General features: G+C 72.4%; 45 protein-coding genes (1 of these 45 running past the window's edge). 34 read left to right on the forward strand and 11 right to left on the reverse strand.

What is annotated here, in order from left to right:
* Nucleotides 1–396 precede the first annotated feature (396 nt).
* The 6 genes from DN069_RS26615 to DN069_RS26640 all read left to right on the forward strand — a co-directional run bounded on the left by DN069_RS26615 (nucleotide 397) and on the right by DN069_RS26640 (nucleotide 9,631).
* The gene (locus DN069_RS26615; RefSeq protein WP_111505076.1) at nucleotides 397–1,971 is read left to right on the forward strand and encodes a pyridoxal phosphate-dependent decarboxylase family protein; all 1,575 of its coding nucleotides are present in this window, start codon (nucleotides 397–399) and stop codon (nucleotides 1,969–1,971) included.
* A gap of 143 nt (nucleotides 1,972–2,114) precedes the next feature.
* Complete coding sequence (locus tag DN069_RS26620) at nucleotides 2,115–4,112, forward strand: IucA/IucC family protein (protein ID WP_424556327.1); 1,998 nt, start codon at nucleotides 2,115–2,117, stop codon at nucleotides 4,110–4,112.
* Nucleotides 4,109–4,900 carry a GNAT family N-acetyltransferase gene (locus tag DN069_RS26625; RefSeq protein ID WP_243639752.1) on the forward strand — a complete coding sequence of 264 codons (792 nt, stop codon included), beginning with the start codon at nucleotides 4,109–4,111 and terminating at the stop codon, nucleotides 4,898–4,900. Before DN069_RS26620 ends, DN069_RS26625 begins: the two co-directional genes overlap by 4 nt.
* A 129-nt stretch (nucleotides 4,901–5,029) precedes the next feature.
* Nucleotides 5,030–6,628, forward strand: a complete 1,599-nt coding sequence (locus DN069_RS26630; protein ID WP_243639754.1) for a lysine N(6)-hydroxylase/L-ornithine N(5)-oxygenase family protein — start codon at nucleotides 5,030–5,032, stop codon at nucleotides 6,626–6,628.
* 33 nt (nucleotides 6,629–6,661) lie between these two features.
* Complete coding sequence (locus tag DN069_RS26635; protein ID WP_111505078.1) at nucleotides 6,662–7,516, forward strand: carbon-nitrogen hydrolase family protein; 855 nt, start codon at nucleotides 6,662–6,664, stop codon at nucleotides 7,514–7,516.
* Between the two features lie 12 nt (nucleotides 7,517–7,528).
* Entirely contained in the window at nucleotides 7,529–9,631 is a 2,103-nt protein-coding gene (locus tag DN069_RS26640) for an ATP-dependent DNA helicase (RefSeq protein ID WP_111505080.1), read from the forward strand.
* 236 nt (nucleotides 9,632–9,867) lie between these two features.
* Here the strand turns inward: DN069_RS26640 and lexA are convergent, their stop codons facing one another.
* Nucleotides 9,868–10,560 carry a transcriptional repressor LexA gene (gene lexA, locus DN069_RS26645; protein ID WP_243639756.1) on the reverse strand — a complete coding sequence of 231 codons (693 nt, stop codon included), beginning with the start codon at nucleotides 10,558–10,560 and terminating at the stop codon, nucleotides 9,868–9,870.
* 528 nt (nucleotides 10,561–11,088) lie between these two features.
* Here lexA and nrdR point away from each other — a divergent pair.
* The 5 genes from nrdR (at nucleotide 11,089) to DN069_RS26670 (ending at nucleotide 16,509) form a co-directional block, all read left to right on the forward strand.
* A complete protein-coding gene (gene nrdR / locus DN069_RS26650) occupies nucleotides 11,089–11,571 on the forward strand; it encodes a transcriptional regulator NrdR (RefSeq protein WP_111505084.1) in 483 nt (160 codons plus the stop codon).
* A gap of 145 nt (nucleotides 11,572–11,716) precedes the next feature.
* Nucleotides 11,717–14,611 carry a vitamin B12-dependent ribonucleotide reductase gene (locus tag DN069_RS26655; RefSeq protein ID WP_111505086.1) on the forward strand — a complete coding sequence of 965 codons (2,895 nt, stop codon included), beginning with the start codon at nucleotides 11,717–11,719 and terminating at the stop codon, nucleotides 14,609–14,611.
* Between the two features lie 208 nt (nucleotides 14,612–14,819).
* Nucleotides 14,820–15,503, forward strand: a complete 684-nt coding sequence (locus tag DN069_RS26660; RefSeq protein WP_243639757.1) for a hypothetical protein — start codon at nucleotides 14,820–14,822, stop codon at nucleotides 15,501–15,503.
* 42 nt (nucleotides 15,504–15,545) lie between these two features.
* On the forward strand, nucleotides 15,546–16,178 hold the full coding sequence (locus DN069_RS26665; protein ID WP_111505088.1) for a histidine phosphatase family protein: 633 nt from the start codon (nucleotides 15,546–15,548) through the stop codon (nucleotides 16,176–16,178).
* Between the two features lie 31 nt (nucleotides 16,179–16,209).
* Nucleotides 16,210–16,509 (forward strand): YciI family protein, encoded by a 300-nt coding sequence (locus DN069_RS26670; RefSeq protein WP_111505090.1) that lies wholly within the window; start codon nucleotides 16,210–16,212, stop codon nucleotides 16,507–16,509.
* On the opposite strand, the gene dapA is transcribed toward DN069_RS26670, so the two are convergent.
* Nucleotides 16,485–17,390 carry a 4-hydroxy-tetrahydrodipicolinate synthase gene (dapA, locus tag DN069_RS26675; protein WP_111505092.1) on the reverse strand — a complete coding sequence of 302 codons (906 nt, stop codon included), beginning with the start codon at nucleotides 17,388–17,390 and terminating at the stop codon, nucleotides 16,485–16,487. The genes DN069_RS26670 and dapA overlap by 25 nt on opposite strands.
* A gap of 81 nt (nucleotides 17,391–17,471) precedes the next feature.
* Nucleotides 17,472–18,992, reverse strand: a complete 1,521-nt coding sequence (locus tag DN069_RS26680) for an MFS transporter (protein WP_243639760.1) — start codon at nucleotides 18,990–18,992, stop codon at nucleotides 17,472–17,474.
* 178 nt (nucleotides 18,993–19,170) lie between these two features.
* Between DN069_RS26680 and DN069_RS26685 the strand changes: the two genes are divergently transcribed.
* The 3 genes from DN069_RS26685 (at nucleotide 19,171) to DN069_RS26695 (ending at nucleotide 21,358) form a co-directional block, all read left to right on the forward strand.
* On the forward strand, nucleotides 19,171–19,809 hold the full coding sequence (locus DN069_RS26685; RefSeq protein ID WP_243639761.1) for a TetR/AcrR family transcriptional regulator: 639 nt from the start codon (nucleotides 19,171–19,173) through the stop codon (nucleotides 19,807–19,809).
* Nucleotides 19,810–19,853: 44 nt separating this feature from the next.
* Entirely contained in the window at nucleotides 19,854–20,537 is a 684-nt protein-coding gene (locus tag DN069_RS26690) for a ribonuclease HII (protein WP_111505098.1), read from the forward strand.
* 314 nt (nucleotides 20,538–20,851) lie between these two features.
* Nucleotides 20,852–21,358 (forward strand): hypothetical protein, encoded by a 507-nt coding sequence (locus DN069_RS26695; protein WP_243639763.1) that lies wholly within the window; start codon nucleotides 20,852–20,854, stop codon nucleotides 21,356–21,358.
* A 101-nt stretch (nucleotides 21,359–21,459) separates the two neighbouring features.
* Here DN069_RS26695 and DN069_RS26700 read toward each other — a convergent pair whose 3' ends face one another.
* Nucleotides 21,460–22,110 (reverse strand): hypothetical protein, encoded by a 651-nt coding sequence (locus DN069_RS26700; RefSeq protein WP_243639765.1) that lies wholly within the window; start codon nucleotides 22,108–22,110, stop codon nucleotides 21,460–21,462.
* 239 nt (nucleotides 22,111–22,349) lie between these two features.
* A complete protein-coding gene (locus tag DN069_RS26705; RefSeq protein ID WP_111505100.1) occupies nucleotides 22,350–24,560 on the reverse strand; it encodes a DEAD/DEAH box helicase in 2,211 nt (736 codons plus the stop codon).
* Nucleotides 24,561–24,739: 179 nt separating this feature from the next.
* Between DN069_RS26705 and DN069_RS26710 the strand changes: the two genes are divergently transcribed.
* The 7 genes from DN069_RS26710 to DN069_RS26740 all read left to right on the forward strand — a co-directional run bounded on the left by DN069_RS26710 (nucleotide 24,740) and on the right by DN069_RS26740 (nucleotide 33,590).
* Nucleotides 24,740–25,942, forward strand: coding sequence for a DUF4192 domain-containing protein (locus DN069_RS26710; RefSeq protein ID WP_165845645.1), 1,203 nt, complete (start codon nucleotides 24,740–24,742; stop codon nucleotides 25,940–25,942).
* Between the two features lie 41 nt (nucleotides 25,943–25,983).
* The gene (locus tag DN069_RS26715) at nucleotides 25,984–26,733 is read left to right on the forward strand and encodes an NUDIX hydrolase (protein ID WP_111505104.1); all 750 of its coding nucleotides are present in this window, start codon (nucleotides 25,984–25,986) and stop codon (nucleotides 26,731–26,733) included.
* Between the two features lie 110 nt (nucleotides 26,734–26,843).
* The gene (locus DN069_RS26720; RefSeq protein WP_111505106.1) at nucleotides 26,844–27,962 is read left to right on the forward strand and encodes an ATP-binding cassette domain-containing protein; all 1,119 of its coding nucleotides are present in this window, start codon (nucleotides 26,844–26,846) and stop codon (nucleotides 27,960–27,962) included.
* A 341-nt stretch (nucleotides 27,963–28,303) separates the two neighbouring features.
* Entirely contained in the window at nucleotides 28,304–29,110 is an 807-nt protein-coding gene (locus tag DN069_RS26725; RefSeq protein ID WP_111505108.1) for a hypothetical protein, read from the forward strand.
* A gap of 240 nt (nucleotides 29,111–29,350) precedes the next feature.
* Nucleotides 29,351–30,295 carry a FadR/GntR family transcriptional regulator gene (locus DN069_RS26730; protein WP_111505110.1) on the forward strand — a complete coding sequence of 315 codons (945 nt, stop codon included), beginning with the start codon at nucleotides 29,351–29,353 and terminating at the stop codon, nucleotides 30,293–30,295.
* 491 nt (nucleotides 30,296–30,786) lie between these two features.
* The gene (locus DN069_RS26735) at nucleotides 30,787–32,430 is read left to right on the forward strand and encodes an RNA polymerase sigma factor (RefSeq protein WP_111505196.1); all 1,644 of its coding nucleotides are present in this window, start codon (nucleotides 30,787–30,789) and stop codon (nucleotides 32,428–32,430) included.
* 368 nt (nucleotides 32,431–32,798) lie between these two features.
* Nucleotides 32,799–33,590, forward strand: a complete 792-nt coding sequence (locus tag DN069_RS26740; protein WP_111505112.1) for a S1 family peptidase — start codon at nucleotides 32,799–32,801, stop codon at nucleotides 33,588–33,590.
* Between the two features lie 193 nt (nucleotides 33,591–33,783).
* On the opposite strand, the gene DN069_RS26745 is transcribed toward DN069_RS26740, so the two are convergent.
* Nucleotides 33,784–34,014 carry a DUF7455 domain-containing protein gene (locus DN069_RS26745; protein ID WP_111505114.1) on the reverse strand — a complete coding sequence of 77 codons (231 nt, stop codon included), beginning with the start codon at nucleotides 34,012–34,014 and terminating at the stop codon, nucleotides 33,784–33,786.
* A 523-nt stretch (nucleotides 34,015–34,537) separates the two neighbouring features.
* Between DN069_RS26745 and DN069_RS26750 the strand changes: the two genes are divergently transcribed.
* The 8 genes from DN069_RS26750 to DN069_RS26785 all read left to right on the forward strand — a co-directional run bounded on the left by DN069_RS26750 (nucleotide 34,538) and on the right by DN069_RS26785 (nucleotide 44,241).
* A complete protein-coding gene (locus DN069_RS26750; RefSeq protein WP_111505116.1) occupies nucleotides 34,538–36,643 on the forward strand; it encodes a DNA gyrase/topoisomerase IV subunit B in 2,106 nt (701 codons plus the stop codon).
* A gap of 191 nt (nucleotides 36,644–36,834) precedes the next feature.
* The gene (locus DN069_RS26755) at nucleotides 36,835–37,341 is read left to right on the forward strand and encodes a CcdC protein domain-containing protein (protein ID WP_111505118.1); all 507 of its coding nucleotides are present in this window, start codon (nucleotides 36,835–36,837) and stop codon (nucleotides 37,339–37,341) included.
* A 90-nt stretch (nucleotides 37,342–37,431) separates the two neighbouring features.
* Nucleotides 37,432–38,583 (forward strand): sensor histidine kinase, encoded by a 1,152-nt coding sequence (locus DN069_RS26760; protein ID WP_165845646.1) that lies wholly within the window; start codon nucleotides 37,432–37,434, stop codon nucleotides 38,581–38,583.
* Nucleotides 38,584–38,618: 35 nt separating this feature from the next.
* Nucleotides 38,619–39,386 carry a response regulator transcription factor gene (locus DN069_RS26765; RefSeq protein ID WP_111505120.1) on the forward strand — a complete coding sequence of 256 codons (768 nt, stop codon included), beginning with the start codon at nucleotides 38,619–38,621 and terminating at the stop codon, nucleotides 39,384–39,386.
* 51 nt (nucleotides 39,387–39,437) lie between these two features.
* Nucleotides 39,438–39,950 (forward strand): DUF485 domain-containing protein, encoded by a 513-nt coding sequence (locus DN069_RS26770; RefSeq protein WP_243639767.1) that lies wholly within the window; start codon nucleotides 39,438–39,440, stop codon nucleotides 39,948–39,950.
* 43 nt (nucleotides 39,951–39,993) lie between these two features.
* Nucleotides 39,994–41,553 carry a solute symporter family protein gene (locus tag DN069_RS26775; protein WP_243639769.1) on the forward strand — a complete coding sequence of 520 codons (1,560 nt, stop codon included), beginning with the start codon at nucleotides 39,994–39,996 and terminating at the stop codon, nucleotides 41,551–41,553.
* A gap of 289 nt (nucleotides 41,554–41,842) precedes the next feature.
* Nucleotides 41,843–43,540, forward strand: coding sequence for an ATP-binding protein (locus DN069_RS26780; RefSeq protein ID WP_111505124.1), 1,698 nt, complete (start codon nucleotides 41,843–41,845; stop codon nucleotides 43,538–43,540).
* Nucleotides 43,537–44,241 carry a response regulator transcription factor gene (locus DN069_RS26785; protein ID WP_111505126.1) on the forward strand — a complete coding sequence of 235 codons (705 nt, stop codon included), beginning with the start codon at nucleotides 43,537–43,539 and terminating at the stop codon, nucleotides 44,239–44,241. The genes DN069_RS26780 and DN069_RS26785 overlap by 4 nt, the downstream gene beginning before the upstream one ends.
* A gap of 108 nt (nucleotides 44,242–44,349) precedes the next feature.
* Here the strand turns inward: DN069_RS26785 and DN069_RS26790 are convergent, their stop codons facing one another.
* The 3 genes from DN069_RS26790 to DN069_RS26800 form a co-directional block, all read right to left on the reverse strand.
* Nucleotides 44,350–44,820, reverse strand: a complete 471-nt coding sequence (locus tag DN069_RS26790; RefSeq protein ID WP_111505128.1) for a GNAT family N-acetyltransferase — start codon at nucleotides 44,818–44,820, stop codon at nucleotides 44,350–44,352.
* A gap of 11 nt (nucleotides 44,821–44,831) precedes the next feature.
* Nucleotides 44,832–45,767: a sucrase ferredoxin gene (locus DN069_RS26795; protein WP_111505130.1), complete on the reverse strand. Its 936-nt coding sequence runs from the start codon at nucleotides 45,765–45,767 to the stop codon at nucleotides 44,832–44,834.
* A gap of 176 nt (nucleotides 45,768–45,943) precedes the next feature.
* Nucleotides 45,944–47,518, reverse strand: a complete 1,575-nt coding sequence (locus DN069_RS26800; protein ID WP_111505132.1) for an IucA/IucC family protein — start codon at nucleotides 47,516–47,518, stop codon at nucleotides 45,944–45,946.
* Nucleotides 47,519–47,655: 137 nt separating this feature from the next.
* Here DN069_RS26800 and DN069_RS26805 point away from each other — a divergent pair, with 137 nt between their 5' ends.
* A complete protein-coding gene (locus tag DN069_RS26805) occupies nucleotides 47,656–49,305 on the forward strand; it encodes an IucA/IucC family protein (protein WP_111505134.1) in 1,650 nt (549 codons plus the stop codon).
* Here DN069_RS26805 and DN069_RS26810 read toward each other — a convergent pair.
* Nucleotides 49,263–49,898, reverse strand: coding sequence for an HAD-IA family hydrolase (locus tag DN069_RS26810; protein WP_111505136.1), 636 nt, complete (start codon nucleotides 49,896–49,898; stop codon nucleotides 49,263–49,265). The two genes, DN069_RS26805 and DN069_RS26810, sit on opposite strands and share 43 nt — an antisense overlap.
* A gap of 193 nt (nucleotides 49,899–50,091) precedes the next feature.
* Here DN069_RS26810 and DN069_RS26815 point away from each other — a divergent pair, with 193 nt between their 5' ends.
* A complete protein-coding gene (locus DN069_RS26815; RefSeq protein ID WP_243639771.1) occupies nucleotides 50,092–51,681 on the forward strand; it encodes a sensor histidine kinase in 1,590 nt (529 codons plus the stop codon).
* Entirely contained in the window at nucleotides 51,672–52,343 is a 672-nt protein-coding gene (locus DN069_RS26820) for a LuxR C-terminal-related transcriptional regulator (RefSeq protein WP_111505138.1), read from the forward strand. Before DN069_RS26815 ends, DN069_RS26820 begins: the two co-directional genes overlap by 10 nt.
* Nucleotides 52,344–52,400: 57 nt before the next feature.
* On the opposite strand, the gene DN069_RS26825 is transcribed toward DN069_RS26820, so the two are convergent.
* Nucleotides 52,401–54,866: a DNA gyrase/topoisomerase IV subunit A gene (locus DN069_RS26825; RefSeq protein WP_111505140.1), complete on the reverse strand. Its 2,466-nt coding sequence runs from the start codon at nucleotides 54,864–54,866 to the stop codon at nucleotides 52,401–52,403.
* A gap of 212 nt (nucleotides 54,867–55,078) precedes the next feature.
* On the opposite strand from DN069_RS26825, the gene DN069_RS26830 reads away from it, so the two are divergent.
* Both DN069_RS26830 and DN069_RS26835 read left to right on the forward strand, forming a co-directional pair.
* Nucleotides 55,079–56,422, forward strand: a complete 1,344-nt coding sequence (locus DN069_RS26830) for a M16 family metallopeptidase (RefSeq protein WP_111505142.1) — start codon at nucleotides 55,079–55,081, stop codon at nucleotides 56,420–56,422.
* Nucleotides 56,419–57,671, forward strand: partial view of a M16 family metallopeptidase gene (locus DN069_RS26835; protein ID WP_111505144.1) — the 5' portion only. 133 nt of this gene lie beyond the right edge of the window; only the first 1,253 of its 1,386 coding nucleotides appear in the window; its start codon is at nucleotides 56,419–56,421; its stop codon lies beyond the right edge, outside the window. The genes DN069_RS26830 and DN069_RS26835 overlap by 4 nt, the downstream gene beginning before the upstream one ends.

Below are 57,671 nucleotides of genomic sequence, written 5' to 3' on the forward strand. Positions count from 1 at the left end.
GGCGGGCCGCGTGAACGCGACAGGACGACGTCGGGCGGGGCGAGCGGGTCGAGCGCGTCGAGTGGTTCGAGCGGGCCGGGCGAGGACGCGGCTGCTGAGGGTCTCGGAGCCGGGGTTCTCACAAGCAAGGCGAGACGGCTCGGTGAGCTGCCGTTGGACGAGGCCGCGCGCGGGCCGGGTCTGCGTCCGCCGGGAGCGCTGGTCGGCGCGGAATCCGCGCGTGGCGAGGGTCGGGACGCGTGGGAGGGGGAGCCTCCGGCGGGTGGGCCCCGGGCCGGTGAGTCGCAGGCTGGTGAGTCGCAGGCTGGTGAGTCGCGGGCAACCGGCTCCCGGGCGGTCGAGTCCCGGACGGGCCGGCCTCGGACGGGGGACCGGAGACCCGCGATTCCGGGCCATGTGCACGGCGCGGAGCTCGCGGGCGGGATCGACGGGCCGGAGGCGCTCGCGCCACTGCTGGCGGAGGTGTTGGGCGCGCTGCGGATCGGCGCGGAGGCGCGCGGCGGGCCGCTGCCTGCCGGTGGCCCGACCGGCGTCGCGCTGCTGCTGCGCGACCTGCTCACGCCCGCCGCACTGCTTCCCGAGACCGGGGACCCGGATGCCCTGCGCGAGTTGACGCGTGCGCTCGCCGCCACCGCGGCCGATCCCGCGGACCCCGCGTGTGCCGCGCACCTGCACGTCCCACCACTCGCCGTGGCCTCCGCCGCCGACCTCGCCGTCGCCGCGCTGAACCCGTCCCTGGACTCCTGGGACCAGGCGCCCGGCGGGACCGAGATCGAGACGGCCGTCGTACGTCTCCTCGCCGAGACCGTCGGCTTCGCACGACCGGACGCCGCCCGCGGCGTCTTCACCACCGGCGGGACCGAGTCCAACCTGATGGCCCTGCTGCTGGCCCGCGACGCCGTGCTGGCACGGGAGTTCGCCGTCCAGGGGGGTGCCGCGATCCCCGCCGAGGCGGCCGGACGACTGCGGATCTTCTCCTCGGCCACCGCACACTTCTCGCTCGCCCGCGCGTCCGGGGTGCTCGGGCTCGGCACACAGGCCGTGGTCCCGATCGAGGTGGCCGAGGACGGCGCGCTGGATCCACGTCTGCTCGACTGGAGCCTGGCGGACGCCCGTACCGCCGGGCACGTCCCGTGCTGCGTCGTAGCCACCGCCGGGACCACGGACCGGGGGGCCGTCGACCCGTTGCGCAGCATCGCCGCCATCGCCCGCCGTCACGGTGTCCCGCTGCACGTCGACGCCGCGTACGGGGGCGGCGCGCTCTTCTCGCGCACCCTGGCGCCGCTGCTCGACGGTCTGGGCCTGGCCGACACCGTCGGCCTGGACCTGCACAAGCTCGGATGGCAGCCGGTCGCGGCCGGTGTGCTGCTGGCCGCCGACGCCGCGACGCTGAGCCCGTTGGAGCAGCGGGTGGCCTACCTCAACCCGGCCGACGACGAGGAGGCCGGCTACACCTCGCTGCTCGGCCGCTCGCTGCGCACCACGCGACGCCCGGACGCGTTCAAGGTCGCCGTCACGCTGCGGACCCTTGGCCGGTCCGGCCTCGGGGCCATGGTCGACCGGTGCCACGAGCTCGCTCGTCATGCGGCCCGCGTCATCACCTCCGAGCCATGGCTGGAGCTGGTCGCGCAGCCGGTACTGACCACCGTCCTCTTCCGCTACCTGCCCGAGGCCGCGGACGGCCGCGGTACGGGTGAGGACGACCGCCGCGTCAGCGACGCCGTCAACGCGGAGCTGCGCCGACGGCTGCTCGCGAACGGCACCGCCGTCGTCGGTCGCACCGAACTGCCGGGCGCCGACGGGGGCGTGCGACTCAAGCTGACCCTGCTCAACCCTCACAGCACCGAGGCGGATATCGACCGCCTGCTGGCTCTGGTCGTCGCGGCGGGCGCCGCGGTCGAGCACGAGCGGGCGGGACGCGCCGGACCCGCCCAGCACCGCCCCCGCAAGACCCAGGAGAAGCCCGCGTGACCATCGTTCCCGCGCAGCAGCCCCCCGTGGCCTCGTCCCTCACCGCAACCGACGCCGTCGCCCCCGAGGCCCGCGAGGCCTGCGCCGCCCCTGCCGCCCACGCCGCCGGTGCCGGATCCGCCGCCCGTGCCGCTTCAACCGCCCTGGAGGCGGATCCCCTGCACCATCCCGATCCGGTCGTGGTCGCGGACGCCGCCGCGACCGAGAACCTGCTGCGCTGCTGGGTGCGCGAGACGGGCACCGAGGTCCCGTCGGCCGGGGAGTGTTTGGAACTCCCGCTGGGAGACGGCTTGTTGCTGCGCGCCCTGGTCCGCTACCGCTCGGCCGCGGGCTGGCACCGGTTCGGACGCGCGGAGTTGGTGTCCGGGCCGGGGCAGACGTCGGGCACGGGCAGGGAGCGTGCGGAGGGGGAGCGGGAAGGGAGGACGGAGACCCAGGCGGGGGAGTCGGCCCGCGCGGCTGATGCCGTCACCGTGGCTGCTCTGCTGGCCCGTTCGGCCGGTGTGGCCGGTGCGGCGGGAGTGGAGGAATCCCCAGGTGCGGTCGCCGATTGGGGCGCGGCCGCGTCGGGGGACGACGGCGTGAGCCCGGCGCACGTCGCGGACCTCGCGGGCCGGGTCGCGGACTCGGTGCGGCGGACGGCGCACTTCGTCGCCGATCGGCGCGCGGCCGCGGAGCCCGGGCCGGCGGGAACGCCCTTTCTGCGCTCCGAGCAGGCACTGCTCCTCGGACACCCGCTCCACCCGACACCGAAGAGCCGCGAGGGCCTCGGCGACGCCGAAGCCGCCGCCTGCTCACCCGAGTTGCGCGGCGCGCTGCGCCTGCACTGGTTCGCCGTCGACCGCGAGCTCGTGGCGGCGGGGGAGGGCGTGCTGCCGTCCTGGGCGTCGTCCGGGCGACGCGCGGGTGGCGATCCCGACGGCCCGCAGGCCGACCGACTCGGTGTGGCCGGCACGGCCCGGATCATGACGGCGCTGCGCGGCGAGGACGCGCCGCCGCCACCGGAGGGCACCGTGCCCGTGCCTTTGCACCCATGGCAGGCACGGGAGTTGAGCCACCGTGAGGACGTCCGGACGCTCCTGGACACGGGCGGCCTGCACGACCTCGGTCAGGGGGGTGGGCTCTGGAGCCCGACCTCCTCGGTGCGCACGGTCTGCCGGCCCGGCACACCGTGGATGCTCAAGCTCTCACTGGGGCTGCGCATCACCAACTCCCGCCGGGAGAACCTGCGCAAGGAACTGCTGCGCGGTGCCGAGGTGCACCGTCTGCTGGAGGCCGGATTGGGCGCCGAGTGGCGCGGTGCCCACCCCGGCTTCGACATCGTCCGTGATCCGGCCTGGATCGGCGTGGACCTTCCCGGCGGGACGGGGGGCCCGGCCGCCGCGAGCGGCTTCGACACCGTCCTGCGGCAGAACCCCTTCGGCGCATCGGACCGGGCTCACTGCCTGGCGGGTCTGGTGGCCGAGCGCCCTTGGCCGGGCGCGCACGCCTCGCACCTCGCCGAGGTCGTGCACCGGCTCTCCGCCCGGACCGGCCGTCCGGTGCCGACCGTGGCGGCGGAGTGGTTCCTTCGCTACCTGGACGCCGTGGTGCTGCCCATCCTCTGGCTGGACGGGCACGCCGGCATCGCGCTGGAGGCGCACCAGCAGAACAGCCTGGTCCTCCTCGACGAGGACGGCTGGCCGGTCGGCGGCCGCTACCGCGACAACCAGGGCTACTACTTCCGCGACTCCGCGGCCGCTGCTCTGGAGGCGCGGTTGCCAGGAATCGGCCGGGCCAGTGACACCTTCGTCCCCGACGCGGTGGCCGACGAGCGGTTCGCCTACTACCTGGGTATCAACCACCTCCTGGGTCTGGTCGGCGCGTTCGGGGCGCAGGGGCTGACGGACGAGCGGGTGCTGCTCGCCGGGCTGCGGCGCTTCCTCGCGGGGCAGGGCGCCGCCACCGGATCGCCCCTGCCGGCCCGGCTGCTGGAGGCACCCGTGCTGCGCTGCAAGGCGAACCTGTTGACCCGCCTGCACGGCCTGGACGAACTCGTCGGGCCGGTGGAGACGCAGTCGGTGTACGTGCCCTACCCCAACCCGCTCGTGCTCGCCGCTCCGGCGTCGGTTCTGACCGCGCTGGCCGGAGCCGGCGCGTGAACGAGCACCCCCACCTCCGGGCCGTCACCGGGGGCGCGGCGTCCCCGGTGACGCCCGCGGCGTCGGCCTTCCCCTCGGTGTCGGCCTTCCCCTCGGTGTCGGCCGCGCCGGTGGAAGCGCCCGGGACCGCCCCCGGGACCGCCCCCGGGATGGCGCCCGGCCTGTCGGCGCAGCACCGTCCGTCCGCCCACCTTCCGTGGCAGCGACCGCACTGGACCCGGCGGGACGACCTTCTCGACGGCGTGGCGCGGTGGGGCGTGATGCACACCCGCTACGGGGAGTTCCGGCTGCAGCCCGTCCGGCTGCCGCGTGATCTGCCGCTGCTGGTGGACTGGATGAACGATCCGGTCGTCTCCGCGTTCTGGGAGCTCTGCGGCCCGGCGGAGCTCACCGAGCAGCACGTGCGCGCCCAACTCGACGGCGACGGCCGCAGCGTGCCCTGCCTCGGGCTGGTCGACGGAACGCCGATGAGCTACTGGGAGGTCTACCGGGCCGACCTCGACCCGCTGGCCCGGCACTACCCGGCACGCCCCCACGACACCGGGCTGCACCTGCTCGTCGGCCCCGCCGCCCACCGCGGCCGCGGTGTCGGCAGCTCCCTGCTGGGCACGCTGACCCGGCGGATCCTCCGTGAGAGACAGGCGGCCCGACGGGTCGTCGCCGAGCCGGACGTGCGCAACCTGCCGTCCGTACGCGCTTTCCTGCGGGCCGGCTACCGCTTCGACTCGGAGCTGCCGCTGCCCGAGAAGCAGGCCGCGCTCATGGTCTTCGACCGACCGCAGCCGTGACCTCGGCCGCTCCCACCGTGCCGGCTCCCCGGCTGTCGGTGCGACGCCCGCGACGGGCTTCCTCTCCTCGCATGCTTCCCCTGCCTGCCCTCCTTCCCCTTCCCCGTCACCGTTCGAAAGGGCCACCCCGTGGATCCCTCACGTTCGCCGGTCGGTGCTGCCGTCCGCTGCCCCGTCCCCTCACGTGTCGTCCGCTCCCGTACCGACTCGGCCAACCCCGGCAACTCCCCGAACCGGGGGCTGGTGCACGACCTTGTCGGTGTGGGTCTCGGCCCGTTCAACCTCTCCCTGGCGGCGATGGCCCACCAGGTGCCGGGCCTGCGGTCCGTCTTCCTCGAGGCCAAGCCGGAGTTCAGCTGGCACCCGGGGCTGATGATCGAGGGCGCCCGGATGCAGGTGCCCTTCCTCGCGGATCTCGTCTCGCTCGTCGACCCGACGAGCCCGTGGTCCTTCCTGGCCTATCTGGCCGACCGGGACCGCCTCTTCCCGTTCTACTTCGCCGAGCAGTGGCACCTGACGCGCCGTGAGTACGCGGACTACTGCCGGTGGGCCGCCACCCGCCTGCCCAACTGCCGCTTCGACAGCCCGGTCAAGGCGGTGCGCTGGAACGCCGACCGGGAGCTCTTCGAGGTGGAGGTGCCCGGGGAGGAGCCCTGGCTCGCCCGGCACCTGGTCCTCGGCGTCGGGACGGAGCCCGTCATCCCCTCGGCGTTCGCCGAACTCGTCGACGGCGCCGCTCCGGTGCTGCACTCGGGCGAGTACCTCACCTCTCCCCACTCACCACTGACGCTAGCGCGGGGCACTGACAACGACGGTCGCCCGCTCCCGCTCCGCGACGTCACCGTGGTCGGCTCCGGGCAGTCGGGCGCCGAGGTCTTCCTGGACCTGCTGCGCCGGCGCGGCGCCGACGCGGTGCCGCACCTGCGCTGGGTCACCCGCAGCACGGCGCTCGCGCCGATGGAGTACTCAAAGCTCGGCCTGGAGCACTTCACCCCCGACTACACCCGCTACTTCCACGCGCTGCCGGAGCCGACCCGGGACGCGCTGGTGCCACGCCAGTGGCAGCTCTACAAGGCGGCCAGCGCGGAGACCCTGGCCGCCGTCCACGAAGCCCTGTACGAGCGCACCACCGCCGGCGGCGCGGCGGACGTGGAGATCGTGCCCGGCACCGAGGTGCTGTCCGCGCGCGCAACCGGCGAGGGCCGCCTCGAACTCCACTGCGCGCACCGGCAGTCGGATGTCGCGTACGGGCTCCGCACGGATCTGGTCGTGCTCGCCACCGGCTACGCCGCGCGGCGGCCCGCCCTGCTCGACCCCATCCACGACCTCGTCGGCCGGGACGCCGGAGGCCGCTACCGGATCGGCCTGGACTACCGGGTGGGCCTGCGGCCGGACGTCACGGCCGGCCTGTACGTGCAGAACGCCGAGCTCCACACGCACGGGGTGGGCACACCCGATCTCGGCCTCGGCGCGCACCGCGCCGCCGTTATCCTCAACGCGGTCTGCACCGAGGTGCTCGGCCGGCCGGTGCACCGCCTGCCCGAGGCCACGGCCTGGACCACCTTCGGCCGCCCGGGCAGCGCGCACGACCTGCCGCGCCCCGCACCCGAAGGCTCAGCAGCCGAGGGCCCCGCACCCGAGGGCACCGCGGCTGAGGGCACCGCACGCGAAAGCGCCGCATCTTTCGGCTCGGCAGATGAAAGCCCCGCAGCCCTGGTTTACCCCTGACACTCGCAGGTCCGAGGCGCTAGGCTCCGCGCCATGGATGATCAATTCCCGCTGCCCGCCGCACCGCTGACCGTGGCTGCCGGGCAGGCCGCCTGCGTCCCCCTGGACCTCGTCGCCAACGCGGCCACCGCCGCCGACCTGGTCCACCGCGCCGCCGACCGCGGCGCCGAACTGCTCGTCCTGCCGGAGCTCTTCCTCACCGGCTACGAACTCTCCGGCATCACCGCCGACCCGGACCGCCACACCACCGGTGCCGCCGATCCGCGCCTCGACCCCCTGCGCGACGCGTGCGCCGCCCACTGCACCGCCCTCGTCGTCGGCGCGCCGACGCGCACCGAGGACGGCACGCTGCACATCTCCGCGCTCGTTCTCGACCGTGACGGCAACGTAGCAGCCACCTACGACAAGCAGCACGCGACGCCGAGCGAGCGCGCCGCCGGCTTCGCACCCGGCAGCCGTGGCACCACCCTCGTGCTGGACGGATGGCGGTTCGGACTCAGCATCTGCTGGGACTCCTCCTTCCCCGAGCACGCCCGCGCCGCCGCGCTCGACGGCTGCCACGGCTACCTCACCGGCGCCCTGTTCAGCCCGGAGTTCTCCGCCAAGGCCAACGGCTTCCTGTTCCCGGCGCGCGCCATGGACAACACGTCCTACACGCTGCTGGCCAACCACAGCGGAGCGAGCGGCGGGTACGTCGGCGGCGGTCACAGTGCGATCTGGGGCCCGCTCGGCGAGCTGCTCGACGACGCGGGCGTGGCCGACCCGGGTCTGGCGGTGGCCGAGTTCGACCCGGAGGCGCTGCGCGCCGCGCGCACCGCGGAACCCGTGCTGGTGGATCCGACCCTGACGGCGCCGGTCCGACCCCGAATTGTCGGTGGCGCCCTCTAGGGTGGGAGGGCCATGAGTGACAGCATCCTTGACTCCGACCCGGCCGATCCCGGCGCCACCCCCGAGCCGAGCGGCGCGCCGGCCGGCGAGGCCTCAGCGGGCGCGGACGACGCCTCGCGCATCCGCGAGCTGCTGCACGCCGCGGTGACCGCGGTGGGCGGCGTCGAGCGCCCCGGCCAGGTCGCCATGGCCGAGGCCGTCGCCGCCGCGGTCGGGAACAGCGAGCAGCTGCTCGTCCAGGCCGGTACGGGCACGGGCAAGTCACTCGCCTACCTCGTCCCGGCCCTCGCCCACGGGGACAAGGTGGTCGTCGCCACCGCCACGCTGGCCCTGCAGCGGCAGCTCGTGGAGCGGGACCTGCCGCGCACGGTCGACGCGCTGCGTCCGCTGCTGCGCCGCAAGCCCAGCTACGCCATGCTCAAGGGCCGGTCCAACTACGTCTGCCTGCACCGGGTCCACGAGGGGGCGCCCAGCGACGACGAGGCCGGCCTGTTCGATCCGGCGGAGGTCCTCGGCGGTCCCAGCAGCAAGCTCGGGCAGGACATCGTCCGCCTGCGCGACTGGGCCGACGAGACCGAGACGGGCGACCGGGACGACCTGTCGCCCGGGGTCTCCGACAAGGCCTGGCAGCAGCTCTCGGTCAGCTCCCGCGAGTGCCTCGGCGCCACCAAGTGCACTTACGGCGGCGACTGCTTCGCGGAGAAGGCGCGCGAGCGTGCCAAGCTCGCCGACGTGGTGGTCACCAACCACGCCCTGCTCGCGATCGACTCGCTGGAGGGCGCGCCGGTCCTGCCCGAGCACGGCCTCCTCATCGTGGACGAGGCGCACGAGCTGGTCTCCCGGGTCACCGGGATCGCCACCGCCGAGCTCACCACCACGGCGGTGAACCGCGCGGTCAAGCGGGCCGCCAGGCTCGCCAACGAGAAGTCCGTGGACAAGCTCCAGGCCGCCGCGGAGAACTACCACGGTCTGATGGAGATCGCCGACGGCGGGCGCGTCGAGGAGCTCCCGGAGAACCTCCACTTCGCCGTGGCCGCGATCCGCGAGGCCGCCCGAGAGGTGATCACCTCGATCGGCGAGATCCGCGACCGGGGCGTGAGCGACGAGGACGCCGTGCGCAAGCAGGCCATGGCGTCGTTGGAGACCATCCACGACACGACGGACCGGCTGCTGGAGGGCAGCGTCTACGACGTCGTCTGGATCGACCGCAACGACCGGTTCCTGGCTGCCCCCGCCTCGCTGCGCGTGGCCCCGCTCAGCGTCTCCGGGCTGCTGCGGGAGAACCTCTACAACGACCGCTCCGTCGTGCTGACCTCCGCCACGCTCAAGCTCGGTGGCGACTTCACGGGCGTCGCGGCCTCGCTGGGCCTCTCCTCGACGGGCCGCGACGACGTGGGGGAGACGATCGAGGGCACTGGCACCCTGCCGGTCTGGCGCGGACTCGACGTCGGCTCGCCCTTCGACTACCGCAAGCAGGGCATTCTCTATGTCGCCCGCCATCTCCCGCCGCCCGGACGGGATCCGGAGCGCCCGGAGATGCTGGACGAGCTCGCCGACCTGATCGGCGCAGCGGGCGGTCGCACCCTCGGCCTCTTCTCCTCGATGCGCGCGGCCCAGGCCGCGGCGGAGGCTCTGCGCGAGCGCGTCCCCGGCGAGATCCTGCTCCAGGGCGAGGACACCCTGGGGGAGTTGATCAAGCGTTTCTCGGCCGACGCGGAGAGCTGCCTCTTCGGCACGCTCTCGCTCTGGCAGGGCGTGGACGTGCCGGGCTCGGCCTGCCAGCTTGTCGTGATGGACCGGATTCCCTTCCCGCGCCCGGACGATCCGCTGATGAGCGCCCGGCAGAAGGCGGTCGAGGAGCACGGCGGCAACGGCTTCATGGCGGTGGCGGCGACGCACGCCGCCCTGCTGATGGCCCAGGGCGCCGGTCGACTGGTCCGTTCCGGGGACGACCGCGGTGTCGTGGCGGTGCTCGATTCCCGCCTGGCCACGGCCCGTTACGGCGGATTCTTCCGCTCCTCAATGCCGGACTTCTGGTACACCACGGACCGCAACCAGGTCCGCCGCTCCCTGGCGGCCATCAATGCGGCGGCGGCACCGGTCCGGGCGCGATAGAGAGGCTGCCGCTGCGAAGCAATTCCTGCGGCTGCGCGCAGAACGCGCCGACTGATGGGCCTGGACTTCGGCCTGGCGGCCGTGAGGCTGCTGTCGACGCGTCGTGACGCACCCGGCCGGAAAGCGGTCGGGTGATCCTGTTCGGCAATCGGGAGGGATGCCTCCCACGGTGCCCCGGCCGACATGAGGTGCCGGTCGGGGCCCAGGCTGTTCGGGCCCCGGTCAGGAGCCGGGGATCAGAGGCGACGAAGGACGGCGACGACCTTGCCGAGAATCGTCGCGTTGTCGCCCGGAATGGGCTCGTAGGCCGAATTGTGCGGCATCAGCCAGATATGTCCGTCCTCGCGCTTGAGGCGCTTCACGGTGGCCTCGCCGTCGATCATCGCGGCGACGATGTCGCCGTTCTCGGCGACCGGCTGGCGGCGGACGGTGACCCAGTCGCCGTCGCAGATCGCGGCCTCGATCATCGAATCGCCGCTGACCTTCAGCACGAACAGCTCACCGTCGCCGACGAGCTGGCGCGGCAGCGGGAAGACGTCCTCGACGGACTGCTCGGCCAGGATCGGCCCACCGGCGGCGATCCGGCCGACCAGGGGTACGTAGGACGTGGCCGGGCGGCCGCTGTTGGCCTCGGGCACCGGGCGGGCGACCTCCATGCCGCGCACCTCGTAGGCGCGCGGACGGTGCGGGTCGCGGCGCAGGAAACCCTTGCGCTCCAGCGCCATCAGCTGGTGGGCGACCGAGGAGGTGCTGGACAGGCCCACGGCCTGGCCGATCTCCCGCATGCTCGGCGGATATCCGCGCCGCTGCACCGAATCCCGGATGACCTCGATGACGCGGCGCTGGCGCTCGGTGAGCCCGGCCTCGTCGGTGCGGATGCCCGGCGGGCGCCCCGGGAGGGCGCGTGCGGGGCCTTCTTGAATATCCAAGGAGTGTCCCGAGGAGTGCGTGACGGAAGGCCCACTAGCCTGGTCCGGAACGAGCCCGGAGGCGAGGTTTCGCGAATCTTCCTGGGTGGCGAACTGGGAGCGTTCCTGCACCGGGACGGTGCTGCTTTCGGCGATGGTCACGGCGGCCCCTCTCAACCTACGGACGTTCTCCCTTGAATAGGCCAACGGTAGGTCCTATCGAAAGGTTGCGCCAAACACACGTTCGAGTGAATTATTGCTAGAAACCCTGACCTGATCAAGGTTTCGGGTGTATTTCCACTCGCTCGTACGATCGCTTGTTCGAGTCGAATCCTCTCATGGATCACCTCCGAGCGGGCTCGAAACCCCCTCTCCGAGGCGTTCGAGTGGTGACCTGCACCGATCGCGAAGGGTGAACCGGCCGACACGACACGCGGTGTCGAGGTGGTGCGTGACACACCAGATCTAGTGGTTAGATAGGGGACCGCGGCCCACAGATTGTGGTCTGCCGTGGAGCGAGCAGCAGCCAAGTCTGGAGGGGAGCGGGACGTGCACTGCCCCTTCTGTCGTCACGCGGACAGCCGAGTCGTGGACTCCCGTACCACCGACGACGGCAGCTCGATCCGACGCAGGCGCCAGTGCCCCGACTGCAACCGTCGGTTCACGACGGTGGAGACCGCCGCCCTGATGGTGGTGAAGCGCAGCGGGGTGACCGAGCCCTTCAGCCGCGACAAGGTGATCAACGGGGTTCGCAAGGCCTGTCAGGGCCGGCCGGTCACCGAGGACGCCCTCGCGTTGCTGGGTCAGCGGGTCGAGGAGGCCGTCCGCTCCACCGGGAGCGCCGAGCTGTCCGCCCATGACGTCGGCCTGGCCATACTGGGCCCGCTCCGGGAGTTGGACGTCGTGGCCTACCTGCGGTTCGCCTCGGTCTACCGGGCCTACGACTCACTCGAGGACTTCGAGGCCGCCATCGCCGAGCTCCGTGTGGAGTCGCCCGGCGACCGGCCCCCCGTGCCTGCGCCCACGCCCTGAACCCTCGGCACGTTCCAGGGTGCGCGCGGCACCTTTCCAGCACTTCGTTTCGCAGCACGTGGTGCTGAACCAGCAAGACACGAACCAGCAGGCGACCCCGGGAAGCAGCGGGGCGCTCAGGGCGTTTGCCCAGGAGGAGGCGGCAATGACAGACACCACGAGCGGCTCCCGTGCCGGCAGGAACGGTGCGGCCAAGGGCAAGGCTGACGCCAAGGCCAAGGCGGACGCCGGGCTCAAGGTCGAGCGCATCTTCACCACCCCGGGCGTGCACCCCTACGACGAGGTGACCTGGGAGCGTCGTGACGTCGTCATGACCAACTGGCGCGACGGCTCGATCAACTTCGAGCAGCGCGGCGTCGAGTTCCCCGACTTCTGGTCGGTGAACGCGGTCAACATCGTCACCAGCAAGTACTTCCGCGGCGCGGTCGGCACCCCGCAGCGCGAGTGGAGCCTGAAGCAGATCATCGACCGCGTGGTGAAGACCTACCGCGCCGCCGGTGAGAAGAACGGTTACTTCGCCACCACCGCCGACGCCGAGGTGTTCGAGCACGAGCTGACCTACGCCCTCCTCCACCAGGTCTTCTCGTTCAACTCGCCGGTCTGGTTCAACGTCGGCACCACCCAGCCCCAGCAGGTCAGCGCCTGCTTCATCCTGGCCGTCGACGACTCCATGGAGTCGATCCTCGACTGGTACAAGGAAGAGGGCATGATCTTCAAGGGCGGCTCCGGCGCCGGCCTGAACCTCTCCCGCATCCGCTCCTCCAAGGAGCTGCTCTCCTCCGGCGGCAACGCCTCCGGCCCGGTCTCCTTCATGCGCGGCGCCGACGCCTCCGCCGGCACCATCAAGTCCGGTGGCGCCACCCGCCGCGCGGCCAAGATGGTCGTGCTCGACGTGGACCACCCGGACGTCGAGGCCTTCATCGAGACCAAGGTGAAGGAGGAGGAGAAGATCCGCGCGCTGCGCGACGCGGGCTTCGACATGGACCTGGGCGGCGACGACATCACGTCGGTGCAGTACCAGAACGCCAACAACTCCGTGCGTGTCTCGGACGAGTTCATGCAGGCCGTCGAGAAGGGCGAGCAGTTCGGTCTGCGCGCCCGCATGAGCGGCGAGGTCATCGAGACCGTCGACGCCAAGGGCCTGTTCCGCAAGATGGCTGAGGCCGCGTGGGCCTGTGCCGACCCGGGCATCCAGTACGACTCGACGATCAACCACTGGCACACCAGCCCCGAGTCCGGCCGCATCAACGCGTCCAACCCCTGCTCGGAGTACATGCACCTGGACAACTCCAGCTGCAACCTCGCCTCGCTGAACCTGATGAAGTTCCTGCGCGACGACGACTCGTTCGACGCGGTGACCTTCGCCAAGGTCGTCGAGCTGGTCATCACCGCGATGGACATCTCCATCTGCTTCGCGGACTTCCCGACCGAGAAGATCGGTGAGACCACTCGCGCCTTCCGCCAGCTGGGCATCGGCTACGCCAACCTGGGCGCCCTGCTGATGGCCACCGGCCACGCCTACGACTCCGAGGGCGGCCGCGCGCTCGCCGGCGCCATCACCTCGCTGATGACCGGCACTGCCTACAAGCGCTCCGCCGAGCTGGCCGGCGTCGTCGGTCCGTTCGACGGCTACGCCCGCAACGCCGAGCCGCACCAGCGCGTCATGCGCCAGCACGCGGAGGCCAACGACGCCGCCAAGCGCATGGACGACCTGGACACCCCGGTCTGGGCCGCGGCCACCGAGGCCTGGCAGGACGTCGTCCGCATCGGCGCGAAGAACGGTTTCCGTAACGCGCAGGCTTCCGTGCTGGCGCCGACCGGCACCATCGGCCTGATGATGGACTGCGACACCACCGGCGTCGAGCCCGACCTGGCCCTGGTCAAGTTCAAGAAGCTCGTCGGCGGCGGCTCGATGCAGATCGTCAACGGCACCGTGCCGCGGGCGCTCAAGCGCCTCGGCTACCAGGACGAGCAGGTCGAGGCGGTCGTCGCCTACATCAGCGAGAACGGCAACGTCGTCGACGCCCCGGGCCTGCGCCCCGAGCACTATGAGGTCTTCGACTGCGCCATGGGCGAGCGTTCCATCTCCCCGATGGGCCACGTCCGGATGATGTCCGCGATCCAGCCGTGGATCTCCGGTGCCATCTCCAAGACGGTCAACATGCCGGAGAGCGCGACCGTCGAGGAGGTCGAGGAGATCTATTTCGAGGCCTGGAAGCTCGGCGTCAAGGCGCTCGCGATCTACCGCGACAACTGCAAGGTCGGCCAGCCGCTCTCGGCCAAGACCAAGTCCGCTGACAACGCGAAGGCCTCCGCGGAGGTCACCCCGGCCGTGGCTCCGGCCGCCGAGAGGGTCGTCGAGTACCGTCCGGTCCGCAAGCGCCTGCCCAAGGGCCGTCCCGGCATCACCACCTCCTTCACGGTGGGCGGCGCCGAGGGCTACATGACCGCCAACTCCTACCCGGACGACGGCCTCGGCGAGGTCTTCCTGAAGATGTCCAAGCAGGGCTCGACCCTCGCGGGCATGATGGACGCCTTCTCCATCGCCGTCTCGGTCGGCCTCCAGTACGGCGTGCCGCTGGAGACCTACGTCTCGAAGTTCACCAACATGCGCTTCGAGCCGGCGGGTCTGACCGACGACCCGGACGTGCGGATGGCCCAGTCGATCGTGGACTACATCTTCCGCCGTCTGGCGCTGGACTTCCTGCCCTTCGAGACGCGCTCCGCGCTGGGCATCCACTCCGTCGAGGAGCGTCAGCGTCACCTGGAGACCGGCTCCTACGAGCCGACCGACGAGGAGGACGTGGACGTCGAGGGCCTGGCTCAGTCCGCTCCCCGCGCCGCCACCCCGGCCCCGGTCGTCATCCAGACCACCCCGGCCGCCTCGGCCCCGGCCCCGCACAACACCGCGGAGCTGCTGGAGATCCAGCAGGGCATCAACTCCGACGCCCCGCTCTGCTTCTCCTGCGGCACCAAGATGCGCCGCGCCGGCAGCTGCTACCTCTGCGAGGGCTGCGGTTCGACCAGCGGCTGCAGTTGACCGCCGTCAGCTGATCCCTGTCGGTCGATCACCGGCTCGCGTTGGTCACTGACAGGCCGTCGGACTGGCCCGAGTTGCGCCCCCGGACCTTCTGCTCCGGGGGCGCACTCGCGTGTGCTGCGGCCTGAGGAACCCGCGGCGCGGGTGGCGCCCGCCCCTCCCCAAAAAGGATCTTGCAGGTGGCGCGGCCGGTCACTAGGGTGCGCGGGTGACAGCAGAGCAGCATGTGCCGGCGGCCGACATCCCCACGTCCGAGGATGGGCCCGGCCCGGTCACCGCCGATGATCTGGCGTGTGGGGTGGGCCTCGCGGTGGCACTGCTGCGGCAGCCGGCCGCGCTGGAAGGTGACTGGAGCAGGGCTGCGGGCTCGCTCAGTTGGGACTGCTGGGAGACGGCCGAGCACCTGGCCGACGACCTGTTCGCCTACGCCGCCGAGCTGGGCTCGCCGGTCGGCGTGACGGCGGAGCCCGTGCCGTTCGTGCTGGTCCGGCCCGCACCGGAGAAGCCGCGGAGCACGATCTTCGCCGACCGCGCGGCGGGTCCCGAGGGGCTGGTCCGGGTGCTGGAGTCCTGTGGCGCGCTGCTCGTCGCGATGGTCCGGACGGCCGCCCCGGAGACCAGGGCTTTCCACGTCTTCGGTCTCGCGGACGCCGAGGGCTCGGCGGCCATGGGCCTGGTCGAGACGCTTGTCCACGCGGATGACGTCGCCCGCGGTCTGGGGCTTGCCTGGGAGCCGCCGGCAGACCTGTGTGCGCGGGTGCTGCACCGGCTCTTCCCTGACGTGCCGGGCGGCTTCGCGCCCTGGGGGACCCTGCTGTGGGCGACCGGGCGCGGTGAGCTGCCGGGGCTGGCCCGCCGCGAGCGCTGGCGCTGGGACAGCTCGGTCCGGTGAGACGCGAGGCTGCGTGGCGCGGCCTGGGTTACGGTGGCCGGTATGGCGCGGCCGAGGCGAATTGTCCTGATCCGACATGGCGAGTCGGAGGGGAACGTCGATGAGACGATCTACGAGCGTGTGCCGGACCACGCCCTCACCCTGACCGCGCGCGGTCGCGAGCAGGCGCGCGCCGCGGGCGGCGAGCTCCGCGCGCTTTTCGGCGCGGAGCGGGTGCAGGTCTACGTCTCGCCCTACACCCGGACCTGGCAGACCCTGGAACTGCTTCGCCTGGATCCGGCCCTGGTCCGCGTGATGGAGGAGCCGCGCCTGCGGGAACAGGACTGGGGCAACCTGCAGGATGTCGAGGACATCCGCAGGCAGCGGAAGCTGCGGGACGAGTACGGCCACTTCTACTACCGCTTCACCTCGGGCGAGTCCGGTGCCGACGCCTACGACCGGGTCGGCGCCTTCTTCGAGACCCTGCACCGCAACTTCCAGCGGGCCGACTACCCGCCGAACGTGCTGCTGGTCTGCCACGGGCTCCTGATGCGTCTGTTCTGCATGCGGTGGTTCCACTGGAGCGTCGACGAGTTCGAGGCTCTGTCGAACCCCGACAACGGGGGGATGAGAACGCTCCTCCTCGGCGCGGACGGCCGCTATACGCTTGATCGTCCGTTCGAGCGCTGGACCTGATCCCGCGGTCCGCAACCCGAGGAGTCCTACCGTGTTCGTCGTCACTCTCTCCTACACCGCGCCGATGGAGCAGGTGGACGCGCTGCTGCTGGAGCACCGTGCCTGGCTGGACGAGCAGTACCGCAAGGGCGTCATGCTCGCCTCCGGTGTGAAGGTGCCGCGTACCGGGGGGGTGCTGCTGGTGGGCGGCCTCGACCGGGCCGGCGTGGACCAGCTGCTGGCCGAGGACCCGTTCGCCAAGGGCGGGGTCGCCGCCTACGACGTGGTCGAGTTCACCGCCACCAAGACCGCCGACTGCCTGGCCGCCTACCGCGAGCCGCAGGCCTCCTGAAGGCAGGCACGGAGCTGTTCGAGCAGGGTCTGGTCGGCATCGACCAGTGGCAGCCGGACCGGGCCCGCCGGCAGACCGGCGTCGTTCAGCAACGCCTTCGCGGTGACCGTGCCCGGGACGTCGTCCATCATGGCCTGCACCAGCGGAAGCAGCCGCTGGTGCAGGCGCAGCGCCTCGACGTTGGCCCCGCACGCGTGGGCGTCCAGCACGGCGCGCGTCTGTTCGGGGGCGACGTTCGCCACCGTGCTGATGACTCCGACGGCACCGATCGCGAGCAGGGGCAGGTTGAGCTCGTCCGCGCCGCAGTAGTACTGCAGGCCTGTGTCGGCGATGGTGCGGGCGGCCCCGGCCAGGTCGTAGCTGACGTCCTTGACGCCCACGATGCGCGGGTGCCGTGCGAGGGCGTGCAGGGTCTCGGTGGAGAGTCGGGTTCCGGTGCGGTGCGGGATGTCGTAGAGCAGCACGGGGAGGGAGGCCGCGTCGGCCACGGCGGTCAGATGTCGCCGCACCCCCTCCTGCTGGGGGCGGCTGTAATAGGGGGTGACCAGGAGGAGCCCGTCCGCTCCCGCGCGCTCGGCCGAGCGCGCGAGCGCCGTGCTGTGGGCGGTGTCGCTGGTTCCGACTCCGGCGATCACCTGGGCACGCGCGCCGACCGCCTCGACGACGGCGCGAACGAGGCGCTCCTTCTCGTCGTCCCCCGTCGTGGGCGACTCGCCCGTGGTGCCGTTCAGGACCAGGCCGTCACAGCCGGAGTCGACGAGGTGCGTGGCCAGCTTCTGTGCGCCGTCGGCGTCGAGTGACCCATCCGGCCGGAACGGGGTGACCATGGCGGCCAGGCATCGGCCCAGGGGGAGTGCGTCCGTGGCGTGGGTGTCGTTCATGCTCCCAGGGTGAGCAATCATCGCCGTGAAGCACCAGCGATGATTGCTGCACGTCACGGTTCACGGATGCTAATCAGTGGCTCAGGCGGCGGCCGCGTGCGGTGGATCCGAGGAGGAGCCCTCCTCCCCGGGCGGAGCCGCCGGGGGCGCGGAGACGCCCAGCCGTTGCGGCGGTTTCATGACGAACAGCGCCATCAGCAGGGCGATGCCCGTGAACACCAGGGACACCTGGAAGGCGGCGGTCATGCCGTGCACGAAGACCTGGTTCGGATCTCGGTGCGGGAACAGCGCCTTGGCCTCGTTGCGCTGGGCGGTCGCGAAGACCGTGACCAGGATGGCCAGGCCGAGGGAGCCGCCCACCTGCTGGGTGGTGTTGAGCAGGCCGGTCGCGGATCCGGTCTCCTGCGGCGCGACACCGGAGACAGCGGTCAGCATGACCGGGACGAAGATGAAGCCCATGCCGAAGCCGAAGATCATCGTCGGCCCCAGGACGCCGCTGGCGAAGGTGCTGTGCACGTCCAGCTTGGTGATCCAGTACGCGCCCCCGCTGACCAGGAGCGTGCCCAGGATCATGAAAGGCTTGGCTCCGAACCTGGTCTGGAACCGCGCCGCGATCTGCGCCGCCACGATGATGGACAGACTCATCGGCAGGAATCCGAGACCCGCGCGGATCGGACTGAACCCCAGGATGTCCTGAATGAACTGGGTCATGAAGAAGAAGATCCCGAACATCGCGGCGGCCAGGCAGAGCATCAACACGTAGGCGCCGGACCGGTTCCGGTTGCGGAACATGTGCAGCGGGGTGATCGGCTGCGCCGTCCTCGACTCGATCAGCAGGAACGAGACCAGCAGGACCACCGAGGCGGCGAACGAGATCAGCGTCCAGGTGTCGGTCCAGCCCTTGTCGGCGGCGCGGATGAATCCGTAGACCAGGCTGGCCATGCCGACCGTGGAGGTCAGGGCGCCCGGGAAGTCGAAGCGTCCGGGGTGGCGCTCGGAGTCGTTGATGTACAGCGGCGCCAGTGAGGCCAGCGCGATGCCGATCGGCACATTGACGAACAGCACCCAGCGCCAGGAGAGCCAGGAGGTGAGCACGCCACCGAGCAGCAGCCCGATGGCACCGCCCGCGCCGGCCACGGCCGAGTAGACACCGAAGGCCCGGTTGCGTTCGGGGCCCTCCTTGAAGTTGGTGGCGATCAGCGCGAAGGCGGTGGGTGAGGCGATGGCACCACCAATGCCCTGCAGCGCCCGCGCGGACAGCAGCATCCACGACGAGGTGGCGAGGCCGCCGAGCAGCGATGCGCAGCTGAAGATCAGCACGCCGGTGATCAGCGTCGGTCTGCGGCCGAGGATGTCGCCGATTCGTCCACCGAGCAGCAGCAGGCCGCCGAAGGTGAGCGTGTAGGCGTTCAGCACCCACGACAGGCTGGTCGGGGTGAACTTCAGGGCGGTGGAGATGTGCGGCAGCGCGATGTTGACGATGGTGATGTCCAGCACGACCATCAGCTGCGTGGTCGCGATGACCGCCAGGGAGATCCCCGGATGCTGGCCACGCCTGGCCTGGGCCGGAACGCTGCGGGTGAGGGTCTTCGAAGTGGCCACGGTTCCCCCTGGGAGGTGCGCCACGGTGGCTGGGTTCGGTAGGGCTGAAAAATTTGGGACGGCTGAGAAGTCTTGTCGGGGCTTGGAATGAACGCCGGCGTTCATTAGCCTCGACCCTAGACCCGGACAAATCGGTACACAAGCCTCTGTCAGCCCCAGCCGCCGCCCAGGCGGCGTCATGTTCGACGGTGGTGAGGAGATGCGCAGGACGACGACGGCTGTCGCGATCCGACGTCGCGGTCCGACCCTGGAGCGGGCGATCTTCGAGGCGACCCTGGAGCAGCTGATCGCCTCCGGCTATGCCAGGCTCAGCATGGAGGCCGTGGCCACCGCCGCGCAGACCGGCAAGGCGTCCCTCTACCGACGGTGGGGCAGCAAGGAGCAGTTGGTGCTGGACGCGCTGAGCGCCAGCCTGCCGCCGGCGGCCCAGCCCCCGGACACCGGCAGCCTGCGCGGCGACCTCCTCGCCGTCATCGCCGGCCTGCGGGCCCTGATGACCTCGCGCACGGGCTGCGCAGCGCGCGCCGTGATCAGCGAACTCGACCACGAGCGTGCCGCCGCCTTCACCGGCCTGGTCCACCAGCAGATCCTCGACCCGGCACACCTGCTCCTCGCGCAGGTGGTCCAGGCGGCTGCGGAGCGCGGAGAGGTCCGACCGGAGGCCGCGACGGCGACCGTTCTGGACATCGTGCCCGCCATGATGATGTACCGGTCCAAGACCCGGCCGGGAGGCTTCATCGAGCAGGACGCCCAAGCCTTGGTGGACGAGGTGTTGCTGCCTGTGCTGCTGCGTTCCGCCCGGCTCGGGGAGGGTTGAGCGGAGCGGCCGGTCGGTCCCCCGAGGGCCGATAGGCTGAGGACATGCCTGTGGATCCGCCCTCCCATTCCGTCGAGCGCTCGCTGCGCCGGGCCGGCGCCCGGCTGGTCGCCGGGGTCGACGAGGTGGGGCGCGGGGCCTGGGCCGGCCCCGTCACCGTCTGCGCTGCCATAACGGGCATGCGCAAGCCGCCCGCCGGCCTGACCGACTCCAAGCTGCTCACCCAGCGGCGCCGCGAGGAGTTGGAGCCGGTGCTCGCCGGCTGGGTGCATGCCTACGCGCTCGGCCACGCCAGCCCTCGCGAGTGCGACGAGCTCGGGATGACCGCCGCGCTGCGGCTGGCGGCGATCCGCGCCCTGGAGGCGCTGCCGGAGCAGCCCGACGCGGTCATCCTCGACGGCAAGCACGACTATCTCGGCGGCCCGTGGCGGGTCCGGACCGTCATCAAGGGCGACCAGTCCTGCGTGGCCGTGGCCGCGGCCTCGGTGATCGCCAAGGTGCGCCGCGACGCGATGATGGCCGACCTGGGGGCGCAGTACCCCGACTTCGCCTTCGCGGACAACGCCGGTTACCCCTCCCCGGTGCACCGCGCCGCCCTCGAACGACTCGGCCCGACCGAGCAGCACCGCCTCTCGTGGGCCTACCTCGAGGAGCTGCCCGAGTGGCGGCACCTGCGGGTCCACCGCGAGCCGGTCGACGCCGGAGAGCAGCTGTCGCTGGGGTTCTGACGGGGCGTCGTGGGCGGTGGCGAAGGTTCCGGTACCGGCTTTCGGTGGCCGGGAAGCGACGCGAGGCATGCCTTCAGGAAGCCGCGGGATGCATGTTCGGTCTTCGTCCGGCACATCGGACGGCCCCCCTATCGGCTGCTCACAGGCACCGAGTAAGCTCTGGGGCGCTGTTCGGCGCCGTCCAGTGCGCCGCCAGAAATCGTGCCGAGGAGCTGGAGATCCACAAGACCGACTCGGGCCAGGGCGTTCCATCCACCGACGAGACGGACCCGATAGCCCGCACCGCCGCGACCGCTGTACCTTCCCCGACCAATGTGGCCGCCACGCCGCGTCCCGGGCCCCGGCCCGGACCGTCGGCCCGGCGTGCCGTCCCCGGCCCTCCGGCCGGTCCCACGCGCCCCCCGAAGCCGGGTGCGCAGGCCCGCCGGGGCCCTGATGCGCACCCCACGCTTCCCGAGCTGCAGCTGCTTCCGGCCGCTCCCGAAGCCGCGCTGGACCGCGCGGACGAGGCAGTCGACCTGCTGCTGGACACCGGCCGGACTCCCGGCCAGATCCTGGTGCTCACCACCGCCGAGGCGCACCCGTGGCAGGCCCACGAGCTGAGCTTCGGCGCCGAGCCCTACTGGGCCCAGCTCGAGGCAGCGGACGACGTCTTCTACGCGACCGCGGCCGACTGCCGGCCTGCCCGGCGCGAGGTGGTGGTGCTGGCCGTCAACGGCGGCGAGACCAGCGCCGTGCAGGACGCGCTCGCGGTGGCACTGGCCCGAGCCACCTCCCTCCTCATCGTCTGCGGGGAGACCCCGCTGCCGGCGCAGCGCTAGCGTCCAGCCCCGGGAACGCCCCGGCCCGTCACGGGCCGGGGCGTTCCGTGGTTCGAGGGGCGCGGCATCGGCGGAGGTGCGGGGACCGGCTGAGGGACCGGCTACTGCGCCGCCAGCTGCGCGATCGCCGGAGCGGGCATCAGCGCGGGACGTGGGCGGCTCTCCGGGGAGGCGGTGAGGGCGGGCAGGTGTTCTCTGCTCGGCAGTTCACTGACCGTGCTCAGCGCGCGCCGACCCAGGGCCCCGGCTTGGGGGCTGCGCCCGCGTCGGCTCTCGCCCAGAACCTGCCAGCCGGCCTCGGTCAGCGTGATGTACCCGCCGCAGCGCATGCCGTGGAGCCCAGAGGCGTCGCGCAGCGCCCACATCCAGGCGCCGTCCAGCTCGGTCCAGTCGGACGGGGCGTCGCGGCACTGCAGCACCACCGCGCTGTGCAGAGGTGCCCGTCGCCGCAGCCCGTGCGGGACAACGTGACGCAGATGGGCGAGGAGTACGTTGCGCAGGTGCCATCCGTCGGTGATCCGCTCGGGGACGGCGAACGAGGCGCCGGCCACGACGCGTCCGTCGGCCGCGAGTACCCCCAGCACGGTGACTCCGGGGTGCGGGAGATGGATCCGGTGCAGCTCGCCCACCACTGATCGGGGGTCGAGCATGGTCGGCAGGCCCGCCTCCTGCCAGGCGGTCGGGTCGACCGAGCGCGCCGGAGATGTGGTGTGCGGCTCCCTGGACAGCTCGAGGGGATGGCCGATGCTCAAGATCCTCCTTCCCCGTGCCCGCGCGCGGGCACCTCGCACACCAGCCGCGGACGGACCGTCGGGCCGGGATACCTGCCAATTCTCACCGGGTCTGCACGGACCGGCAACGGTGATCCCGCCGGAAGTGTCCCTGCTTCTGGTGATCCGACAGATAAGTCCCTTCGGCGCGCCGTCCGTACTCCACCGTTCGGCTCTCGACCGTTCGGTGGGCGGCGGGGCTGTCCCCGCCCGACGGAGGGTCAGGCCGACTGTGCGAGGACCAGGGGAAGGACCGCCGGCGCCCCGGCCCGGCGCAGCATGCGGGCGGCGACGGCAAGGGTCCAGCCGCTGTCCGAGTAGTCGTCGACCAGCAGCACCGGGCCGCTCCCTGGGCCGTCCCCAGCTTGCTCGGCCAGAGCCGACGCCAGTTCGGGCGACAGGACGAAGGCGTCGTGGAGCTGCATGAGGCGCTGGGCGCTGTTGCCACGCCCGCCTCGGTGCGGATCGGCCCCGGGGGCGTACTCGATCCGGCCCAGCAGCGGCAGCCTGCCGATCCGGGCGATCCCCGCGGCCAGGCTGCCGATCAGTTCGGGCCTGGTCCGCGAGGCGATGGCCACGACGGCGGACGGGCGCTGCTCCCAGGCGGAGGGCCCTTTGGACCAATCCGCCAGAAGGGTGACGACGCCGTCGAGAACCTGAGGGGGAAGAGGGGCGTCCGGCGTGTCCGCGGCGAGCAGGCTGCGCAGTCTGGTGCCCCAGCCGATGTCGGACAGCCGCCCCAAGGCCCGCCCGGCGGCGGCCTGTTCACCCGCCGGGATGCGGCCCTTGAGCTGGACGCCGGCGGCCTGCATGCCGGTCGGCCACATACGGCGGGGCTCGAGCTCCAGGCCCGGCTGGCCCAGTGCGGCCCGTGCGGCCGCGAGGGTGTCCGCCGAGACGTCCGTGGGGCGGCGCTCGCCGGTGCAGTTGTCGCACCGCCCGCAGGGCGCCGCCTCCGGATCGTCCAGCTGGCGCCGGAGGAACTCCATGCGGCAGGTGGACGCTGCCGCGTAGTCGAGCATCGCCCGCTGCTCGGCCGCCCGGGTCTCGTTGACCCGGGCGTAGCGGGCCGCGTCGTAGGCCCACGGCTCTCCCGTGGTCACCCAGCCGCCGCGGACCCGGCGGACCGCCCCGTCGACGTCGAGCACCTTGAGCATCGTCTCGAGCCGGGTGCGTCGAAGGTCGACCCGCGCCTCCAGGGCCGGGGTGGACAGCGGCAGCGGCTCCCCGGCGGGGGTGGTGTGCGCGGCGAGCGCCTCCAAGGTCGTGCGGACCTGCTCCTCCCCGGGGAAGGCGAGGGAGGCGAAGTAACGCCAGATGGCGGCGTCCTCGGCTCCGGGGAGGAGCAGCACCTCCGCGTGCTTGATGCCGCGCCCGGCTCGGCCGACCTGCTGGTAGTAGGCGATCGGCGAGTTGGGCGACCCCAGGTGGACCACGAAGCCGAGATCCGGCTTGTCGAAGCCCATGCCCAGGGCGGAGGTGGCGACCAGCGCCTTGACCCGGTTGGCGAGCAGATCCGCCTCGGCGGACTGCCGCTCGGCGTCCTCGGTGCGGCCGGAGTAGGAGGCGACGGTGTGACCGCGCTGCCGCAGGAAGGACGTCACCTCCTCGGCTGCCGCCACGGTCAGGGTGTAGATGATGCCGGAGCCGGGGAGTTCGTCCAGCCGGTCGGCGAGCCAGGCGAGCCGGTGTGCGGGATCGCCCAGTTGCAGGACCCCGAGACTGAGGCTCTCCCGGTCCAGCGCGCCACGCAGGACCAGGGCCTCACCCCGGGCGCCGGCCCCGCCGGCGTGCCCGGCATGGGTGCCGAGTTGTTCGGCGACGTCGGCGGTGACCCTCGCGTTGGCCGTGGCCGTCGTGGCCAGGACCGGGACACCGGCCGGCAGGTCCGCCAGCATGGTGCGCAGCCGACGGTAGTCGGGGCGGAAATCGTGGCCCCAGTCGGAGATGCAGTGTGCCTCGTCGACCACCAGGAGACCGGTGGCGGCCGCGAGCCGGGGCAGGACCTCGTCCCGGAACTCCGGATTGTTCAGCCGCTCCGGGCTGACCAGGAGGACGTCGACCGTTCCGCCGGCGATCTCGGCGTGGACCGACTCCCACTCCTCGGTGTTCGAGGAGTTGATGGTGCGCGCCGTGATCCCCGCCCGCGCGGCGGACTCGACCTGGTTGCGCATCAGGGCGAGCAACGGCGACACGATGACCGTCGGCCCCGAGCCCGCGGCCCGCAGCAGGGCCGTGGCGACGAAGTAGACGGCGGACTTGCCCCAGCCGGTGCGTTGCACGACCAGGGCCCGGCGCCGGTCGACGACGAGCGCCTCGATGGCGCGCCACTGGTCCTCGCGCAGTCGGGCGTCGCCGCCGGCGAGCGAGCGCAGTACCGCGTTGGCCTGTGCCCGCACGGCGGTGCGGTCCTGGAGCTGGGTGTTGTCCATGCCGTCATTGATAGTCGCCGCCACCGACAAAGGCGAACCGCGTCGTCATGCCTGTGGAGAAACGATTCGTGGCCATCGAGCCCACTCGGTCGGGTGGCGAGGTTTTCCACACCCCGCAAGTTGTCCACAGAATCGGGGTCCTCGGTACACGACCTCTTGCGCTTCGGCACGCTCGCCGCATGAACGAGCACAACACCCCACCGCCCCCGGCCTCACCGCCGCCCCCTTCGAACGAGCCGGTCCCGGCGTTCTCCGCCTTCGAACCGCCCGTGGTCCGGATGCGGACGCCGGCCGACGTGGCCGACGCCCTGCCCTACCTGCTCGGCTTCTTCCCGAGCGACAGTGTGGTCGCGCTCGGCCTCCAGGGATCACGCCGACGGCAGGGCGGATCCGTACGCGTCGACATCCCGCCGCCCGCCGCCTGGCCCGCCGCCGCCCGCGAGGTGGTCGGCTTCCTACTGGCGCTCTCCGAGCAGCGCGACCGCCCTCCGGACGCCGTGATCCTCTACTTCTGCCAGGATCCGGAGCCCGGTGGCAACCCGCGGGCCGTCACCGAACGGCTGCGCCCCCTCGCCACCCTGCTGGCCGACGGATTCCGGGCGGCCGGCGTGCCCGTGCACGAGTCGCTGTGCCTGTCCGCCGGCCGCTGGTTCTCCTACACCTGCGCCGATCCGGCCTGTTGCCCCACCGAGGGGGCGCTTGTCCGGCCGCCCGGCAGCACCTCACCGGTCGCGGCCGCCGCGGCCTTCGCCGGGATCCAGTTGCGGGGCAGCCTGCGCGAGCTGCACCGGGAGCTCGAGCCGGTCGCCGTCGAGGCGGTGGCGCCGCTGCTGCTCGCCCTCGAGCGGGAGATGCCTCTGGTCGCGGCCGAGCTGGACCGCGAGGGCGGTCGCGAGCGGCTCCGTGAGGCGACGGCCGCACTGGTCGACGCCGCTGTGGTTCGTTTCGGCCAGGGCGAGTGCGAGCTGGACGATCACGACGCGGCGCGGATCGTCCTCGGTCTGCAGGACCGGCTCGCCCGCGACCGGGCGGCCGAATGGCTCGACCCGCCCGACGTCGCCCACGCGGGCAGGCTCTGGCGCTATCTCGCCAGACGTTGCGTCGGTCCGTTCGAGGCGCATGCCGCCGCTCCGCTGTCCCTGCTCGGCTGGACGGCCTGGGTGACGAGCGACACGGTCACCGCCCGAGTGGCGCTCGGGCGCGCGCTGGCCGTCGACCCGAGCTACACCTTCGCCGCCCTGCTCTACGAGGCGATCAACTGCGGGGCGGTGCCGGACACCCTCTGCGCCACCCTGAGGGCCGAACGAGCGGCCCGCTCCCGACGGCGCACCCGGCGCCGGCGGGGCAGGCTACCGCGGTGTCTCGGTCGGTCGAGCGACTAGTCCCACTGTTTATCGTCACTGAGACGACTATGATGCGGCGCATGTCGCGTTACGATCCGTCGGCCTTCCCTCCTTTCGCGGTCACCGTCGACCTGGTGGTCCTGACCGTGCGCGACCATTCCCTGTGCGCGTTGATGGTCCGTCGAGGTGAACCGCCCTTCCAGGGCTTCTGGGCGCTGCCCGGCGGCTTCGTCCGTCCCGATGAGGGGCTTGTCGAGGCGGCCGCCCGTGAGCTGGCCGAGGAGACCGGCCTGCGCGCCCACGGTGCACCCGGGCAGGGGCCCGGAGTCGGCGCCCACCTGGAGCAGCTCGCCACCTATGGAGAACCGCAGCGCGATCCGCGGCTCCGCGTGGTGAGCGTGGCCTACCTGGCCCTCGCTCCGGACCTGCCCACCCCGAGGCCCGGCGGGGATGTCCGCAGCGCCCGATGGGCGCCGGTCGAGGAGTTGCTCGGCCGGGACAAGGAGGACGACGGGATGCTGCTCGCCTTCGACCACAGCGCGATCCTGGCGGACGGAGTGGAGCGGGCCCGATCCAAGATCGAGTACTCGGCCCTGGCCACCGCCTTCTGCCCGGCCGAGTTCACCGTCGGCGAGCTGCGCCGGGTGTACGAGTCCGTCTGGGGCGTGCAGCTCGACCCGCGCAACTTCCACCGGAAGGTCACCGGCACGCCCGGCTTCCTGCTCCCGGCAGGCGGCACGACGACCCGTCAGGGCGGCCGACCTGCGCAGCTCTTCCGGGCGGGCGGGGCCACCGTGCTGAACCCGCCGATGCTGCGCCCCGACAACTGATCCGCCGGGGCGCTCGACGCCTACGCGCCGTAGAGGTCAATCCCACGCAAAGTAACCATGTCGGTCTATCGTGCTGGCGTTGGGGGTGACCAGCGCGGAGGTGCCCGACCGTGGCTCAGATTGTCCAGTCCGAGGCCGACCCGGCCGCTCGGGACCAGCAGGTGCGGCAGGTCCATCACCCGTTCCAGGCGATCGGTCTGACCAAGCCGGGCAGGCGCGGCCAGGAGGCCGCGCTGCTCGACCTGTCCTTCGACGCGAGGGCGGGGCAGGTCACCGTGCTGCTCGGCCCGGAGGGCTCGGGTCGCACCACGGCCCTGCGACTGGCCCTGGGTCTTGAACGGGGACAGGGAGCGGCCCTCTTCCACGGGCGCTCCTATCGGCGGCTGCCGCGCCCGGAACGCGAGGTCGGCGTGGTTCTCGGTGAGGCCGACCGGCCTGCCGGGCACCCGGGACGGCGGGCGCGGGCGCACCTGCGCATGATGGCTGCCGCCGCCGGGGTCTCCTCCCGCCGGGCGGACCAACTGCTGGAGCAGACCCGCCTCGGCCCGGCGGCCGAGCACCGGCTGCGTACCTTCTCGCCCGGAATGAACCGGCGCCTGCAACTGGCTCAGGCGCTGCTGGGCGATCCGTCGACGCTCCTGCTGGACGAGCCCACCGAGGGCCTCTCGCCCAAGAACATCGAGTGGTTCCACGCCTTCCTGCGGGCCTTCGCAGCCGGAGGCGGGGCGGTCCTGGTCACTTCGCGCAGCCCGCAACAGGCGGCACAGCTCGCCGACCGGGTGGTCACCCTCGAACTGGGGCGGCTGCTGGCCGACCAGCCGGTGGACCAGTTCCGCCGCACCCGACTGCGCGACGAGGTGAGCGTCCGGGGGCCGCAGGTGGCCCGGCTGGCCGACCTGCTCAAGGCATCGGGGGCGACCGTCCGGCACGACGGCGGCAACGTGATCGCCGTCGAGGGGATGGCCCGGACCGAGATCGGCGAGCTGGCGTTCCGCCACGGCATCCTGCTCCACGAGCTGGCCGACCAGGTTGTCGAGCACGCCCCCGCTCCGGGTCCGCGGCCGCCGGAACCCGCGGGCGCATCGCTGGCTTCGGCCACCGTCGCCCTAGGGCCCGGCGAGACCGTCACCGCACAGGTGGTCGTCCCGACCCCGCCCGCGCCCCGCGTGCTGCCCACCAGGCGCGAACGACGCGTCGGCGGCCCGCTTTTCGCCGACGAGGACTTCTGAGCGACGAGCGACCGGGCGAACACCACCGGGGCGAACACCACCGGGCGTGCGCCCTGCCGGGCGAGCCGGGCGAGGTGGGCCCCCGCTGGGGTCAACACCACGGGGTGGCCGCCATTCACGGCCGGAGGCGGGCGCCGGGAGCGGCGCCCGTCGCAGGGCCCGCCGGGGGCACCGTCACGGCCCCGGGCGGGCCCTCGGGTTCCAGCCGCTGTCCCCAGACAGCACGGTCGGCGTTGCAGGCCCGGGGCACGACAGTCCCACGGCTGACGGCGACAGCCGGCGGCACGACAAGAGCGCGGCGCGACAGCGCGGCCGCGCGTGAAGACGAGAGCGAGCGACCCGTGCACGCACTGACCTATGAGCGCCGACGGCTGACCGGGGTCCGATCGACCTGGCTGGTCCCTGTCGTGGTGCTGGTCGCCAGCGCCGTGGTGGCCGAGCTGACGCTGCGGCAGGCCGCGACGGCAGGCTCCCCGGCGGCCGATCCGTTGCGGGTGCTCACGGCGGGGCTGCCGCTGCTGCCGCTCCCGCTCGCAGCGCTGGGCGCGGGCGTGGTGGGTGCGCTCTCGGCCGGGCACGAGTTCCGGCATCCCGCGCCACTCGCGCTGCTCCGGCCACTGCGACGGCGCTTGGCGCTGCTGCTCGCCAAGCTGGCCACGGTCGGAGTCTTCGCAGGGCTGCTGGGGGTCGGCACGCTCGCCGTGGACGGGATCGTGCTGCACTTCGGCAACCGCGCCGCGGCGGCCCCGCTGGAGACCACCGCACTCCACGGCCACCTGCCCGGCGCACTCGGCGGCTATCTCGCGCTGGTCGTCGCGGGTGGCTGGATCGGGCTGCTCGGGGCGGTCCTGCTGCGCAGTGCCGCCGCCGGCATGCTCGTGCTGATCACGGTGCCGGTGCTGATCGAGCCCCTCGCCTCCGCGCTGCTGAGCGGCGAAGCGCCGGGCGGTGGCGGGGGTGGGAGTGCACTGCGCTGGAGCCGACTGTTCCCGGTGGACCGGACCCACGCGTGGCTCTACGGCGCGCTGTCGGGGCTGCACAGCGGGACCGCCGTCTCCGACGCGGGCCTCGCGGTCGCGGTGGCGGCGCCGGTGGTGCTGTTGCTGCTCGCCTACCTCGTGCTCCTGCCGCGTCGCAGCGCGCTGTGAGTCGCGGGAGCCGGCGCTCCGGGGGCGGGGCTGGGGAGCCGGGGAGCCGGGAAGCGCCGATCGGAGCCGGCATCGCGTACGCGGAGGGGCGTGAACGCGGTGCGGTGGGGCGCGTCGAGGGGCGCAAGCAGGGTGTGTCCAGGGCGTGTCAAGAGCGCGGTGCGGCGCATCCGGGTTCAGGTGGGGCAATAACAGCCGATATGGCGTCAATTGTGTAGTGATGCGCGATCACCCGTTCGTGTGCTTTTCACGAAATTCCTCAAGGGCGCGCGCGCCATCGCCGACAAAGGAGACGTGAGTACCGTTGCGCACCCCACCATGCCCCCCGCCCAGATGACGTCCACTCAGCTGGACCGCTTCCCCGTCGGCGCCCCGCACGGCTCGGCTCCTGGTGTGTCCCACGCCACGAGCGGCGTTGCGCTGCACTGGGAGAGCACCGACCCCGAGTTCGGCCGCGTCGGCCGCCGCGCCGCCGGAAGTCGCGGCCGCGGACTGCACGGACAGCTGGTCCAGCAGCTCGGACAAATGATCGTTTCCGGTGACCTCGGAGCCGACCGCCCGCTGGTGCCCGAGGAGATCGGGCAGCGTTTCGAGGTCTCCCGCACCGTCGTCCGTGAGTCGCTGCGCGTGCTGGAGGCCAAGGGCCTGGTCAGCGCCCGCCCCAACGTCGGCACCCGCGTCCGCCCCGTCTGCGACTGGAACCTGCTCGACCCCGACATCATCGAGTGGCGCGCCTTCGGGCCGCAGCGCGACGACCAGCGTCGTGAGCTGTTCGAGCTGCGCTGGGCGATCGAACCGCTGGCCGCCCGCCTCGCCGCCGGCCACGGCCGGGACGAGGTCCGGCAGCGCATGCACGACATGACCGAGATCATGGGTCACGCCGCCGCCCAGGGTGACGCGCTCACCTACGGCCGGGCCGACGCCGAGTTCCACGTCGTGCTGCTGGAGCTCGCCGGCAACAAGATGCTGGAGCACCTGGCCGGGATCGTCGCCTCGGCGCTGCAGGTCTCCGGTGGCCCCGTCACCGCGTGCGACCGGCCGTCCGAGCCTTCGGTCGGGCTGCACGTCCGGTTGGTCGACGCGCTCGCCACGGGTGACGGCACCGCGGCCGAGGCCGCGATGCGCGCCCTGCTCACGGTGCACCCGGAGGTCGACCCGCTTGTTCCCGGTCCGCGCGAGCACTGAGACAGCCTTGCGCGAGCACTGAGACCGCTCCGCGCGCGACCGTCTCTGCCCCACCTCCCCGACACGAAGCCCTCTGCTACGCCCAAACCCTCTGCCCGGCCCCTCAGCCGGAGCCTTCGGCAGGCCGCCGCCGTCATGAGCCACGAGCTCGCCATGACCGCGGCGGCCTGCGGCGTCTGCACCCGTTCAGCAGCTCATGCCTGGTCGGTGAGCTGCGCGCAGGGCGCTCGGGGGGCCGCTCGCGCTACCCGATTCAGGCGACACTCGGAATGAGCCCGGATCTGGCATCGTTGAACGGGGTACACCTCCGTTGGCAAGGGACTATCGACCTATGTGACCTGCGCCACGTAAGTAGGGCGTAACGCTTTGCTGCGGGGAGCGATGTGTACGAGGGCGGTGACAGATCTGTACTGATCCGCCAGCTCAACAGCATTTGCAGTTTCCAGAAGGCCGCCATGCGGCCGGCCTTCTGTCCACTCACGTCCGAGAGGTTGTTCGTGTCGGCCAGCACATCCCGTTCTCTCCCTCCCGAGATCTCCGAGTCCGCCGCTCTGATGGCGCTCATCGAGCGGGGTAAGGCTCAGGGGCAGATCGCCGGTGATGACGTGCGGCATGCCTTCGAGGTGGACCAGATTCCGGTCACCAAGTGGAAGAACGTCATGCGCAGCCTCAACCAGGTCCTCGATGAGGAGGGTGTGACGCTGATGGTGAGCGCTGCGGAGTCGTCCGCCCCCAAGCGCCCCCGGAAGAGCGTCGCGGCGAAGAGCACTGCCACGAAGACGACGGCCACGAAGTCCGTCGCTCCGCGGCCTGCGGCTGCCGCGAGCACGACCCGTACCGCTGCTCCGCGCGTCGCCGCTGCGGCGCCGGTGGCCGTGTCGGTCACCGAAACCGTGACGTCCGTCGACGTCGAGGCGACCCTGGTGGCCGCTCCGGCCGAGCCGGCCAAGAAGGCCGTGGCCAAGAAGGTCGCGGCGAAGAAGGCGGCCCCGGCCGCCAAGAAGACCGCTGCGAAGAAGACCGCCACCAAGGCGACCGCCGGCAAGGCCGACGGGGCCGAGGGCGACACCGAGTCCGCGGGCGAGGAGGAGCTGCTCGAGGACGCCGCCGCGACCGCCACTCCTGAGGGTGCCGAGCCCGCCGAGGGCGAGGAGGAGTCCGAGGGCTTCGTCCTCTCCGACGAGGACGAGGACGACGCTCCCGCGCAGCAGGTCGCTGTGGCCGGTGCCACCGCCGACCCGGTCAAGGACTACCTCAAGCAGATCGGTAAGGTCCCGCTGCTCAACGCGGAGCAGGAGGTCGAGCTCGCCAAGCGGATCGAGGCCGGCCTCTTCGCCGAGGACAAGCTGGCCTCCGAGGACAAGCTGGCGCCGCGCCTGCAGCGCGAGCTGGAGATCATCGCCGAGGACGGGCGCCGCGCCAAGAACCACCTGCTGGAGGCCAACCTCCGTCTGGTCGTCTCGCTGGCCAAGCGGTACACCGGTCGCGGCATGCTCTTCCTGGACCTGATCCAGGAGGGCAACCTCGGTCTGATCCGTGCGGTCGAGAAGTTCGACTACACCAAGGGCTACAAGTTCTCGACCTACGCCACCTGGTGGATCCGTCAGGCGATCACCCGCGCCATGGCCGACCAGGCCCGCACCATCCGTATCCCGGTGCACATGGTCGAGGTCATCAACAAGCTGGCCCGCGTCCAGCGCCAGATGCTCCAGGACCTGGGCCGCGAGCCCACCCCGGAGGAGCTGGCCAAGGAGCTGGACATGACGCCCGAGAAGGTCGTCGAGGTCCAGAAGTACGGCCGTGAGCCGATCTCGCTGCACACCCCGCTCGGCGAGGACGGCGACAGCGAGTTCGGTGACCTCATCGAGGACTCCGAGGCCGTGGTCCCGGCCGACGCGGTCAGCTTCACCCTGCTCCAGGAGCAGCTCCACTCGGTGCTGGACACCCTGAGCGAGCGCGAGGCCGGCGTGGTCTCCATGCGCTTCGGTCTGACCGACGGTCAGCCGAAGACGCTGGACGAGATCGGCAAGGTCTACGGGGTCACCCGTGAGCGCATCCGCCAGATCGAGTCCAAGACCATGTCGAAGCTGCGTCACCCCTCGCGCTCGCAGGTTCTGCGCGACTACCTGGACTGACGGACTGACCCTCCTGGTCTGACAGGCCCCCTCCCGCCGAACGGCCGGGAGGGGGCCTTCCGCCGTTCAGACGGCTTCCCGGGCCCCCGGGAATCGAGCCGCTGTCAGCGCGCCCATGCAGGCCTGGAGTTGCCCGCCGGAAGGGTCCGAACCGGCCGCTGCGCGAGAATCCGGACGCGGTGGGCCGACGCGCCGTCACCCTGGGCACAGACGTACCCATGTCCGATTGTGCGCGGCGATTGGGTACGCAACGTGGTGGGATCGCTACCCTGAGGCGCGACGGGAGTGCGGGTCGCGACGGAAGGAACAGGGTGGGAGCCAGGCTGACAACTTCCGGGAGGCGGACAGGTCCTGGGCGCAGGCGGACGATGATGGTGCTCTTCGCGACGCTGCCGGCGGCACTGGCCGCCCCGGCGACGCCGGCGGCGGCGATCGTGGGCGGGGTCAGGGCGAGCACGACGGATCACCCGTGGATGGTGGCCGTCGCCAGTCGGTCGGTCTACGGAGACGCGCGCTCCGGGCAGTTCTGCGGCGGCACGCTGATCAGTCCGACCAAGGTGGTGACCGCGGCGCACTGCCTCTACGACGAGTCGACGGGGCAGCGGGTGGACCGGCCCGACCTGTCCGTGGTCGTGGGGCGCACGGATCTGGCGGGCTCGGCGGGTCAGGAGGTGCCGGTCGTCGACACCTGGGTCGACCCGAACTACGACCTGAACACCAACGAGTGGGATGTGGCGGTCCTCACACTCGCCGAGCCGCAGGACCCCCGAAGCGTGCTGCCGATGGTGAGTCAGGGGGACGCCGCGCCGTACGCGACGGGTACCGCGGCCACCGTCCTGGGGTGGGGAGACCTGCACGGCAACGGCAGTTACCCGGCCACGCTGCACGAGGTCCAGGTGCCGATGGTGGCGAACGCCACGTGCGCGGCCGACTACCACTCCGGGCCCTCGGGCACCTACGACGCGCGCACCATGGTCTGCGCGGGGCGGCAGTCCCTCGGCGGGCGGGACGCCTGCCAGGGCGACAGCGGTGGGCCGCTGGTGGTGGCCGGGCGGCTGGTCGGCCTCGTCTCCTGGGGCGAGGGCTGTGCCGAGCCGGGCCACCCGGGCGTCTACACCCGCCTGTCGGTGATGGCGGACGCGGTCCGCGGCCAACTGTGAGCGACGCAACACCCGCTCGGGTCGGCGTGAGGCGCCCGACGGACTGAGACGACCATGAAACGACGGTGGGCGGCGGACCTCTCGGTCCGCCGCCCACCGTCTCAGACAGCTCTGTTCTTCAGTTCAGCTCGTCGCTCGTTGAGGCGCTGAACCCGGGCGTGCGCACTGGGCGTGCCCGCTCGACCGCTCTGGGTCAGCGCTCGTCCGACGCAGCCGTGGGCGTGGCCGTCAGGCGGCCGCTCTCGTCCTGTATCTCGGCGGCGATCTTCTTCAGCTCGGGCTCGAACTTGCGGCCGTGGTGAGCGCAGAAGAGCAGCTCCCCACCGGACGCGAGCACGACGCGGAGGTAGGCCTGGGCGCCGCAACGGTCGCAGCGGTCGGCCGCGGTCAGCGGGGTCGCGGGGGTGAGAACGTTAGTAGTCACGTCGCCTCTTCTCTAGCTCGACGAGCTGTCTTACCAGGGTCAACATCCAACCAGGCCGGATTCGTTCCCGCTCGGTCTTTCTTTTTGAGCGGTGCCCGGAGGTGGCGGGGATGGAGACGGCGGTCTTGGTAGCGATGCTGTCGTGGTGCGTTGTTGTCGTTGAGGACGTGCCCGGAGTGGGAACGGTTCATGCCTGCCGCCGTCGATGCCCGACCTTCACTCGAACGTGTTATCGAACGCCCGTGCGAGGTGCGCGTAGCATAAGCCACGATGAGCTGGAAGCAATAGCCCCAGCCCACGCACCGGTAGCCTGCATCCCGGCAGCATTCCTGCCATGGTGCCTTGGCCCCCGGGTCCGAGGCCAGGGAAGTAGCTTTTGTTCGCAGCCAGCGGAAGTCGGCATGAATTCCGTCACTCGAACAACCGGCCCCTTCCCGAACACTGAGCAGTCCAGACCGTCCAGACAGTCCAGGTAGTGCAGTCAGCAGCAGCGAAGGCTTTGAAGGTTAAGGAGCAGGACCGCGTGACCGCCGAACAGACCGTGCCCGCCAGCGCCCAGCAGGACGGCTCCAACTACACCGCGCGGCACCTTCTCGTCCTCGAGGGGTTGGAAGCGGTTCGCAAGCGCCCCGGCATGTACATCGGGTCCACCGACAGCCGGGGCCTGACGCACTGCCTGTGGGAGATCATCGACAACGCCGTCGACGAGGCCCTGGCCGGCTTCTGCGACCACATCGACGTGCTGTTGCACGACGACGGCTCGGTCGAGGTCCGCGACAACGGCCGCGGCATCCCCGTCGACGTCGAGCCCAAGACGGGCCTGTCCGGCGTCGAGGTCGTCATGACCAAGCTGCACGCCGGCGGCAAGTTCGGCGGCGGTTCCTACGCCGCCTCCGGCGGTCTGCACGGCGTCGGCGCCTCCGTGGTGAACGCGCTCTCCTCCCGCCTCGACGTCGAGGTCGACCGCAGCGGCCACGTCCACGCGCTCAGCTTCCGCCGTGGCACGCCCGGCCGGTTCAAGGGAGCGGGCCCGGACGCCGAGTTCGCGCCCGGCAGCGACCTGGACAAGAGCCGCAAGGCCCCGCGCGGCAAGACCGGCACCCGGGTCCGCTACTGGGCGGACCGGCAGATCTTCCTCAAGGACGCCAAGCTCTCCCTGGAGCAGCTGCACAACCGCGCACGCCAGACCGCCTTCCTGGTACCGGGCCTGACGATCGTGGTCCGCGACGAGCGCGGCGTCGACGGCGCGCCCGTGGACGAGCAGGTCTTCCGCTTCGACGGCGGCATCGCCGAGTTCTGCGACTTCCTGGCGCCCGACAAGCCGGTCTCCGACACGCTGCGCTTCACCGGCCAGGGCACCTTCAAGGAGACCGTGCCGGTCCTCGACGAGCTCGGACACATGACCCCGACGGAGGTCGTCCGCGAGCTCGGCGTCGACATCGCGCTGCGCTGGGGCACCGGCTACGACACCACGGTCCGCTCCTTCGTCAACATCATCTCCACCCCCAAGGGCGGCACCCACGTCGCCGGCTTCGAGCGCTCGCTGACCAAGACCTTCAACGAGGTGCTGCGCGGGGTGAAGCTGCTGCGCGTCGCCGAGGACGACGTCATCAAGGACGACGCCCTCGAAGGCCTGACCGCGGTGGTCACCGTGCGGCTGGCCGAGCCGCAGTTCGAGGGCCAGACCAAGGAGGTGCTCGGCACCTCCGCGGCGCAGCGGATCGTGGCAGGTGTGGTCGCCAAGGAGCTCAAGGAGTTCCTGACCTCCACCAAGCGCGACGCCAAGGCGCAGGCGCGCTCGGTGATGGACAAGGTGGTCTCGGCCGCGCGCACCCGCGTCGCCGCCCGTCAGCACAAGGACGCGCAGCGTCGCAAGACCGCGCTGGAGACGTCCTCGCTGCCCGCCAAGCTGGCCGACTGCCGCAGCGACGACGTGGACCGCAGCGAGCTGTTCATCGTCGAGGGTGACTCGGCGCTCGGCACCGCCAAGGTGGCCCGCAACTCCGAGTTCCAGGCGCTGCTGCCGATCCGGGGCAAGATCCTCAACGTCCAGAAGGCGTCCGTCTCGGACATGCTGAAGAACGCCGAGTGTGCCGCGATCATCCAGGTGATAGGGGCCGGCTCCGGCCGCACCTTCGACATCGACCAGGCGCGTTACGGCAAGGTCATCATGATGGCGGACGCCGACGTCGACGGCTCCCACATCCGCTGCCTGCTGCTGACCCTGTTCCAGCGCTACATGCGACCGATGGTCGAGGCCGGCCGGGTCTTCGCGGCCGTCCCGCCGCTGCACCGGATCGAGCTGACCAACCCGCGCAAGGGTCAGGACAAGTACATCTACACCTACTCCGACAACGAGCTGCGCAACACGCTGCTGGAGCTGCAGCGCAAGGGCCAGCGCTGGAAGGACCCGATCCAGCGCTACAAGGGTCTCGGTGAGATGGACGCCGACCAGCTGGCGGAGACCACCATGGACCCGCGGCACCGCGTGCTGCGCCGGGTCAACCTCGGCGACCTCGACGCCGCCGAGAGGGTCTTCGACCTGCTGATGGGCAACGACGTCGCGCCGCGCAAGGAGTTCATCGTCGAGTCCGCCGCGCTGCTGGACCGTTCCCGCATCGACGTCTGACCCGGTCGGCACGACGGGTCCACCCGGGGGTGGAGAGGCGGTGGCACCGCTTCTCCACCCCCGTCTCCATCCCTGCTCCGAGGCCTGGCGGACCGCTCGTCCGTAGCTTCGTAGGTGTCGGCGGAACCCCGCCGGCGACCAGCCGAGGAACCCGCCGGACCGCCGGTGAGTCGAAGCAGGAGACGATCGAGATGCCCGCCGTTGCCAACGTCGTACTCATCATCGCGGTGGTCGGATACGTGCTCTTCCGTCAGTTCCAGGCCCGCCGCTGGAATCCGAACCCGCGCAGGCTGCTGGTGGTCCCGGCGGTGCTCGGCTTCATGGCGCTGCGCGACCCGCACCTGCTGGACCCGCACCACGCGGCGCTCTCGGCGGCCTTCCTGGTCGGCGGCGTCCTGGTCGAGATCGGCCTGGGCGCGGTGTGGGGCTTCACCACCCGGATCTGGGCCGACGCCGACGGGGCGGTCTGGTCCAAGGGCACCATGGCCAGCTTCTTCGCCTGGATCGGCATGATGATCGTGCGCGTCGCCCTCTACGCCGCCGCGGCCGCCCTGGGCGTCGCGCAGGGGCAGGCCGGACTGCTGCTGGCGCTGGCCGCGCTGCTGCTGGTCCGCGGCGCCGTGGTGACGTGGCGGGCACGGGAGTTCGCCCCGGCCGCGGCGTACGGTACCTACGGGGGCCCGGCCCGGACGCTCTGACCGCCTCGGTCGGACGGTGATCGGCAGGTTGTGATCGGCAGGCCGCGGGTGGCGGGCCGTGGGTGGCGGGTCGTGAGGGGCAGGAGAGACGTGGACATCTGGACCGACTGGCCCTCCCGGGAGGCACTCGCCCGGGAGGGCCTCGGCGCGGGCCGGCGCTGGGTCGGCTGGTTCGGCCGGATCGGCGGCCTGACCGGCGGTCTGTGGGCGACCTTCGCCAACGAGCACCTGAATCCGGCGCAGGTGGTCACCGTGCTGGCGATCACCGCGGTCGGCGTCGTCTGCTTCGTCGGTTTCGTCCGCTCGGTGCAGCGCCGGAACCTCAAGGTCAGCCTGATCTGGCTGACCTTCACCTTCGCCGAGGCGATCCTGTGCGGGCTGAACCACGCGCCCGTGATGGGGATCATCTTCATGTGCGCCATCTCGATCGGGGCGATCCAGCGGCTCCCGATCGTCGTGGCCGCGCCGTTCACCCTGCTGGCGACGAGCGTCTTCATGATCGTGGTGCCCCACGACGTGCGGAACTGGGGCAACGTCGTCACCATCCTCGGCCTCGGCATCCTCGGCTATGTCACCCGCCAGGACTGGGAGGCGCGGGCGCAGACACAGCGGACCCTCACGCAGGAGCGCTCGCTGCGCACCGCCGAGGCCGAGTCGGCCGCGCTGGCGGAGCGGAGCCGGATCGCGCGGGAGATCCACGACGTGCTGGCGCACAGCCTCTCCGCGCAGCTGGTCCACCTGGAGGCGGCGCGGCTCATGGTCGACAACGGCGCGGAGCGCGAGCAGATCCGTGAGCGGATCGTCGCCGCGCGCCGGATGGCGCAGGACGGGCTGCTGGAGACCCGGGCCGCCTTGTCCGCGCTGCGGGGCGAGTTCACGCCGATCGGGGAGTTCCTGGGCAAGCTGACCGCGGACGAGTCGGCGCGCCTCGAGGTGGTCGGCACGCCGCGTCCGCTCACCGCCGAGGCGGGCGTGGCCGTGCGGCGCACCGCGCAGGAGGCGCTGACCAACGTCCGCAAGCACGCCCCCGGCGCGGTCTGCACCGTCCGTTTGTCGTACCTGGCCGATAGTGTCGAGCTCGAGGTGGTCGACGAGGGCGGCAGCGGCGGGGGAGAGCTGGCCTCCTCCGGCAGCGGCCTCGGGCTGCTGGGCATGCGGGAGCGCGCGGAACTGCTCGGCGGGTCGCTGGAGGCGGGGCCGACGCCCACGGGGTTCCGGGTGCTGTTGCGGATCAAGGGCTGACGTCCTCGTCGGTCCCGTTGATTACGATGGGTCAGATGAACGAGCAGCCGGTGCGGGTGGTGGTCGCGGACGACCAACAGGTCGTGCGTGAGGGAATCGTCATGCTGCTCGGGCTGCTCCCGGGCATCGAGGTGGTCGCGGCGGCCGCGGACGGCGAGGAGGCGGTGGCGCTCGTCGCCCGGCACGCGCCCGAGGTCGTGCTGATGGACCTGCGGATGCCGCGCGTCGACGGCGTCGAGGCCACCCGCCGGATCCGGGCCGAGCATCCGGGCACGGCCGTGATCGTGCTGACCACGTATGCCGACGACGACTCGCTCTTCCCGGCGCTCCAGGCGGGAGCGCGCGGCTATCTGACCAAGGACGCGGGCAGCGAGGAGATCGCCCGCGCGATCCGCGACGTGCGCTCCGGGGCGGCGGGCCTCTCGCCGCAGGTCCAGGCGCGCCTGTTGGAGCGGTTCTCGGCGGCGGGCGGGGAGTCGGCCGCGCCCACGTCGGCCGCACCGCCGGCACCCACGGCTCCGGCAGTACCCACGGCACCGGGCGCACCGGCAGCACCCACGGCGCCGGGCGCGCCGGCGGCGGCCTCTGTCGCGCTGCCCGACGGGCTGACGGCCCGTGAGGCCGAGGTGTTGGGCCTGATCGCTGCGGGGTTGTCCAACCAGGAGATCGCCGCTCGGCTCTTCGTCAGCGTGGCGACGGTGAAGACTCACATCAACAACCTCTTCGCCAAGACCGGCGTCAGGGATCGTGCCCAGGCGGTCGGTTATGCGTACAAACACGGGCTGCATCACCTGATGGGGTGAACGTCCGTACACCGGACCACGGCGGCGCGGCAGGCTGCTCATTCTGGTGGCGTGAGTCCTCAAGAACTGGCCCCCAACACAGAGCAGTCGACGGAGGAATCCTTCGACTGGTGGTCCGCGCCCGCCCCCGCGCGGGAGAAGCAGGAGCAGCGCCAGGAGCACGGCTCGGCCGCCGATCCGTACGCCGAACCGGCGGCCGATCCGTACGCCGAACCGGCGGCCGATCGGGCCGCCGAGCCGGTCGACGATGCCGCGGCGGCGATCTACCGTGCGGTCCATGAAAGCCCCGAGTTCCGGGAAATCCGCACCCGGTACCGGCGCTTCGTCTTCCCCGCCACCGCCGCCTTTCTGCTCTGGTACCTGCTCTACGTCGTCCTGGCCGTCTCCGCGCCGCAGTTGATGGCGCGTCCGATCGCCGGGCCGTTCAACACCGCCTGGCTGCTGGGGCTGCTCCAGTTCGCCAGCACCTTCCTGCTGACCTGGCTGTACGCCCGGCATGCCCGCGCCCACCGGGACCGCGCCGCGCTCGGCCTGCGCTGGGAGACCCAGGACCGACTCCGGTGAGGACGCCGCGCAGCGCGGCGGTCCTCACGAGGGAGGATTGACCATGGCCGCTGGCCTCTTCGTGCTCGTCGTCCTGGTGACGCTGGGCATCACCTTCTGGGCCGGCCGTCGCAGCCGCGCCGCGGAGGACTTCTACGCCGCGGGGCGCGATTTCAGCCCGATGCAGAACGGTTTCGCCATCAGCGGCGACTACATGTCGGCCGCCTCCTTCCTCGGCGTGACCGGACTCATCGCCCTCTACGGGTACGACGGGCTGCTCTACACCATCGGCTTCATGGTGGCCTGGCTGCTGGTGCTGATGCTGGTCGCCGAGCTGGTCCGCAACTGCGGGCGCTACACCCTGGCCGACGTGCTGACGCTGCGCATGCGGCAGCGCCCGGTCCGGGTGGCGGCCGGTGTCTCCGGCATCGTGGTCTCGCTGCTCTACCTGCTCGGGCAGATGGTGGGGGCGGGCACGCTGGTCTCGCTGCTGCTGAACCTGCACTCCTCGGCTGCCCGGACGGGGGCGATCGTCGGGGTCGGGGTGTTGATGGTGGTCTACGTGACGGTCGGCGGGATGACGGCCACCACCTGGATCCAGATCGTCAAATGCGTTCTGCTGCTGGGCGGAACGGTTCTGCTGACCGCGCTGGTGCTGCTCCGCTTCCACGGCGATGTCGGCTCGCTGATGCGCTCCGCCGCACAGGGCAGCGGGCAGGGCAAGGCCTACCTGCTCCCGGGCCTGCGTTTCGGCCACGGGCTCACCGAGCAGCTGGACTTCGTCAGCCTGGGCCTGGCCCTGGTGCTCGGCACGGCCGGGCTGCCGCACATCCTCGCCCGCTTCTACACCGTCCCCACGGCCCGGGCCGCACGGCGTTCCGCGGTGTGGGCGATCGGACTGGTCGGAGCGTTCTACCTGATGACGATCGTGCTCGGTCTCGGTGCCGCCGCGGTGATCGGCGCGCCCGCGATCAAGGCGGCGAACAGCGCGGGCAACACCGCGGTGCCGCAGCTGGCCGAGTCGCTTGGCGGAACGGTTCTGTTCGGCCTGACCTCGGCCGTCGCCTTCGCCACGATCCTGGCTGTGGTGGCCGGGCTGACCATGGCCTCCTCGGCCTCCTTCGCCCATGACCTGTGGGCGCACGCCTTCCGGCACCCGGACGAGGAACCGCCGAGCGAGCGGCAGGAGGTCACGGTGGCCCGGATCGCGGCCGTCGTCATCGGCGGGGTCGCGATAGTCCTGAGCCTGTACGCGCAGAAGCTGAACGTGGCGACGCTGGTCGGGCTGGCGTTCGCGGTGGCGGCCTCGGCGAATCTGCCGGCGCTGCTGTTCACGCTGTTCTGGGGGCGCTTCACGACGCGCGGGGCGGCCTGGGCGATCTGGGGCGGGCTGATCCCGGCGCTGGTCCTGGTGGTCTTCTCACCTGTGGTCTCCGGCAACGCGGCCGCGGTCTTCCCGAACGCGCACTTCGACTGGTTCCCGTTGCAGAACCCCGGCCTGGTCTCGATGCCCTGCGGATTCCTGGCGGGCTGGCTCGGCACGGTCACCTCCCGCGTGCGGGCCGAGGCCGACGCCTTCGCGGAGCTCGAGGTGCGCGCCCTGACCGGCGCCGGCGCGGTCTGAGAGCGACGCGGCGTCGGAATCCGGCCACCGACGCTCCGGGGGACGGGGGCCCCGGGCAAGGAAGGGCCCCCGGGCGCGACGGGGGAGGCGCGCCCGGGGGCTGACTTCCAGCGTAGCCCTCACCCGCCTCAGGAGTGAGCGAGTTGTGCATTTCTCGCGTTACCGACGGTTCTGCTCGTTCTGCGCACGGTGACAGGGGTAGGCAAAGCCGGGCTCACCAGGCACAATCGCCGGGACGCGGGCGTGGCAACGGGGCTTTCGCCCCAGTTCACCCGGGTTGGAGGCCGACATGCTCTCTCGTCGTAAGCTTTCCGGCCGGATCCTGGTCAGCCAGCTCCTGATCCTCGCCGTGACGAGCATGATCGGCTTCGTGCTGCTGGCCATCTCGCAGCGCTCCCAGCTCGACCACGTCAACGAGCAACGGGCGCTCTCCATCGCCCAGGTCGCGGCGGCAGATCCGCAGATCGTCCAGGCGATGACGGCCGGTGATCCGCGGCCGAGCACGGCCGGACCGGTCCAGGCGGCCGCGATGCGGATCATGGACGCGACGAACGCCCGCTACGTCGTGGTGATCGACCGCAAGGGCATCCGGCACTCCCACCCGACCCTGACGGAGATCGGCCAGCCCGTCACGGAGCCCGTCGTGGCCCTCGACGGCCAGGACCACTTCTTCATCGACCCCGGCTCCACCGGTCCCTCCGCGAACGCCCGCACGCCGCTGTACGACGCCTCGCACCGGCACATCATCGGCGAGGTCTCCGTCGGCATCAGCGAGAAGACGGTCGTGACCGACCTGCTCAGCGAGCTCAAGGTGTTCGCCCTCTACATCGGGATCGCGCTGGCGGTCGGCGTGCTCGCCTCCTACGCGCTGGCCTGGCGGCTCAAGCGCACCACCTTCGGTCTGGAGCTGGAGGAGATCGCGGGGCTGCTGCAGGACCGCGAGGCGATGCTGCACGGCATCCGCGAGGGCGTGCTCGCCTTCGACCAGAGCGACAGGGTCAGCGTCGTCAACGACGAGGCCCGGCGACTGCTCGGCCTCGGCACCGCGCTGGGCTCCCGGCTGGAGGACCTGCTGCCGCAGGGCCGGCTGCGCCGGGCGCTCGCCGGTGAGCTGGGCCCGGACGAGATCCACGTGCTCACCGACAGCCACTGCCTCGCGATCAACCGGATGCCCGTGGTGCTGCACGGACGCGCGCTCGGCGCGGTGGTCACCGTCCGCGACCGCACCGAGATGGTCGGCATGCTGCGCGAGCTCGACTCGGTGCGCGGCCTGACGGACGCGCTGCGCGCGCAGCAGCACGAGTTCGCGAACCGGATGCACACCCTCGCCGGCCTGCTGGAGCTGGGCGAGCAGGAGCAGGCGCTGGACTACGCGGTCGAGCTGGCCTCCACCGACCGCACCCAGGCCGCCAAGGTCCGCGAGCGGATCGCCAACTCGCTGATGGTGGGCTTGATCGTGGCCAAGTGCACGGTCGCCGCCGAGCGCGGCGTCCGGCTGAGCCTGGACCCGGCGTCCAAGCTGGGCGCCGAGCCGGGACATCTGCGCCGGCTGCTCACCGTCGTCGGGAACCTGCTCGACAACGCCGTGGACGCCACCGCCGCCAGCAGCCCGGCCTCGGTCGAGCTGCTCATCCTGGAGACCCCGCACGCGATCACGGTCCGGGTCACGGACAGCGGCCCGGGTGTCCCGGCGGAGGCCAGGGCGCATATCTTCGAGGACGGCTGGTCGACCCGGCCGGACCGGGGCACGGCCCGGCGTGGACTGGGGCTCGCCATGGTGCACCGGTTGGTCACCCGGCACGGCGGCGAGATCACGGTCAGCGAGGGACCGGGCGCGGTGTTCACCGTCCGGCTGCCGCTGCCCGACGCGGAACCGGCCCCGCTCGGCGCGGTCTTCGTGACCGCGCCGCCGGCCCTGGAGCTTGAGGCGGGCGGAGCGGGCAGACTCACGACAGCAAGACAGAACTCGGGAAGGACGCGCTGGTGATCAGAACCCTGGTCGTGGACGACGACTTCCGGGTCAGCGGCATCCACGCGGCGTATGTCGCCAAGGTGCCGGGCTTCGAGGTGGTCGGCCAGGTGTCGACGGTCGAGGCGGCCGAGGACGCGGTCCGCACGCTCCGCCCCGAACTGCTGCTGCTGGACGTCTACCTGCCCGACGGCACCGGCCTCGACCTGCTGCGCCGCCTCGCCGCGCAGCCGCCGGACCCCTCGGCCCCGCACGCGGGCCGCCCCGACGCCATCATGATCACCGCCGCCCGCGACATGCACTCGGTGCGCGAGGCGATGCAGCTCGGCGCCATCGGCTACCTGGTCAAGCCCTTCGGCTTCGCCGCGTTCGAGCAGCGGCTCGTCGCCTACGCGGAGCTGCGCCAGCGGATGGACGCGCTGGTCGGGGCGGAGGAGACCGACCAGGCCGACGTCGACGCCCTGTTCAGCGCGGGCCGCTCGGCGCCCCTGCCCACGACGCCTCCCAAGGGCCACTCCGCCCCGACCCTCGCCCTGGTCCGCGACGCCGTCCGTACCGCGCGCCGCGACCTCTCGGCGGCGGAGGTCGCCGAACTCACCGGCGTCTCCCGGGCCACGGCCCAGCGCTACCTCTCCTACCTGGTCCGGGAGGGCATGGCCCGCCTGGAGCTCCGCTACGGCACCACCGGCCGCCCCGAGCACCGCTACCGCGCGGCCTGAGCCCGGCTCCCGGCGGGACACGGCGGCGAGGTGCAGCGGCCGCTCCGGATCAGCCCGAGGGCCCGGCGAGCCGACCGTCGAGGCCGGAAGGCCGACCGACCGCGACGGTTACGGGCTGGGCACGCCGCCGGCGATGCCGCGGCTCGGGTCGCGGAGCAGGTAGACGTCGACCGGGTCCTCGGACTCCAGGGTGAAGCCGTGGCGCTCGTAGAGGCGGCGCGCCGGGCTGCCCTGGAGGACGTTGAGGCGGACGACCGCCCCCTCGGCGTCGCACTCGGTGAGCAGCTCGCGCAGTACGGCGCCGCCGATGCCGGCGCCCTGGAAGGCGGGGGCGAGCAGGAAGTGCTCCAGCCAGTGGGCGTCCTCGGCCCGGCGCAGGGCGACGCAGCCGACGAGGGCGGAGGAGACCTCGATGATCCGGGTGTTCGCCGGTTCGAAGGCGTCGCGCAGGCGTTGGCGCACGCGGGCGGCGTCGTAGCGGCCGAGGCGTTCCAGGTCGGGGCGCATGACGACCGCGCGGATCTCGACGAGGGCTTCCAGGTCGTCGGGCGTGGCGGGGCGCAGCTTCCAATCGATCACGGGCGCACAGGTTACGCGGTGGTCGCGCCGACCCCGGCGGGCAGGGGGCCGAGCGAGAGCACGTCGTAGCGGTCGGGGTTGCTCGGCGCCTTGACGCAGCTCTCCGGTCGGGCCGGGGTCGCGGCCGTGCGGCGGACCTCGGCCTGCCAGGCGCGCCCGTCCGTGTGGTGGACCTGCACGGTCCAGGTGTCGGGGGCCCCGGGATCCGGCCGCTGGGTGACGGTCAGGGCGTCGGCCTCCTCGACCGCGTGGTTCTGACGGACCGCCAGCTCGGCGGCCTGGCCGGGGCGGTCCCAGGAGGAGCGGCCGCGGCAGAACTCCGGGACGACGCGGCCGCGGTGGGTGGCGTCCAGGATCTCCTTGGCCGTGGGCGCGGTGAGCCGGCCGTAGGTGAAGCCGTAGGGGAGCACCAGCATGGTCGGCGCGAAGCGGTGACCGCCCAGGTGGGTGACCTCCCAGACCTGGGCGTGCCCGGCGGCGGCCAGCTCGCTCGCGAGCGGACGGCCGAGGAGGGCGCAGCAGCGGTCGCGGCGGCCGTTGGTGCAGACGAACGCGAGCGGGTCGCCCTCGTAGTCGGCGCCGAAGCCGCCGTGGTCGCCGGCGCCGACCGCGGCGTAGTCGAGGTCGCGCAGGACGTGCGGGTCGCGGAGGTGGGCCGTGCGGACCCAGCTGCGGCCGGGGGCCGTGTGGGCGAGGTAGACGATGCGTTCGCCGCTCGGCGGGCGGTCGGCGTGCTTGCCGGGGCGGCGGATGAGGGCGATCTCGACCCCGGTGCCGCGGGTGAGCTCCTGCAGGTCGCGGCCCAGCTCGGGATGGAAGTGGCTCTCGGTGAGCGCGCGCGGGCCCCAGGGGCCGGTCTGCTCGATCAGCAGCCACGCGGCAGCGCGCGGCGCACTGCCGGCCAGCGGCTCCGCCAGGTCCTCCGAGACTCTCGCACAGATGCTCACTAGGCAAGGTTAGCCTTACCAATGTCGTTGCTGTCCACTGGAGTGACGCCGCCTGAGAGGGGTCTCGGAGGAATGGCCGGAGGAAGATCCCGGCAAGGAGCCCGGCAAGAAACCCCGACGCGAGGCGAGCGGCTTCACACGAACACGCTCACGCGAACACGTGCACGCGACAACGCTCAGGCGAGCGGGTTCGGTGTCTCCGTCCACCGGTCGCCCGTGGGCCCGCCGTCCAGCCGCATCAGCGTCAGCGCCTTGACCGGGACCGGCTGCTCCAGCAGCGCGCGCCGGTCGGCGGGGTCGTCGAGCAGCTCTGGCGCGAGGCTCCGCGCCTCGACCGCGACCGCCTGCCAGAGCCGGTCCTCCAGGACTCGGTCGCCGCCGCCGAAGCCGGAGACCAGGCCGCCGAACGCGCCGCCGAGCAGTGAGCCGAGCAGCTTGCGCCGCAGCACCAGGGGGTCGTCGCTGACGACGTGTCCGGTCAGCGGGACCTCCTCTCCGGCCCGGGACAGCCGCCGCGGTGCGACCCGGATGTCGTTGAGGTCGCGGTAGACGAGCCGCACCGGCCGGTCCGCGCCGTCCAGCACGAGCAGCAGGTTCTGGCCGTGCGCCTCCAGTGCGACGCCGAGGTTCCACAGCGTCAGCAGCGGCGGCCAGGCCAGGCGGGCGAAGGCGGCCAGCCACGCGGCGGGGTCCTCGGTCTTCAGCGGGTGGGCGGCGAGCGTGGCCAGCGGGACGACGCGCTCGCCCGGTCGCAGACCGACCGTCGGTGACTCCCGGACGATCACCGCGAGGTCGGGGGAGGGCTCTCCGTCGACGAGGGCGGCGGCCGCGGCCAGGTTCCGGGTGATCCGCAGCGAGCCGTCCAGGCGCGCGACCAGCCCCTCCAGCAGCGCCGAGATCGCTGGCGCGTTGCGGACCGAGCCGCCGGAGATGTCGCGTACGGACGAGGTCATCCGCAGCGAGAGCGAGGTCTTCAGATGCGGGCCGCCGTCCAGCGGGGCCAGGGTGCGCACGGACATCAGCGGCGCGGCCGGCAGCGTGCGGCCGGTGGGCGTGAGGCCGAGGCCGGGCAGCACCTCCCGGGCCTGCCACGGGTGCACCGGCAGCAGCGCCGCGCCGTGCTCGTCGCGCAGCCACCCGGGCCAGTCGCCCACGGCGACGGTCCGCTCCGGCGGCAGCACGACCAGCTCCAGGGCGACGTCCGCGCCGTGCTCGGGGGCGAAGGCGAGCTGGTCGGCGACGGTGAAACCGGGGCGGCTGCGGCAGCACGGGTGGTAGGGGTGCCCGTCGACGATCGAGCGCTCGGCCGCCTCCAGCGAGCCCAGCGGGTCGAGCGACGGCGCGGCGCCGGCGCCGGTGCCCGTGCCCGCCCGGGAGAGGGCGAGGGAGGCCACGCTGTGCTCGACCTCCGCCAGCAGCGTGCCGGAGCCCGGCAGCGCCAGCGCCTCCAGCAGCGTCGCGGGGTGGGTGAACGCTTCGTCGTCGAGGCGGACGGCGTAGCCCGAGGCCGGGGCGTCGACGTCGTACGGGCGACGGTCCGGACCGCTCAGCCGCGCGCGCAGGCCTGGGACCAGCGGCAGCGGCTCGATCCGCAGCGCCCGCCACAGCCGCGCCAGCACGGCCGCTCGGGCGCCGGGCAGCGCGGCCGCGAAGGCGGCGTCGAGATCCGGCCGCACCTGGTGGAGCTCGGCGGCGAAGGCGGCCTCGGCGGGGCGGAGGCCGGCCGGTTGCTGGCGGGAGGTGGCGCGCATGAAGGTGAGGTACCCCGAAATGGGAAAGGATGCGTCTGGGCAGATCATCGTCTGTCGGATGGGGGCGGACAAACCGACCGTCGCCACGATCGGGTGGGGACCGCCACAGCGGAGACCCACGGGGTGCGGAGGCAGCTATGAACGGCGACGCGGCCAGGAACGCCGACGCGGCGTCGAACGGCGTGGCGGACCCGGCGGACCGGCGGGACGGGCCGGACACCGCGGGTGCCTGGAGCGGCGGTTGGCGGCCGGGGGAGGCCGAGACGGCGACGGCGCTGCTCAACTGCCTGGTACGGGAGCTGACGGAGCCGCGCGCCGACGGCGCCTCCGGCCACCGCCTCACCGGCACCGGCCGGACGCTGACCGTCGGCGCGGGCCGCTGGCCGCAGCCGCCGCTGGCCGTGGACGGCGTGGCCGTCCGCGGGTTCGAGGCGCTGGTGGCCCTGGCGGAGGAGGAGGCGCGGGCCCGGACCGGGGTGGACAACCCGACACTGGGTGCGGAGATCCGCGACAGCCGCGACGTCGTGGCCGCGGTGCTCGGCGCGCGGCAGGCCGCCGCCGCGCGGGACGAGAAGCCCGTGGACGACCTGTACCTGCGCTCCGAGCAGGCGCTGGTGGCCGGCCACCGCTACCACCCCGCGCCCAAGACCCGCGGCGGCGGAGCGCCGGAGAGCTGGCTGCCGTACGCCGCGGAGGCGGGCGCCCGCTACCCGCTGACCCTGCTCGGCGTGCGCGAGGACCTGCTGGGCGGGGAGGGGACGACCGGCGCGATCGACGCGCTGTGGGGTGACGCGGCGCCGTCGGGGTACCGCGTGCTCCCGGCGCACCCGTGGCAGTTGGCGCTACTGCGCGACCATCCGACCCTGGCCCCCGACGCGCTGGGCGCGCTCGGCGACGGCCGCCTCCGCGTCCTCGGCCGGACCGAGGAGCTCGCCTATGCGACGTCCTCGCTGCGCACCGTCTACCTGCCGGACGCGGACCTCTCGCTCAAGTTCAGCCTGGAGGTGCGGGTCACCAACGACGTCCGCCGGCTCTGGCTGCGCGACCTGCGCTGGCTGGCGCCGGTCGACGAGCTGCTGGCGTCCCTGCCGATCGCGGCCCAGCTGCTCGCCGACCAGGGTTACCGCACGCTCGCCGGGCAGGGCGAGCACGGCTGGGAGGCCTACGCGGTGCTGCAGCGCGAGGGCTTCGCGCACCGGGTGCGGCCGGGCCTGACGCCGCTGCTCGCGGCGGGCGTCAGCGAGGGCTTCGCGGGCAACCCGCTGGACGGCCTGACGGCCGATCAGGCCCTGGCCTGGTGGTGCCGCTATGTCGAACTCCTCGCCCCGCCCGCGCTGGACGCGCTGCGGGACCACGGAGTGGTGCTGGAGTGCCATCTGCAGAACGTGCTCGTCGCCGTGGACGCGCAGGGCCGGCCGGGCCAGGTCCTCTTCCGCGACCACGAGGGGGTCAAGCTCACCACGGACCGCCACGCCGCGCTGCTCGCCCGCTTCGGCCCCGAGGTGCCCACCCCGGGCGTCAGCCCGGCCAAGGGCCGTGACCGCCTGCTCTACTGCCTGGTCGTCAACAACCTCTCCGAGGTCGCGGGCGCCATCACCGCCCGCCACCCGGCGCTCGCCGAGGACCTCTGGCCCGCCGCCCGCCGGCTTCTCGCCCGCCACGCCGACCTCCTCGACGTGCCCCACATCCCCGGCAAGACCAACCTCCTGCTGCGCTGGCTCGACGCCGACGGCGGCGACTCGACCTACACCCCGCTGCCCAATCCCCTGAGCACCGCCCGCAGCTGATCGGCGTCGGTGAAGTGCACGGCGGGCATGCCGAGTCCGCGCGCGGCCTCGACGTGGGCGAGGGTGTCGTCGACGAAGAGGCAGCGCCGGGCGTGCACGCCGGCCAGCTCGGCGGCGAAGCCCAATACGCGCGGGTCGGGCTTGCACCACCCGATCCGCGCGGTGTTGACCACCGCGTCGAACGCGTCGTCCAGGCCCAGTGCCGCCAGGTCGCGTTCCAGCCGGGTGGTGGCGTTGGAGACCAGCACGACGGGCACCTTCCGCCGTGCGGCGGCCAGCAGGCCGAGCACCTCGGCGTCCACCCGGCCGACGGGCCGCGACCACGCCTCGACCAGCTCCCGCGCACGGTCGGGGCTCCCGCAGACCTCGGCCAGGTCCTCCGCCACCAGCGCGCGGAACCGCTCGTCGCTGACCGCGCCCGTGACCGCCGGCTCCAGCCGCTCCGGCCGGAACGCGGCGCGGGCCAGCGTCCCCTCCGGCAGCCCCCAGGCGCGGTCGAGGGCCTCCATCGGCTGGGCGTCCCAGTGGCGGACGACGCCGTCCAGGTCGCACAGGACGGCGTCGAACGTCCGGGTGGAGCTGCTGCCGTTCATGCGGTGGATCGTGTCAGAACGGTCGCGGAGACGGGCGGGCAGGTAGGGGTTTGCCTACCTGAGCTGTAGGTTCCGGTCCATCGCGCCCGGTGGGGCGCCCGCAGCAGCATGGTGTGTGTGGTCGCAGCGGGCGGTCCGGAGAGGGAGAGGGGTGGGGGACGTGCCGCCGGTGTTGGTGGACAGGGAGCCCTGGGTGTTGGTCCTGGTCGTGGCGTTGACCGCGGTCTGCGGTGGGGCGGCGATCAGGGCGGCGGGCCTGCGGGAGCGCTCCGGTGGCTCGGTGCGGGCGGAGCGGTTCCGGCGGCTGGTCGGGCGGTTCGGGTGGCCGGGCGCGGCACTGCTGGCGGGGGTGGCCGCCTACGCGGCCGTGCAGGTGCTGCTGGTGGACGTGCACAACCCGGGCCGGAGCGGCTGGGCGGTCACCATGACCGGGATGGCCCCGGACGGGCTGTCCGCCTCGATGCTGCTGCTGATCGGGCTGCTGCTCACCGCGCTGCCGCCGCTCGCGCCGGGGCGCCGGCGCCGGCTCCTGCCGACCCTCGGGGTGGTGGGAGGCGGACTGCTGATCGGCCTCAACCCGTTCTCGACCCCGCACGGGCGGCCGCCGTTGGACTACGTGCTGGGCGGCACGGTCGGGCTGGCGCTGGTGTTCCTGGTCTGGTCGGGGCTGCTGCGGCTGGCCGGTTCGGGGGACCCGCGGGCCGAGCGCTGGTGGCTGCTTCTGCCGGGCGTCGTCGCGGCGACCGGTGATCTGCTGGGCCTCGACCTGTGGGTGCCCGCCCAGCCGGGGACGGGCATTCCGCTCGCCGTGGCGGCCTTCGGGGTGGGCCTCGCGGTGGTGGTGGGCGTCGCGGGCGCGGCCGTGCGGTGGCCGAGGGCGGCGGCGGATCTCGTGGCCCTTGGCCTGGTGGGGATCGGAGTGTACGGCACGGCTCAGGGGGCCTTCGGACGGGCACAGGTCGTGGTCGGCACCTTCGGGGCCCCGAACGGTCCGGCGCCGGTCGTCCCGGACGGCTTCGGGCACAACGCGGCCGTGCTGGGCGGGATCCAGGGTGCGCTGCTGCTGGCCCTCGGCCTGTGGCTGCTGCCGCGCACGGTGCTGCCGGACGCCCGGCGGCTGCTGGGACGGGCGCCGGACCCCGCGCTGACCGCACGGGTCCAGGTGCTGACCGAGACCCGGGCCGAGGCGGTCAGCTCGGCCGCCGCCGAGCTGCGGCGGATCGAGCGGGACCTCCACGACGGCGCGCAGGGGCGGCTGGTGGCCATCGGGATGAACCTGCGGGCAGCGGAGGACGTGATCGCGAGCAGCCCGCAGGAGGCCACCGCGCTCATCGTGGAGGCCCGGCACGCCTCCGCCGCCGCACTGGAGGAGCTGCGCAGCCTGGTCCGCGGGATCTACCCGCCGGTGCTGGCCGACCGGGGCCTGGGCGAGGCGATCCGGGCCCTGGCCCTGGACCAGCCGCTGCCCTGCGAGACCGAGATCGACCTGCCCGGCGGGCGGCTGGAGCCGCCGGTGGAGTCCGCGTGCTACTTCGCGGTCGCCGAGGTCGTCACCAACGCCGTCCGCCACGCCGACGCCCGCAGCCTGCGGATCCAGGCCGTCCGCAGGGAGAGGCTGCTGCGGATCGAGGTCACCGACGACGGGGTGGGCGGCGCCGATCCGGCCGCCGGCAGCGGACTGGCGGGCGTGGAGCGCCGGTTGGCGGCCTTCGACGGCATCCTGGCCGTCAGCAGCCCGCCCGGGGGACCGACGATCGTGGTCATGGAGGTGCCATGTCCGTAGGGCCCGTCCGACTGGTCGTCGCGGAGGACCTCTACCTGCTGCGCGAGGGACTGGTCCGGCTGCTGAAGGCGCGCGGGTTCGAGATCGCCGCGGCCGTCGACAGCGCGCCCGACCTGCTCGCGGCTCTGCTGGAGCACCGGCCCGATCTGGCGATCGTGGACATCCGGCTGCCGCCCACCCACACCGACGACGGGCTGCGGGCGGCCCTCGCCGCCCGCGAGCAGCTGCCCGGACTGCCGATCCTGCTGCTGTCGCAGTACGTCGAGCCCGTCTACGCCCAGGAGTTGCTCGCGGACCAGGCAGGCGGGGTCGGCTACCTGCTCAAGGACCGGGTGTTCAGCGACGACCAGTTCGTGGACGTGATCCGCACCGTCGCCGCGGGCGGGACGGTCATGGACCCGCAGGTGGTCACCAAGCTGCTGGTGCGGCGCAGGGGCAGCGAGCCGCTCGCCCGGCTGACCGAACGGGAGCGCCAAGTGCTGGAGTTGATGGCCGAGGGCCGCTCGAACAGCGCCATCGCGAGCCGGCTCTTCGTCAGCGAGAAGGCCGTCTCCAAGCACAGCACCAGCATCTTTGCCAAGCTGGAGCTGGCGCCCTCGGACGACGACAACCGCCGCGTCCTCGCGGTCCTCGCTTATCTGATGGCGACACCGAGGACCTAGCGGAACGCGGGATGGGCGGCAAGGCATCAAGGCCTTGCCGCCCCTCCCGCGTTCGCGTCAGGCCACCCCGGCGACCGCCGCGATGTCCTTGGCCAGCGGGACGCCCGAGCCGTCCCGGCGCGGGTCGCGGGCCGGGAGCTCGGCGGGGGAGCCGTTGGCGGTGGCGGCGCGGGCGGGCGCGGCGCCGACCCAGGCGAAGACGAGCTTGTCCTCGCCCTTCAGGAACCGCTGGCAGCGGACGCCGCCGGTGGCACGGCCCTTGCGCGGGTACTGCTCGAACGGCGTGACCTTGGCCGTCCCCTGACCCAGCCCGTCGAGCGCGTCGGACGCGCCCGCGACCGTCACCACGAGGGCGTCCTGCGCGGGGTCGACCGCGGAGAAGGAGAGGGCCCGCACGCCGTCGGCGAGCTTGATGCCCGCCATGCCGGCGGCCGGGCGGCCCTGCGGGCGGACCTGGCCGGCCGGGTAGCGCAGCAGTTGGGCGTCGGAGGTGACGAAGACCAGGTCCTCCTCGCCGGTGCGCAGCTCGACCGCGCCGACGATCTTGTCGCCGTCCTTGAGGGCGATGATCTCGAACTCGTCCTTGTTGTCCGGCCAGTCCGGCACGACCCGCTTGACCACGCCCTGCTCGGTGCCGAGCGCGAGGCCGGGGGAGGACTCGTCGAGCGTCGTCAGCGCGATCACGGACTCGCCCGCGTCGAGCTTGAGGAACTCCGCGACCTTCGCGCCGCCCGACAGCGCCGGGGTCTGCGCGCTCGGTGGCAGCTGCGGCAGGTCGATCACCGGCAGCCGCAGCACGCGCCCGGCGTCGGTGACGACCCCGATGTGGCCGCGGGCCGTGGCCGGGACGGCGGAGACGATGACGTCGTGCCGGGCCCGCCGTTGGTCCGCGCCGTCCGCGGTGTCGGCCGTGGGGGCCTCGCCGTCGGCGGTGCGGGCCAGCAGGCCGGTGGAGGACAGCAGCACCCGGCACGGGTCGTCCGCGACCTCCAGCGGGACGGCGGCCGTGGCCACCGCGCCCGCCTCCAGCAGCACGGTGCGCCGCTCGGTGCCGAACTTCTTGGCCACCGCCCCGAGTTCGTCGGAGACGACCTTGCGCAGCACGGTGTCCGACTCGAGGATCTCGGTCAGCTGCGCGATCTCGGTGAGGAGCTTCTCCTGCTCGGCCTCCAGCTCGATCCGGTCGAAGCGGGTCAGGCGGCGCAGCGGGGTGTCGAGGATGTACGCGGTCTGCGTCTCCGACAGGCTGAAGCGCTCGATCAGGCGCTCCTTGGCCTGCGCCGAGTTGTCGCTCGATCGGATGATGGCGATGACCTCGTCGATGTCGACGAGCGCGACGAGCAGACCCTCGACCAGGTGCAGCCGGTCCTGGCGCTTGCGGCGGCGGAAGTCGCTGCGCCGGCGGACCACCTCGAAGCGGTGGTCGACGTAGACCTCGAGCAGCTCCTTCAGCCCCAGCGTCAGCGGCTGGCCGTCGACCAGGGCGACGTTGTTGATGCCGAAGGTCTCCTCCATCGGCGTCAGCTTGTAGAGCTGCTCCAGCAGCGCCTCGGGCACGAAGCCGTTCTTGACCTCGATGACCAGGCGCAGGCCGTGCGCACGGTCCGTCAGGTCCTTGACGTCGGCGATGCCCTGGATCTTCTTGGCGCCGACCAGATCCTTGATCTTGGAGATGACCTTCTCCGGGCCGACCGTGAACGGCAGCTCGGTGACGACCAGGCCCTTGCGGCGCGGGGTGACGTCCTCGACGGAGACCTTGGCGCGGATCTTGAAGGTGCCGCGGCCGCTCTCGTAGGCGTCGCGGATGCCGTCCAGGCCGACCACCAGGCCGCCGGTGGGCAGGTCGGGGCCGGGGATGTGACGCATCAGCGCGTCGAGGTCCGCGTTCGGGTGGCGGATCAGGTGGCGCGCGGCGGCGACGACCTCGGCGAGGTTGTGCGGCGGCATGTTGGTGGCCATGCCGACGGCGATCCCGGAGACGCCGTTGACCAGCAGGTTCGGGAAGGCGGAGGGGAGGACCTCCGGCTCCCGCTCGCTGCCGTCGTAGTTGGGCCGGAACTCGACGGTGTCCTCGTCGATGGTCTCGACCATGGCCATGGCGGCCTCGGTGAGCCGGGCCTCGGTGTAACGCATGGCGGCCGGCGGGTCGTCGTTGCCGAGCGAACCGAAGTTGCCGTGGCCGTCGATGAGCGGCAGCCGCATCGAGAACGGCTGGGCCATGCGCACGAGCGTGTCGTAGATGGCGGTGTCGCCGTGCGGGTGCAGGCGTCCCATCACCTCGCCGACGACGCGGGCGCTCTTGACGTGGGCGCGTTCGGGGCGCAGCCCCATCTCGTTGGCCTGGTAGAGAACACGCCGGTGGACGGGCTTGAGGCCGTCCCTGGCGTCGGGGAGCGCCCGGGAGTAGATCACCGAGTAGGCGTACTCCAGGTAGGAGCTCTGCATCTCGTCCACCACGTCGATGTCGAGGATGCGCTCCTCGAAATCCTCTGGCGGAGGGGTCTGCGAACTGCGGCGGGCCATCGCGGCGGCGCTCCCTAGGACGGCATGCGCGCCTCCGGTGGGACCGGTCGGTGGGCATGGGGTGGGCACGGTCGGGGACCATTCTGGACCAGCGGGGTGACAAACCCGGCCACCGCTCCCCCTGCCGGTGCAGCACAATGGGGCTTTCCGGGGTCTCACCGACCCCGGACCACGGATTCCGATGATGCGGCAGACCGGAAGGAACGACGCGGATGGCCCAAGGATTCACCATCAGCGAGCACACTCTGGCCAACGGGCTCAGGGTCGTGCTCTCCGAGGACCACCTCACCCCGGTCGCCGCGGTCTGCCTCTGGTACGACGTCGGCTCCCGGCACGAGGTGGCCGGCCGCACCGGTCTGGCGCACCTCTTCGAGCACCTGATGTTCCAGGGCTCCGCGCAGGTTCCCGGCAACGGTCACTTCGAGCTGGTGCAGGGCGCGGGTGGTTCGCTCAACGGCACCACCAGCTTCGAGCGCACCAACTACTTCGAGACCATGCCCGCGCACCAGCTGGAGCTGGCGCTGTGGCTGGAGGCCGACCGGATGGGCAGCCTGTTGGCCGCCCTCGACCAGGAGAGCCTCGACAACCAGCGCGCGGTCGTGAAGAACGAGCGCCGCCAGCGCTACGACAACGTGCCCTACGGCACCGCCTTCGAGCGGCTGACGGCGATGGCCTTCCCGGACGGCCACCCCTACCACCACACGCCCATCGGCTCGATGGAGGACCTGGACGCCGCCACCCTCGGCGACGCCCAGGACTTCTTCCGGACCTACTACGCGCCCAACAACGCGGTGCTGGCCGTGGTCGGCGACATCGACCCGGAGCAGACGCTGGCCTGGGTGCAGAAGTACTTCGGCTCCATCCCCGCGCACGACGGCAAGCGCGCGCCGCGCGACGGCGCCACTGTCGTCCGCTCCGACGACGCGTCGCTGCGCGAACACGTCGTCGCCGAGGTGCCCTCGCGCGCGGTGATGCAGGCGTACCTGTTGCCGCTCGACGGCACCCGGGAGGCCGACGCCGCCGACCTGGCGCTGACCATCCTCGGCTCCGGCGAGTCCTCCCGCCTGTACAACCGCCTGGTGCGGCACGACCGGCTGGCCGTCACCGCCGGCTTCGGCCTGCTGCGGCTCGCGGGCGCGCCCTCGCTCGGCTGGCTCGACGCGAAGACCTCCGGTGAGGCGACGGTCGAGGCCGTCGAGGCCGCCATCGACGAGGAGCTGGCCCGCTTCGCGGCCGAGGGCCCCACGGCCGAGGAACTGGAGCGTGCGCAGGCGCAGATCGAGCGCGAGTGGCTCGACCGGCTCGACACCGTCAGCGGCCGCGCGGACGAACTGTGTCGCTACGCCGTCCTGTTCGGTGACCCGAAGCTCGCCGACACCGCGCTGTCGCGGGTGTTGGAGGTGACGGCCGCGGAGATCCAGGCCATCGCGAAGCAGTTCCTGTCGCCGGACAACCGCGCGGTGCTGACCTACGAGCCGTCCGCCCCTGCCCAGGACTCAGAAGGCCAGACCGACTCAGCAGGCCAGACCGATGAGGACGAGGAGGTGCAGGCATGACCATCGCCTCCACCATGACCTTCCACCCGCGCCCCGAGCCGGGTCAGCCGACCCCGTGGAACTTCCCGGCGCCGACGCGCAGCACCCTGCCCAACGGCCTGACGGTGCTGCGCTGCGACCGTCCCGGCCAGGCGCTGGTCGCGGCCGAGCTGGTGCTGGACGTGCCGCTCGCGGCGGAGCCGCGTGAGCAGGAGGGAGTCTCCACGATCCTGGCGCGCGCCTTCTCCGAGGGCACCGAGTCGCTGACGGCCGAGGAGTTCGCCGCGGAGTTGGAGCGCGCCGGCGCGAACCTGGACGCCCACGCCGACCACACCGTGCTGCGGGTCTCGCTGGAGGTCCCGGCGTCGCGGCTGGAGCGCGGCCTCTCGCTGATGGCCGACGCCGTGCGCGCCCCCGCGTTCCCGGAGCACGAGATCGAGCGGCTGGTCGCCAACCGCCTCGACGAGATCGTCCACGAGCAGGCCAACCCGGCCCGCCGCGCCGCGATCGCCTTCTACGCCGAGCTGTTCGACGCCTCCGACCGCGTCTCGCGGCCGCGGTCCGGCAGCGCGGAGACGGTCGAGGCCATCGACCGCGCCGCGGTGGCGGCGTTCTACGCCGCCCATGTCCGGCCCGCCACGGCCACGTTGGTCGTCGTCGGCGACTTCTCCGGGGTCGACTTCGACGCGGTGCTGGCCGCGACGATCGGCCGCTGGACCGGCACCCCCGGCGCCCACGCCGCCCCCGCGCCGGTGCGCGCGGACGACACGGGCCGCGTCGTCATCGTCGACCGCCCCGGCTCCGTGCAGACGCAGCTGCTGATCGGCCGGATCGGCCCCGACCGCCACGACCCGAGCTGGGCGGCGCAGATCCTCGGCACGTACTGCCTCGGCGGCACCCTCACCTCCCGCCTGGACAAGGTCCTGCGCGAGGAGAAGGGCTACACGTACGGCGTGCGTGCCTTCGCCCAGCCGCTGCGCTCCGGCGCGGACGGCCAGGGCCGCGCGCTGCTGGCGATCTCCGGCTCGGTGGACACCGAGTCCACGGCGCCGGCCCTCGCGGACACCTGGCAGATCCTGCGCACGCTGGCGGCGGAGGGCCTGACCGACGACGAGCGGGACGTGGCCGTCCAGAACCTCGTCGGCGTGGCCCCCCTGCGCTACGAGACCGCGTCCGCGGTCTGCGCGACCCTCGCCGACCAGGTGGAGCAGGAGCTCCCGGACAACTACCAGGCCGACGTCTACCGCCAGTTGGCCGAGACCACGACCAC

It is taken from the genome of Streptacidiphilus pinicola, assembly GCF_003258295.1.
Lineage (GTDB): Bacteria > Actinomycetota > Actinomycetes > Streptomycetales > Streptomycetaceae > Streptacidiphilus > Streptacidiphilus pinicola.

What these genes read in the sequence shown, in the direction of transcription:
- DN069_RS26755 (WP_111505118.1), top strand. Translation starts at nt 36,835, where the DNA reads ATGCCCGCCGTTGCCAACGTCGTACTCATCATCGCGGTGGTCGGATAC.
- DN069_RS26780 (WP_111505124.1), top strand. Translation starts at nt 41,843, where the DNA reads ATGCTCTCTCGTCGTAAGCTTTCCGGCCGGATCCTGGTCAGCCAGCTC.
- DN069_RS26810 (WP_111505136.1), bottom strand. Translation starts at nt 49,898, where the DNA reads ATGAACGGCAGCAGCTCCACCCGGACGTTCGACGCCGTCCTGTGCGAC.
- DN069_RS26820 (WP_111505138.1), top strand. Translation starts at nt 51,672, where the DNA reads ATGTCCGTAGGGCCCGTCCGACTGGTCGTCGCGGAGGACCTCTACCTG.
- DN069_RS26665 (WP_111505088.1), top strand. Translation starts at nt 15,546, where the DNA reads ATGGCGCGGCCGAGGCGAATTGTCCTGATCCGACATGGCGAGTCGGAG.
- DN069_RS26805 (WP_111505134.1), top strand. Translation starts at nt 47,656, where the DNA reads ATGAACGGCGACGCGGCCAGGAACGCCGACGCGGCGTCGAACGGCGTG.
- DN069_RS26740 (WP_111505112.1), top strand. Translation starts at nt 32,799, where the DNA reads ATGATGGTGCTCTTCGCGACGCTGCCGGCGGCACTGGCCGCCCCGGCG.
- DN069_RS26710 (WP_165845645.1), top strand. Translation starts at nt 24,740, where the DNA reads ATGAACGAGCACAACACCCCACCGCCCCCGGCCTCACCGCCGCCCCCT.
- DN069_RS26655 (WP_111505086.1), top strand. Translation starts at nt 11,717, where the DNA reads ATGACAGACACCACGAGCGGCTCCCGTGCCGGCAGGAACGGTGCGGCC.
- DN069_RS26640 (WP_111505080.1), top strand. Translation starts at nt 7,529, where the DNA reads ATGAGTGACAGCATCCTTGACTCCGACCCGGCCGATCCCGGCGCCACC.
- DN069_RS26800 (WP_111505132.1), bottom strand. Translation starts at nt 47,518, where the DNA reads ATGCGCGCCACCTCCCGCCAGCAACCGGCCGGCCTCCGCCCCGCCGAG.
- DN069_RS26705 (WP_111505100.1), bottom strand. Translation starts at nt 24,560, where the DNA reads ATGGACAACACCCAGCTCCAGGACCGCACCGCCGTGCGGGCACAGGCC.
- dapA (WP_111505092.1), bottom strand. Translation starts at nt 17,390, where the DNA reads ATGAACGACACCCACGCCACGGACGCACTCCCCCTGGGCCGATGCCTG.
- DN069_RS26830 (WP_111505142.1), top strand. Translation starts at nt 55,079, where the DNA reads ATGGCCCAAGGATTCACCATCAGCGAGCACACTCTGGCCAACGGGCTC.
- DN069_RS26765 (WP_111505120.1), top strand. Translation starts at nt 38,619, where the DNA reads ATGAACGAGCAGCCGGTGCGGGTGGTGGTCGCGGACGACCAACAGGTC.
- DN069_RS26775 (WP_243639769.1), top strand. Translation starts at nt 39,994, where the DNA reads ATGGCCGCTGGCCTCTTCGTGCTCGTCGTCCTGGTGACGCTGGGCATC.
- DN069_RS26715 (WP_111505104.1), top strand. Translation starts at nt 25,984, where the DNA reads ATGTCGCGTTACGATCCGTCGGCCTTCCCTCCTTTCGCGGTCACCGTC.
- DN069_RS26635 (WP_111505078.1), top strand. Translation starts at nt 6,662, where the DNA reads ATGGATGATCAATTCCCGCTGCCCGCCGCACCGCTGACCGTGGCTGCC.
- DN069_RS26825 (WP_111505140.1), bottom strand. Translation starts at nt 54,866, where the DNA reads ATGGCCCGCCGCAGTTCGCAGACCCCTCCGCCAGAGGATTTCGAGGAG.
- DN069_RS26685 (WP_243639761.1), top strand. Translation starts at nt 19,171, where the DNA reads ATGTTCGACGGTGGTGAGGAGATGCGCAGGACGACGACGGCTGTCGCG.
- DN069_RS26690 (WP_111505098.1), top strand. Translation starts at nt 19,854, where the DNA reads ATGCCTGTGGATCCGCCCTCCCATTCCGTCGAGCGCTCGCTGCGCCGG.